The organism is Rickettsia massiliae MTU5 (assembly GCF_000016625.1).
GTDB lineage: Bacteria > Pseudomonadota > Alphaproteobacteria > Rickettsiales > Rickettsiaceae > Rickettsia > Rickettsia rickettsii.
In genome coordinates this window covers 692,059-749,729 of the sequence record NC_009900.1, presented here as the reverse complement: position 1 = coordinate 749,729, position 57,671 = coordinate 692,059, and the positions used below count along the sequence as shown (strand labels likewise).

Genomic DNA, 57,671 nt, shown 5'->3' with positions numbered 1-57,671 from the left:
AAGCTCCTGAGGCTTTAAAAGCTTTACATGATATGCTAAGTACTACCATACCTAATGGAGAGCAAACCTATTTACAGTTCTTTGTAGAAAAGAAAATAATGCCTAATATATCTAGTATGTTAAACGGTGCTGGAGCTAAAGCTCCTGAGGCTTTTAAAAAAATATGTGATATCTTATTGAAATCTTTGGTATGTGATACAGAAATAGATGATGATGATGTAGAACAACTATATAATGATCTAAGTAATATATTCAATAATGGAAAAAAAGGAGCAAAAATTCTCAATGATTTAAAAGATTTAATCAAGAATTATAAGAATTATGAGGATATTGGTGGAGTAATTTATAAAGAAGGTAAAGGAATGGATTTAGAGTCTATAAAATATAATATACAATTAATGCGAGAATTAGGGCTACAAATTGATCCAGTACTTGATACAATAAGTATTAAAAGAGTGATATCACATTATAATCAATATTTAAGTATTTTACTAATTAAAGGAGATAATAATGCTCATGCTGCAGTTTTTTTGAAAAAGGATGACATTATATCAATAATTGACCCACTTAGTACTAAATCAGAATTTAGTGATAGTTTAGAAGAAATAATGAAGGATATTATAGATTCGGGAATTAAAGTAAATATTCTTTATTCTGGTTTGCAACAAGTTAATTCTAGTACATGTGTAGATATATCATTGATTCTAATAAAAAATATAGCAGATGGTTTATCAGACATTAGATTAGAAAAAGATATAGTAAAAATTATAAGCAATGTAAGAGACATGACATATAATATGTTATCCGAAGAAAATCAAGAAAAAATAAGTTTACAGGATAAAAAAGAAGAAAATAATAATTTTCAAGAGCATATTAACCATGAAAATAACGTCGCTATATTCTCAGAATTAATAGCAGAAGTTAATTATTTTCATGATTTATGTTAGGCCTAGGATTGTATAAGTTGCATACATGCGTATGCTTATTTGGAAAGATTTCCTTTAGAACAGATCCTATTATTAAAGTAAGCGTCTGGTAAAGGCTTAGCATTACCCATAAGTTTCTATATCTCTATTCCAACTAAAATCTTGTAATCACTAACCATATTCATCAACCTAGTCCACCCACGCCATAAGCTTATAATACCAGGTGGATGATCACGGTTTCTACCAATATACCCACCCAATTTAGCAATCAATTTAATTGCTTCTTTAGCTGATAACTCTTTAGGTGGATTAGCACCATTATTAAACCTTTTAAATAACAACTTCTGTTCTAAAGGAGTCAATACTTGACTACAACTAGCATTTTGATCGTTATTAAATTTTCTGGATAACCAAAAAATTCTCCATGCTACTATACTTTTCATAGTAATATACTTTATTAATCTTTCTCGCTCTCGTAATTGTGCTGCTTCAACAGAGCAGCCAGACTTAAGTATTTTATGAAAAATTTCTATGCTCCATCTTCGAGTATACCAATTGACTTTTTCTATAGCTTCATCTGTTGTATTAACTTTAATATTACTAATCAAAAGCCAATTTATAGCTTCTGCTCCCTCAGGAGGATTATCTTCTTTTGCTATTATGCCCCATAACTTTAAATTTGCTAACTCCTTACCATCCTTATTGCATGTTCTACTTGGTGGTGGTGGAAGGGTAAATTCGGCAAACGAAATGGATAAAGTTGCCTCTCTATATTTTACATCTTTATTAATTTGAAATTTAATACTTGTTTTTAACATTTCTGGTAATGAGTGAAAATAATCAAACAGTTTATATTTTGGTTTTTCTCTCCTTTTCTGCTTATTGATAGCTCTGTTTTCTTTTGCACGAATTAAAAACTTTATATTTTTTTCATCACAATATTTATACATCTCATAAATATCCGCTTCTCTATCAGCAATGTGTACTATTTCTTTATCTACTATATTTAGATTGTTAATATCTCTAATCGCTTCAATCCATCGATAACTTTCTTTCTCCTGAATTGGCTTTGTATGCACATACTGTTTAGTTAACATGCCTCTCTCAAAATGGTTGATAGTTGCTCGTCTAACGAATTTTTGATTCAATAATCCAAGTGGAACACCTGATTCATTTAATGCTAAGCTGTTATGTAATATCAGACCTAAACTTCCATCTTTACCTTTTTGTGCTCGAAACACTCTGTCCAAGCTATCGTTTTTTACTCTATTTTTATACTCAATGTAAGTAGTGTCATGTATCACTAAAATTTTTTCATGCTCATTCCTTATTCTATTATCAACTGTACTAATTATATGATTCTTAAGGATTGCATATGCTTTAATTTTTTTATTGCTAAAAAATCTGTAACAGGCTTTTATCGATGACCAACTTTCAAAACATGAAGAAATATTTGATTGAGCTTGTTGCATAAATTTTTTAAAAATATACTTAAAACGTTTCACCAATCTCATATCTCTAAAACTTATATCACCAAATTCTTGCTCTATCCAACATAAATCTGTTGCTTCCATATTACACCTTTAATTTTAGTTAAAAAGTGTATTCTATTACAGTCAGGACTTCCGAAAAATATTAAAATCATTGCTTTTTAGCAACAAGCTTATTGATACCAAAATTTTAAGTGAACTTTATACTATCAAGGTTTTATAAATTTTCTCATAATTGAACTAATTATACCTTTTCTTACCATATCTGCATTTTTGCGGAAGTCCTGACAGTTTATAGTTATCTTCCTACTATTTTTTTTACTTATGGGTAATGCTAAGTGTTATTAGAATCATTACAACAAAGTCACAGTAAGGATTGGCAACGTTGTGCACGAGGTATCATTTCTTTGCGTAAGGTCTATAGTGACGAATTAATAGATAAAGCCTGTCATAGAGCATTACATTACGGTATAAGTTCTTACTCTAAAATTAAAAATATCTTAAACAGTAATGCAGTAAACTTACCATTATCGGAGTTTGGGGGCACATATGCAGAACTTGCTTAATGATTTACGAAACTTTAGATTATCAGGAATAGTTAACAGTCTGAATGACAGGCTTGTCTATGCACAAAATAATAAGCTAGGATTTAAAGAATTTCTATCGCTATTATGTGAAGATGAAAAATCCAACCGTAAGGACAATAACTATCGTCGCCGTAGAATTGCTGCTAAATTACCAGCAACCAAGAATCTAGAAGAGTTTGATTTTAGCTTTCAACCAAGTATTGATGCCGGAGTAATAAATGATCTATCCACGTGCAGCTATATTAATGCTAAGGAAAATATAATACTAATTGGTGACTCAGGAACTGGTAAAACTCATCTAGCTATTGGGCTAGCATTAAAAGCTTTAGCACGAGAATACTCTGTTTATTTTACTACAGTATCAGATATGCTTTATAATTTGCATATCGCTAGAGCAGATAATAGCTATCATAAAAAAGTTAAACAATTACTGTCTTTTGATTTATTAATTTTTGATGAGTTAGGATTTAAGCAGTTACCAAAACATTCGGTGGATGACTTTTTTAATATTATTGCCAAACGGTATGAAAATAAATCTGTAGAAGTCAAGATTTAATCTTACAGACACTATAAATTTTGCACCTGATTGTCAGTTAAATTTTGACTGTCAGATATATATTCAAGATACAAGATTTCATTATTCTTTTCAACAGCTAATTTCTTACTATCCTTAAAAGTTTGCATAGGAGTTTTTCCGTAACAATATTTACCAGAATGAGGTCTTTCATTATTGAAATACTCTAGCCAGATATCAAGATCTAATTGTAGGTCATCAAGATCTGTATAAATCTTTTTCCGCATAGCTGTATCAAAGAATTCTTGTTTCATGGTTTTGTTAAAACGCTCACACATACCGTTTGTTTGAGGAGAATATGCTTTAGTAGTAGTATGCTCTATACCTTCGATACTTAGAAACAACTCAAAAGCATGATGCTCTATATTTCCCTTATATTCTGACCCACGATCTGTAAGAATACGAAGTATTGGTATCCCTTGAGTCTCATACCATGGTAACACTCGGTCATTAAGCATATCAGCAGCAGTTAGAGCTGTTTTATCAGTATATAGTTTAGCATCAGCTACTCTGCTGTAGCTATCAATAAATACCTGAGAATAAACCTTACCTATACCCTTAAAATTGCCTACATAGTATGTATCCTGGCATCCTAGATACCCTGGATGCTGCGTCTCAATTTCTCCATCAGCTTCTTTTTCATTACGACGCTTCTCTAGCACTTGTAATTGAGCTTCAGTAAGAACAATACCATCCTGAGCCATCTTTGCTTCTAATGCTTTAAGCCTTTTACTGATATTGTTTAAATCATTACGTAACCAAATTGATCTCACTCCTCCAGGTGATACAAGTATACCCCTCTTCTTAAGCTCATTTGATACTCTTAGCTGACCATATGCTGGATATTCTATTGCCATATCCATTACTGCTTTCTCTATCGCTGGATCAACTCTATTCGCTATTATTGGCTTTCTTCGACTAATTTCATACAATGCCTCTTCACCACCAGTTTCATACAGTTCTTTAAATCTGTAATAACTATCTCTACTATAGCCCATCGCTTTACATGCTGATGATATGCTACCAAGGCTCTTAGCTAATTCAAGTAATCCTAATTTTGGCTTTATTATTTTTTGATTTAAGTTCATTGTGACCTTCCATTTTTTTATCTGTATTTGTTAATACATTATTTACATTAAATGTAAGATCAAATGTCAACTACTACACATGCTCATATATTAATCATCAAAGGCAAAAGTTATCGTATTAATAAATCTAAATCTGGAGGTAATATGGCATAAAAAATTTTAAGTAAGTTGGTCCCTTGAAAATACTATAAGTAAGTAGAACAGAACCTATTTAAAATAATAAGATTTTAAATAGGTAATGATGAACAGAAAATATAGACACTTATCTCGAGAAGAGAGATATGAGATAAAAAGAATGTATGACCTAGGAGTCAGTATTAACAAGATAGCGCAACATCTTACGAGGTCTAAAAGCACTATTAGTATGGAGCTAAAAAGAAATAAGGTAAAAGATAAGTATATGCCTTGTGTTGCTCAGGAAAAATACGAAAACAGGATGTATCAGCAAGAGTTATTAAAAATAGAAAAGAACCCTATGTTGTTAGATTATATTAAAAATGCTATGATTCGTAAGAAATGGTCGCCGGATGCTATAGCCGGAAAGTTAAAACTAGACCAAAATACCGCTTTGTATATCAGTACAGAAAGTATATATAGATTTGTTTACACTTCTGCAGTAGCAGCTAAATTAAAGTTATATAGCTATTTACCTTCTAAAAGATATAAAAGGCAAGAAAGAGGGAAGAGGCGTCAAAGGATCATTATACCACAAAGGATCTCAATAGATCAGCGTGATGCAATAGCTATGAAAAAGGTAGAAGTAGGGCATTTTGAGGCAGATCTTACATTTCATAAAGGTAATCAAAGTATGAATATTGGTGCACTGGTGGATAAAAAGAGTCAAAAGATTATTTTAGTGCTGAATAACTCCAAGAGAGCTAAAACAGTTACCACTGGTTTCTTAAGAAAGATAAAAACTCTTCCAAATAGTGTGAGAAAGACTATTACTATGGATAATGGCAAAGAGTTTGTAGGGCATGTTGCCTATAGACTATCTGGGTTTCAAACTTTCTTTTGTGATCCATACCGCCCTAGACAAAAAGCATTAGTGGAAAAAATGAATTCTATGATTCATAGAATTTTACCTAAAAATACAGATATTACAACCGTTACACAAAGAGGTCTTGACAATGTTGCTGAGATTTTAAATAACATGCCAAGAAAGATTTTTGGTTATAAAACACCCAATGAAATTTGGGCAGAAAATTTATAGGTTTTGTTCTACTTAGTCCTTGAATTTTCACCTTTTTGACGTAATTTACTGGTCCCTTTCTGATTGACAATGACACTCCTTTATTTTTAATAATTTTACGAATTTGACGGTTAGTGGATTCAATAGCATTAGTAGTGTAAATCGCTTTTCTAATGTCTTCCGGAAAGCTAAAAAATGGAGCTATGCCAGACCAATTTCGTTGCCATATGTCAAATGATCTGTCAACACTTTTCCGGACAGTTGTTTATGCACATTTTTGTATTTCTTCGTATTTTACTGGTGATAGATAATCGTTAGCAGAATGCATTCTTATACGATTATAAAATACCTCTATATATTCAAATATGGTATGTTTTGCTTCCTCCCTAGTTTTAAATTTATGTTGATACACTAATTCTGTTTTTATAGTATGAAAGAAACTTTCAGCAACAGCGTTATCCCAACAATTACCTTTACGACTCATACTCTGTTTGATACCATGTTGTTTTATAATTTTTAAATGACTATCAGAACAATATTGGCTACCTCTATCGGTGTGCCAAATAAGTCCTTTTGGTGGTTTACGTTGCCATATTGCCATTAATAAAGCATTATTAACCAAATCAGCCTTCATATTATTATTCATAGACCATCCTATAATTTTTCTAGAAAATAGATCAATAACTGTTGCTAAATATAGCCAACCTTCACTAGTTGGTACATAGGTTATATCTCCAACCCAATAACAATTAGCATCAGGAACTGTAAATTTTCTATCCAATAAATTAGGAGCAATTTGCTTGTTATGATTAGAGTCAGTAGTGGCTTTAAATTTACGCTTAGTTTTACATATTAAACTAGCCTCTTTCATTAGTCTTGCAATACGCCTCCTACTAACAATTATACTTTGCCTAGATAGCTCCTTTTTAATAGGTCTAGTTCCATAATTACCTCTACCTTCTTTAAAGATAATTTTAATTCTGTTTGTTAATTCATTATCTTCTCGATCCCTATTACATCCAGGATTATTTAGCCATTCATAATAACCACTACGTGATACTTTCATAAATTTACACATAGCAGCAATGGAAAAATTACCTTCATTCTCCTTTATCCACGCGTACCTTATCGGGATTCCTTTGCAAAGTACGCGGCAGCTTTTTTAATAGATCACGTTCTTGTGTTACTTTATCTAGTTCTTTTTTTAATCTCTTTAATTTATCATACAAATGTTCATCATCTCTCATTACTTCCTTGGGTTTTGAATATTTATTAACCCAATTATATAAACTAGATTTTGTAATTCCTAGTTCTCTAGCTGTTTGAGCAACAGGTTGCTTAGACTCAATAGCTAATTTAATCGCTGATTCTTTAAATTCAGCTGGATATATCTTTGGCTTTGTATCTGTCATCTCTATCCTTCCTGTTAATATCGTCTATTATTAACTGTCCGGAAAACTATAGCCACATCAATCATAAATTAAAAGCCATCCTGGATTATCAACTAGCCATTGTTTAACATAAGCGATAATGTTTTCTTTTGTATAGATGTTTTCTGTATATCCTAATAGCTTAGCGAATTCAATATATTTATTATACAAATCATCAATGTTCTCTGCAGGAAACCAAGCTTTAAATGTATACGGATGTTTTGTGTGCTTGACATATTGCAAAGTTAATTGTGTTTTTCCAATTCCTCCAAGTCCAGCACATGCACTAATTGCCACATTACTTATTCCTTCTGGTGTATGATTCTGACGTAATTTATTGTGTAAATTATTCAATAATTTTTCTCTACCAACAAAAACGTTATCTTGTCTAGGTATATTCCAAGTAGTCACATTCTTAGGAAATATTATTGATTCTTGTGGTTTAAGGTAAGGCATTTCTGCTTTTTGACTTTTAACCGTTGTTCTAACCGCTGGGTCAAATATTAAAAGATAAGTACCACAAATAATCAAAACCAATACACCAACTATTGGTAAATAAATATTCCTAACTTTAGCTTGAATATTTTTGTCTGTCAAATAGGAGTGAGGGGCAACTAAACTAGTCTGATTTGACATAATATTATTATATCTTTCCCTGAACTTAACAATAATATTCTCTACATTTGTATTAGAAAAAACTTTTGTGATAATTTCTAAAAAAATAAAATGATATTGTTTGGATAGAGAAAGATTAATATATTCAAAATTAGTTCGTTTAGGTAAAAATTCTAAACCTTGTTCTTCCTGTGTTGTAAGGAAAAATACTTTAGATATATCCTGATCATTAGACATAACAATAGATTGTCGTTTAGGTATATTAGTTTTATTTAACGCGAGTTTCGTATTAACTGAACATAGAGTTCAGCCTATTAAGAGAGATTTGATAGAAGGTTTATTCTCAGGTATTTATTGATAGTTACAGCAGAGTAGCTGATGTTAAACTATATACTGATAAAACAGCTTTAACTGCTGCTGATATGCTTAATGACCGAGTGTTACCATGGTATGAGACTCAAGGGATACCAATACTTCGTATTCTTACAGATCGTGGGTCAGAATATAAGGGAAATATAGAGCATCATGCTTTTGAATTATTTCTAAGTATTGAAGGTATAGAGCATACTACTACTAAAGCATATTCTCCTCAAACAAACGGTATGTGTGAGCGTTTTAACAAAACCATAAAACAAGAATTCTTTGATACAGCGATGCGGAAAAAGATTTATACAGATCTTGATGATTTACAATTAGAACTTGATATTTGGTTAGAGCATTTCAATAATGAACGACCACATTCAGGAAAATATTGTTATGGTAAAACTCCTATGCAAACTTTTAAGGATAGTAAAAAATTAGCTGTTGAAAAGAATAATGAAATCTTGTATCTTGATTATCCAGCTGATGGTTCAAACCTCCACCTTCAGGTGGAGAAACTTTAGTTTGAATAAGTCATAGTCGTCTTATATAAAATAAGTAAGTAGGACTTATTTTATAGGATGACTATGACAGAATATGAAAAAGGGAAACATACGGTATATTATCACAGGTATCACATAGTATGGATAACAAAATACCGTTATAAAGTATTAACCCAAGTTATCAAAGAAAGGATTAGGGAAATCATAGCTCAAGTTTCAGAGGAAATGAATATTAGGATAGTAAATGGGGTGATATCATCTGATCATTTACATATTTTAGTATCGATACCTCCTAATATAGCAGTAAGTGAATTTGTACAAAGAGCAAAAGGTAGAACTGCACGTAGAATACAACAAGAATTCCCAGAATTAAAAAAGAGATATTGGGGGAAGCATTTTTGGGGAAGAGGTTATTTTAGTACAACAAGTGGTCATATCACAGATGAAGTAATTAATGAGTATATAAATAACCATACAGAAGCTCATAAACCAACTTCTATTTCTAACATTAGATTGGAATAAGCTTTAGCTTAAACTCTACGGCACTTCTAGTGCCTATCATCAACCTACCGGCTCTCAGCCGGTAGTGGTTGAGTTTACTGAGATCACTGCAAGGGTAACAACTTCTAGTACTATATCGGTACAAAAAGTTATGTATACTGTACCATCACGTTTGATTGGTCAGCAATTGAAGATTCATATTTATGATAGTTATCTTGAATGTTATTTAGGTGCTGATCATGTGTTAAATCTAGCAAAAGTAAGAGTTGATAAAAATAAAAAATGGCAAAGATCTAGATGTATTAATTACCGCCATTTAGTAAATGCTTTGATAAAGAAGCCTGGAGCATTTCGTGGTTCTATTCTACGGGATGATATTTTACCAAATGAGACATATAAAAACATTTGGAATTTGATTAATCAGCATTGTAAGCCAAAACATGCGAATAAATTAATGGTAGGTATTTTAAAGTTAGCTGCTGATTATGATTGTGAACTGGCACTAGGAGAATTGGTGCTGTCATCTCTTTCTAAAGGTCAGATACCTTCTTTGAGTTTATTGCAAATACGTTTTCAATCTTGTAGTAATAATCCATTATTACCATCTATAGGAGTAACACAACATTCGCTACAAACATATGATCATCTTTTATCTGTGTTTGCTGTAGGAGGTTGCTATGCATGATTCTGCAACTTTACCAATTCTTCTAAAAGAATTAGGATTATTGACTATACTTGAGACATGGGAAAACTTTTTAGAGAAGGCAAAAATTGAAGGATGGAGTTATAATAAACTGTTTTCTATTCTTTTAGAACAGGAGGTAGAGACACGTCATAGGAAAAAAGTACAAGCTTATCTTAGGAAAGCACACTTACCACCTGGTAAATCTTTAACCACTTTTGATTTTAGCCAAGTACAGCCACTGAATAAAGCTAAGATAGAGGAATTAGCTTTTAATACTGCCTGGATAAAGAGATCAGAAAATCTTTTAATCTTCGGTCCGTCTGGAGTAGGCAAAAGTCACTTAGCGGCTGCAATAGGATATGCTTTAGTGGAGAAACATGTTAAGGTATTATTTATATCTACTACTAAACTAGTACAGCTTTTACAAGCTGCACGTAAAGAGTATAGATTACCAAATGAACTGACCAAATTAGATAAGTATGATGTTATTATCCTTGATGATATTGGTTATGTACGTAAAGATGAAGGAGAAACACATGTATTATTTGAGTTGATTGCTCAACGATATGAATCTGGTAGTATGATTGTAACTGCTAACCAACCTTTTAGTGAGTGGGATAGCATTTTTACTACTAATTCTATGACTGTAGCAGCGATTGATAGGCTCATTCATCATGCTACAATTTTAGAAATTCAATCAGATAGTTATAGAAGAAAAAGTGCATTACTAAAACAAGTAGAGGATAATAAATAGTATGATAACTAATTTTATTAATGATCATAATGATACAGTAATCTATACTACTACCAATGAGCCAATGATGCCTGCTAGATTATATTATAAGGTCCACAATGAAGATTTATTAGTCAGGGCTTTAAAAAAGCTAAAGTGTATAGGATTTGAGAGTAAAAAGCATTTTGTATTATTGTATTATAAAGAAGCTAAAAACTTGAATTTAGAGGTACATTATCAAGATGTACCAGAAGAGTGTTATCCCGTAGTCTTAGCAACTGGATGTATTAAGCAAGGCTCTATATTACACTTAGACTTAAAATCGTTACAAAGAGCAATATGCATAATAGATTTTTTAGGAAAGCACATACCCCCAACCATTATGGAAATTACTAGTTTTGCTCATTCTAATAAACTAACTGTAATCCAGAATAGCCAAGAGATACAAGATACCGTCTTGGGTGTCAATAACTTTTTTCAAATTTTTCATATAAATCTTATCTAATTTTCTAATTAACGCGAGTTTCGAATTAATATAGCATAGGATTTAGCATATCAAGAGAGATGTAATAGAAGGTTTATTATCAGACATTTGATAATTTATCAGTGCTGCAACCATATACACAAAGGCATTTGTAACTGATCTATGCCTTGAATGTTCAAACTTCCCCAATAGTTTAATTTTACGCGAGTTTCGTATTAAGATGCCTAGATTATAGCTAATAAATTTGTCATAATCCTGATTCTTTAAGGCTTTTGAGCAATTTAATAAGAATAGTTGGAGTAAAAAACGACAATTTGCTGAAAATTTACGCATTTTTAGCAAATTTTATAACAAAAACCGTGTTATCAATATCCATATAACCCAGTATTTATCAGCTATTCAGAGCCTTTGTGAATACGAAACTCGCGTTAATTTTACTAAACACAGATTCTATTAATGCTCTTTTAAGCAATAATATTTTATCCAACATAGACATAAGTTTATTTTTCATATTTTTCTTTACCCTAGTGACCATAAAAATGCCTTGCTCTAAAAGTTGTTGAAATAATTGTTGTGAAATATAACCACGATCTCCGAATACTTTACCAAAAAGATTTTTGATCATCAGTTCCAGCTGTTTTCTATCATCCTTATTGCCAGGGCTAAAAGATGCTTTAACTATACCACCGGCTCTATTAATTATTAGGTGTAGTTTAAGTCCATAGAACCAACCTTTTGTTGTCTTACTGCGTGCTGCTATGCCGGCGAACACTTTATTCATTGAAATACGATATCTCTTACATACCTCTATACTACTTGAATCTACAAAAGAAAGGTTCGTCACACTGATCCAAAATAGAATTGAATATTAATACTAATAGTGGTAAATGTGGACCTATTATTTTTATAAATTGACTATAGCTTACTAATTGAAAATCTCTTTGATGATGAATCCATATTTGCTTCAGATAATAATTCTTAAAACAATCATAAGATGACTGCCAGTAGCCTATTATAATTGTTATTACCTCACTTCTGTTAAGTCGACTTTTAGGACCAGATTTGTTGTTATGGTTAGTAATTGAATTTGTATGCTTTTCTAATTCTTGAAAAAAATCATCGACGTAACAAAATATTTCTGTAAAATCCATTATCATAGGTTATTGCTCTTAAAGTTTTTTCAATAACCTATAAACTTTTTTCTAATACTATTAAATACCATATTTTAATTAGCAATTTGTATTTTGTACTCACTTTATAACAAAAACAGTATTATCAATATCCCCGTAACCCACTGTTTATCAGCTATACAGCGACTTTTTGAATACGAAACTCGCGTTAATTAAATATTTGCATTAAAAAGAGTTTTAGTTTTAAGTACTCCGTAAATAATGTGTAGCAGCTTACGCATCACAGCTATCACTATCACCATTTTGGGTTTTCCTGTATCAGCCAAACGTTGGCTGAAATCTTTAATAATCGGATTAAATCTGATAGAAACTACAGCTGGCATATAAAAAGCTTTACGTAAATCTGCATCTCCTGTTTTTGATATTCTACCAACTCCACGTACAGAAGAGCCAGATTGTTTTGGCTTTGGATTAAGACCAACAAAAGCAGCTACTTGTTTTGCAGAATCAAAATTTTCTACACTTAGAAAAGCAAGTACTACAGCTATTGTTTTTTCTCCTATTCCAGGAATTGAAGCAAGTAGCTGTCTTTTATCATTTAAGTCCTCATGTTGCGTAATATGGTCAGCAATCAGTTTTTCTACCTCTTTGATACGTTCGTTTATAAAATCAATGTGAAATTGTATGTCTGCAGCTATTTCTGGATCTATGTCTCCAAGCCTGTTGCTCTCTTGTAATTTGTTGGTAATTAGAGTATCTAAACGATTTACCCATTGCTGCAATTTTTGTATATGTATTGGTTTTTGTTGCCAAAGATCAGGTTGCATTGCCTGGCAAAATTGAGCGATTAACTGACAGTCAGCCTTATCAGTTTTAACACGAGAGAGTTGACTCATGGAAAAGCCTTTTATCCTTGCTGGATTTACTACACTAACTTTGAAATTATTATCATAAAGATATTGAGCTAATTTTGTTCCATAGCAACCAGTGGCCTCCATACAAACATGAGCAGTAAGGGCTTCTTTGCCTTTTAACCATTCCTTTAAACTAGAAAATCCTTTTGAATTATTATCAAATTTTTTAGTTTTTACTTTACTATTAATAAGCAGTGCTACATCAAATGTTCTTTTAGAAATATCTACGCCTAAAATTACGCTATTCATAAGTGACCTTTTGTGTTAATAATTAGTAGAATACTCACAGATCAACCTTGTACATACAGGCTCACTGATAATCTTCAAGGCCTAAGATACCGTCCGATCTTTGTGAGTATGTGAAGGCTGGTTACTTATCTGATGGGCAGGATCATAGTCCTAAGGGCTACAACAGTATACCAACCTTCTACTTGGGTACCCCCAAGTATCCTCCAGTTATTCACTAAAGACAATATCAAGATACAAGGGCTATAGGATAAATTTAAAGTAATTTATCAATTATAAGTCGGATACATGGCTGCATTTGCTTTTTTGCTATTAAGTGTTATTTTTTTCTTGCATTATTGGGGAGGTCCATACATGGATACAACTCTAAGATTGCATAGTCTAAGATTAGTGATGGAATAAAAAGCCATTCAAGATCAAGATAATCCCCATACCTAACCGAACCAGCAAAACTAAGATCAATAAAGACAAATATTTAGTTAAGGAACGTAAGCAACAAAGGTTTAACAAAGCTCTTTAGAGCGAGGTTAACGCAATATATAAACCTAAAGGTTTATTTTTGCTTGTTGGTTCAAGTGGTTCTGGTTTCAGTGGATGATTTTAAGATTGCATGGTAATGTCAACGATGGATTGAATAAGATCGAGATTCACGAACCATGGCGATACAGTTTGCAAGAATAGAAATAGTAAGTAGGAGTGAAGGTAAAAATGCTTGTTTGAAAGCTGCCTATAATGCCAGGCTGATTATTAAAGATGAAAGAACTAACGTTACTTATAATTTTAGCAAAAAAGGCGATAATGTTTACCATGCAGTATTATTACCTAGCCACGTAGATCAGAAATTCAAAAATCCAAGTATCTTGATGAATGAAGTGGAAAAGAGTGAGAAAAGAAAAAATAGTCAATTATTAAAAGATATTGTGATAGCACTACCTGATGATAAAGAATTGGATTTAGAGGATAGAATAGCAATTACTCATGAAATCATTGAAGAGATGGGATGGGTAAGAAATGGTCTAGGAGTTCAGGTTGATATTCATCAGCCACATGACGGAGAGAAGAATTGGCATGCCCATCTGCTTGTTACCACTAGAAGATTTACAGAAAACGGTAAAGAGTTAGGAGCTAAGGCAGTAGATTTAAATCCTAAATTTGCCAAAGTTAAGGGTAAAGCATTTATTATCCCAGAAGATCAGATAATTCATGAGAGAGCTAAAGAAGTAATAAATAAATATTTTGCTAAGTTAGGTTTAGAAATCAGAGTAGACCCGATAAGCTTTAGCCCTGAGCAGCATGTCGGCCCTACTAGAATGAGAAGTATTATCAATGAAATAGCAGAGCAAAATAAAATATGTAAGTTAGCCCATCTTGAAATTATCAAAGGAGCAGATGGAGTATTAAATCGTATTATTCGTCATCAAGCTATTTTTACTAAATTGGATATAGAAAAAGCAGTAAAAGAGATTAAAGAAGAAGCAGCAAAGCAAAAACTAATAAGGGAAATATTAAATTCAGATAGGCTGGTAAAACTATATAATGAAGATGGCACTGATACTAAATACTATACTACTCAAGACATAAGGGATGAAGAATTAAGGATAGTTAGAATAGCAGATAAGGTAAATAACCAGATTCATTTTAATAACGTTGTTAAACTTAAAAGTGCTATCGACAACCTAGCTAGTGTTAATGAAGCACAAAGAGAAAGCTTACAACATATTTTAATTAATAGCCAAGGGATTAGGATCTTGCAAGGTAGAGCCGGCACCGGTAAGTCACAAGTACTTGCTGAAGCTTATAAAATTGCCACTAACCATGGGCAAAATATTATAGGACTCGCTCCTACTCATAAAGCAGCATCGGAGCTTAAAAGTAAAGGTTACCAGCAATGTCATACAGTAAAAGGGTTTTTGTTTAAATTGTATAATGGTAAAGCTAATCTACCAAGAAACAGCCTGCTCGTAGTAGATGAAGCAGGGATGGTAGGTAATAGTGATTATTTAGAATTACTAAAAGTAGCAAGGAGTAATAATTGTAATCTGATACTGGCTGGAGATGAGAGACAACTAACTTCCGTTGAGCGAGGAGGAATGTTTGCAGTATTAGCTAGTAAATTTGGCTCATATGAATTAAGTAACATTAGAAGACAAAGTAAAGTGTGGGCAAGAGAAATGGCTTCATGCTTTGCAAGATCAGATATTACTGGTGGTTTGCATTTACTAGAACAACATAACTGTTTAAAGAGTGATCATACACTAGAAGAATCAATGGCAAGATTAATTGAGGATTGGAGTAATAGCAAATTTGCTCTAAATGAGCGTTTAATAATTACCATGTGTAATATTGAAGTAGATAGTATTAATCAAGGGATCAGGGAGTTACTAAAAGCTAAAGGCTTGCTTACCGGTAAAGAGTATAGACGCTATCTACCATCTCAGCAGTATGAAGATTATATGGCAGGAGATCGTATTTTGTTTAAAAGTACTAATAAAGATTTACAAATAGAAAATGGTGAATTTGCCATGATAACTCTCGTCAGTAACGATAAGTTTGTTGCTAAAACAGATAGCGGGAAAGAAATAGAATTTAATCCTCAAGATATAAGCTTTAAACATGGCTATGCTTCTACAGTGTATAAAGCACAAGGAGCCTCAATTAAAGATGTCTATGTATTACATAATCTAGCAGGAAATAGCAGAAATTCTTATGTAGCCATGACAAGACACATAGAAGAAGTAAAATTTTATTATAATAGGAAGGCTAACAGGAATATGGCCAGTTTAATATCGCAACTTAGTAAAATAGATAATAGGCTATCTAGCATTAATTTTAAAACTTTAGAAGAATTGGTAGCGATTCAAGATCAAAAAAATAAGAGTCCTAATATTATAGATAAAGTAGGTAATTGGTTTAAAGGGGTAGTAGAAGATATTAATGATAGATTACACAGTAATGATAATTATTACCACTTAAGAATAAGCTCAAGACCACCTGCTAAAGTAGCAGAAATCCTAAGAAGCACTAGCACAAATCTTGCCACAAGCCATAAAGCCCAAGAAGAGCGAAAAAGCTCTTCTTATAACCTTACGAATTGTAATAAACAAGATACAACAATAAGTGTTAAATTACAAGAGGATATTATGGCAAAGACAAAAATAGATTATAATTCTATTAATAAACAAGAAGCACTGGAATTAAAGCAACGATTATCATTTAAAGCGGAAGAAATAGGTAGAAATTTGCTAGGCAGTCCAAATAAGCATTTATCAAATAGTCAAGTACTCCGCTGGGAGAAAGATGGCAAAATAGTGATGAGGATAGGTGGCAGTAAAGCTGGCAGATGGTATGATTTTAGTAAAGGAGAGGGAGGAGATCTATTTACCTTAGTACAAAGAGAAAAAAATTGTGATTTTGTAGAAGCTAAGAAATATTTACAAAATATGGTTGGTGTGTCAAACAATAGCAAGTTATTAGAAGATAAGATAAAAGAGCAATTTGACCAAAAAGTTAAGAATCAAGATCAACAAGCGAAATATACTGAAATATCTAAGATAAAGAGAGCTATAAGCTTATATGAAAAATCAGATTCTATAATCTATATGACGCCAAATAATATAGCAAAAAGATATTTATCAGAACATCGTGGAATTAAAAAAATATTAACAGGATATCAACTAAATAATGATCTTAGAACCAATATGATGTGGGACAGTAATAGCAAACAATATTATCCTGCATTAATTGCTTTTGCTAGAAATAAAGATGGTAATATTACCGGTGGACAATCAATTTATTTAAACAAAGACACAAATAATAAAGCTGATATTGAGGTTAATAAACGTTCATTTGGCAGAATCAGAGGTTCTTTTGTTGAGATTAGTAAAAATAATGAACAGCAGAACGTACAAAGCAGTAAAGATGGCAACAATTCAGCAAGTAATGTAACGATTATAGCAGAAGGGCTCGAGACAACTTTAAGCATTGCAGAAGCTGGTATTAAAGGCAAAATTCTTTGTAGTTTAGGTGTAAGTAACATTAGGAACTATGAGCCTATCAAAGGAGAAAGAATAATAATTACTGCTGATAATGATGGCAAAGATGCAGTATCAGTTCACACTGTAATGAAAGCTCAGGAAGAATTAATTAGCAAAGGAGCTGTGGTATCAATAATACGACCACCAGAAGAAGGCGATTTTAACGATATGTTAAAATCCCAAGGAGCAGAATCTATAAACAATCTTATAGAGCCTGAAATAGCAAAATTAACAGCAGCTAGCAAAGTAACAGAACTTAAATCATCCTTAAAAGCAAGTGATGATAGAAAATCACAATTTCAGTCTATAGAATTATTATTTTCAAAATTGGCAAATAACGATAATAACGGACTAAATAATTTGCAGCAACAGCAAATAAAAGCTCTAGCAAAGTTTGGCACAGCAGAAAATATTGATACTGCTTTACAAATCTACAGAGAAAAAGGTATAGATTCTTGTACTGCTTATAGTAACAAGATTTGCATAGCAGCAATAGAGAAGAAGATACAGAAGGATTTACAAATTATGCAGAATAAATTTGATCCTAATTATAATCTTGGTGATAAAAGATTTTCTGATATAGTAGTATATGATTTTCAAGGCAAAAGCCATCTTGTACCTGAAGATTACTTAAATGCCATAGGAAAAGATAAACAAGTAATGCAATATATAAATCAAGCTTCCGAAATAGCTAAAGAAATAAGAAATGCAGTAAAGCAAGTATCTGAGCTCAAGCTTAGTCAAGGAATAAGAGTTTAGGATGTAGTGTAATAATTTTTATCAAGTTAAAAAATGTAAATATATGAGTAAACAAGGAAACCTGCTGGGTGATCCAGATAAGGATAAGAAGAAAGCTAAGCATGATAAGATATTTCGTAAGGCACTAGAGAATCCTCTAGTTGCTAATGAGTTCTTTAATGCACATTTGCCCCAAAATATTAAAAGTTTAATAGATTTTCCTAGTTTAGCAATGGAAAATACCACTTTTGTAGAAAGCTCTTTAAAAGATTCTATCTCTGATGTTTTATTTTCATGCAAATTTGATAAACAAGACGGATATTTATTTTTGCTTGTAGAACATCAATCACAAGCAGATCATTTCATGGCTTTTAGGCTATTTAAATATATGATTAATATTTGTGAGCGATATTTAATACAAAATCCTAAATCTAAGACTTTACCGTTGGTATACCCAATGATATTTTACAATAGTCAGAAAAAATATAATGTTTCAAGGAATTTATGGGATTTGTTCGCTAATAACAAATTAGCAAAAGAATTATGGATTAATGATTACAAGTTAGTGAATGTCCATGAAATACCAGATGAAGAGTTTAAACAAAGGATATGGTCAGGGATATTAGAATTTTTTCTCAAGCATATACATGAGAGGGAATTATTAAAGAGATGGCAAGAAATATCAGATATATTACCGGAATTAACAAAAATAACGATAGGTTATGATTATCTAGAAATGATATTATATTATACATTGACGAAGATAGAGCAAGCTGATAAAATAAGATTAAAGAATTTATTATCAACAAAGTTGAATCCGGAAATAGGAACAAGGCTTATGAGAAGTTTAGCAGAGCATTGGCAACAAGAAGGAAAAGAACTAGGTATTCTTGAAGGTTTACAAGTTGGTAAAGCTCAAGGTATCCAAATTGGTGAAGCTAAAGGTATCCAAATTGGTGAAGCTAAAGGTATCCAAATTGGAAAAGCTGAAGGAAAAGCTGAAGAAAGAGTTGAGATAGCAAAAAAAATGCTATCCCAAGGTTGTAATGTTTCTTTAATTTCTAGTGTAACCGGTCTTGATGAAGCTTTTATTAGTTCTTTAGAGTAAACATATTTCTTGTAAAATTTACTCTGCTGTTTGAAAAATCATTTATAAAAAATTCTGAAATAACAAAAAAGTTTTTTATACACAGCTTACCTTTGAAATTTATAATACTAAATTGGCGATTTAAAGGGGCATTATAATGGGGTTTTTCTTGTTCAGGTAATTTCCTTTATCAAATATTAAAATCTTTTAAAAATGCCATTAAAATGGCTTCTATGTTTTTGGATTTAAATCAACTCTGTAAATTCATTTTGAGTTTGGTAATCGGGAAATTACCCACAAGTTTTACATAGCAGGTAAGATCTGGTAGATTCATGATTTCAGATGGCATGACTAATAATTTTCTTTTCTCTAAGCTATGCATATTTATTCCATCACGCATAGAGTTAGCACCATAAGAGAGATTCTCTTGAGTCTCGATTATTTCTTGCTCACCAAGCATTAAAGCTGATTTATGTGCTGTCTGCTGATCACTTACTCGAAAGATAAATTTACTGCCAAATAGATCAAGCATTGAAGCTGCTCCAGCAGAACCATATATCTCCTCTAATTGATAAATGTTTTGCATACCTGCAACAACGCAGCCACCATATTTCCTGCTTTCAGCTAAAGCTATAGGGAGTGAAGATATCTTTTGCAGTGCTGGTAGCTCATCAATCACAAACCACATATTACTATGAGTATTATTGATGTTCCTATTCATTAATGCTTTTATCGCTATGCTAATCCATGCAGCAATAAGTGGTCGTAGCATTACTCTTTGATTAGGAGTACTAGTTATAAATAACCAACCCTTGTCCGCAGTAAACCACTTTCTAATACTAAAACTACCATCAGGCTTTAAATGTTGCAGAGCTTCAATATTTTTACTAACAGTTGCTTGAATACCTGAAGATGTCTCAGGGGCACTACTGCTAATTATACCGGCTACTGCACTGTTTTTAAAGATCCTAACAAATTCCTTATTATTTGCATAAAGAATAGTATTTATTAGCTTTTTGATATCTTTACTATCCTGATATAATCTTAATCCTTCAGCCAGTACCAACTCAGCACTTTTAGCAAAAAAATCATCTAATTTTGGATTATAATTACTAAAGTTACTTGCCATATCATTATAATCCCAAATTTCATGACAATCATTCCATGGTAGCCATGCTGAACTATTCTCTTGCAAAGGATTAAGTATCTTATCACATTTTGGATCAAAAAATCTATCAGTAAAGCTACCTGTTAAATCAACAATAATTGCTCTACCACCCTCTTTTCTAATCTGAGGTAATAGCTCATTTAACATGTTAGTTTTACCGCTACCCGTAGTACCGGTAATAAGAATATGTCTCCTTTCACTATTTTTAACTAATGGCAATCCAGAAAAGCAAATATTAGCAGCTTGGTTGTTTTTATAAAGCATTTTTGCTAAAATACCTGCTTCGACAAAATCTGCTCCCCTAATCTTATCTTGGATAACAGCTTTTTTACCTCGATACATAAAAAAGATGATAGCAGTAAATATTCCCACAGTAAAAGTAATAATACCTTCTTGCCAAGCTGAATGCAATAAAAATTGCTCAAATTGATTGATATTATGCGAATGCGGTGTAACATGCCAAAATTTATGAACAAATTCTTCAGCATTACGGTAAACCCAAGCTTTTTGCTCTAAATAATAGAATTGAATACCTATTTGATCTATAGAATAAAAATATTCTCCTATAGCAAGTTTTAATTGTACGTATCGCTCTATGATAAAATAATATAGACTTATCAAAGATAATTTCTGAAATACTTGCCATATTAGCCAAGATACAATAAATACCAATCCAACTGTTAAAGCATTAATACTGCCTTGCCCAAGCATTCTCATTTGATGAGCAAAAATTTGTGAACCACGAGTAAAATTATTTTGATTTTGTGGTTGCATAGAATTACAAATTATTTTTTATTATCTTTAATTTTTCTTCAAACTCATTAGCCATAAGATCATTACCTAATTGCCTTAAAGCTTTAATTATTGCTTCATATTCTTCTATCAGATTAGATTTGTATTTAAAAGCTAAGTTAAAATTTTCTTTAGCTTCTTTATATTTACCTAAATTAACTAAAACAATACCTTTTTCTAAGTAACTTTCAGCATAATCAGATTTATACTTAATAGCTAAATCATAGCTCTTAATTGCATCTTGATATTTACCTAATTTTCTAAAAGATGTACCTTTGTTACAATATGCCGCTGCAAAATTTGGTTTGTATTTAATAGCTAAGTCATAATTTTTAATAGCTTCTTGCTGTTTACCTAATATACTGAATATACACCCTTTTAAATTATATGCATCTTCATTGTCACATTGATATTTGATAACTGAGTCAAAATTTTTAATGGCTTCCTGATACTTTCCTAGCTGCATTAAAGATGTCGCTTTATTATAATATGCATTTGCATAATCCGGTTTATATTTTAGAGATATATCATAGTTTTTGATAGCTTCCTGGTGCTGTCCTAAGTTTATCAGAGATATCCCTTTATTATAATAAGCTTCTGGGTATCTTGGAGCATATTTAAGAGCAAGGTCAAAATTTTCAATTGCTTCTTGGTATTTTCCTAAGCTATTCAATGTATCTCCTTTATTGTTATATGCTTCTGCAAAACTTGGTTTGTACTTTATAGCTATATTATATAATCTAATTGCTTCTTGGTATTTACCTAATTTTTTATATGATACTCCTTTGTTATTATATGCTTCTGCAAAATCAATATCATATTTTATAGCTAAATCATAATTTGTAATGGCTTCTTGATGATTTGCTAACTCATTGAGAGCCCTACCTTTATTATTATAGCACTTAGCACAATCAGTCTTATATTTAATCGCTAAGTCGTAGTTTTTAATAGCTTTCTTATATTTCCCTAATTTATAAAGAGATCTTCCAATATTAAAATACTCTTCTGCTAAAATATTTGGATCTTGAATGTGGCGTTGTTGATTTATTTGTTGTGGTTTTTCATTAACAGAGCTAACTGAGCCTTCTGCTAAAACAATTTTAGAAAACATTAGTGGTAAAACAGATATGAGTGCTAATTTCTTAATATTTTGCATAAACTTATCCTTAATTATTTTTATTTTTGTAATCTAGTAATTTTCTATTTCTTTTCTTTATCGCCTTATCGCTAATGCCAATATTATCTGCTATTTGCTCACCAGTTCTGACAATCGTTGATTCAGGAGTTTTATTAAATTCATCTTCAATTTGTTCCCTCTTATCTTTTACTTTATCAGATAACTGCTCAAGAATCTTTACTTTTTCTATTTCATTATTATCTACATTATTAATTAGCATTTGTTCTATATTTTTATCGTAAATATCATTTCTTCTGTCATCAATACTACTAATAGCAGCTTGATCATTTAATCGTTGTTTATTTTCATCAAAACTTGATCGCAAGCTTTCTTTAGATGGAATATTGATGCTACTTTCAGAACTTAAATTCTGCGGTATAGTATTATTAATTTTAGCTATATCTAAAGCTATTTGTTCAGCTTCTTGTTGGTGAGTACTCGCCCACATAGCAGCCTGCTCTTTACTACTTACGCCAGGAATATTTTTGGCAATGATGCTATTTAATACCGGTTCATTTAAATTACGATCAATAGAAGCAGAATTTTGTGCTATATAATTCATATTATAGCTTAGCTGCTGCATATTTTGTTTAGTTTGTGCTATTTCTTGCCCTACAGATTGTTGTTCAGAAAAATTACTATTTAGATTATTACTAAGCGATTGCACGTTACTATTTGCATTACTTAATCTGCCATCTTTAGTAGCACTCTTAATCTTAGATAATGCTTCATTATATGATTGTTGCTGATTGACTGATTTTCCCTGATCTTGATCTAGTGTATTACTTGATCCAACAGTAGTCATGCCGCTGCCAAACATAGTGTTCACGCCAATACTTCCTGTAGCACTAGTACTAGTGCCTTTTCTATTACTACTACCAGTATGATCAGTAGCAGATGTGCTGTCTGAATTCATCTGCTGCAAGGCTAGATACTGGCTATCAGTAATACCTATAGATTTTGCTTCCTCATAGCTTAATCTTTTGCCTATTTCAGTTGCTATGGAATTTCCTGTAGTAGTTAAATCACTATATCTATCATTTAATGAATCAAGATAACTTTGTGAGCTCATAAACTGAGATTGATAACTATCTTGCAATAATTTAGAGGAGCGGTAATTGTTAACAAGTGAGTCTACTGCTTGAGTCAGCACTTGTCTGCCGTTATCGGTGCTAGTCACTCTCATTCCACCATCATCAATAATTCCTCCTGCCAATTGCAGCGTTGGGGTAAGATTTTGCTGGGCAATTGTTCTATTACCGATGCTATAATTATCTATAGAGAGGTTATTATCAGCAATATTAGTGCCAATACTACTTGCAACAGGTACTGGAGAAAATTGATTGGCTAATGTTGTTGTTGCATGAGCACACGCCTTTAATACTGCCCAGGATAACATCGGAACTGAAGCTGCTAACATCTGAAATGTTGCAAACTCATGCAACAGAATTTCTGAAAAACTCCCTTGCGATAAGATATTTAAACCGGTAAAGTGACTCGTGCCAGATTTACCAGCTAGGCTAATCATCCCTAAACAATGAATCACCGTAAAAAATACCGGCCAGCTAGTTACCCAAATAATCAAGGTTATCCAGGTCTTAAAGATAGTATAACCGCCCGGCAGCATCGACATTGGAAATACTACGAAAATCAGACAAATCACCAAGGCAAAAAATACTGATTGTAAGATAGGCATTATATTTGCTGCCATCTCTCCTGCAACCAGATAAGAAAATGATTGCTGAAATAATCCGCGGGTAGCATTCATACTAACTAACTGAGGATATATTCTAGAAAGTGAGAATTTTTCTCGCAAGTCATCATAAGCTTCACGATTAGCATTAAGTAACATTGCTTGCCTCATCCACTGATGAATATCTGTCTGTTCTTTTTTCAGATATTTTAGAGTGTCAGAGGTCATAGTTTTTAATCTACTCGCTAATATCTCTTGCCTATCAGAGGTAATCCCTATGCCATTTGCAAATTGAGTTAACAAGCCATCATTTAATTCTTTATTAATAGCTGCCTTAATTAAAGGAGTTACTTGTTTGCAGGTTTTAAAAGAAATAGCAGAGCTGCTTGGATCCTTATAATAAATACCAAAATTATTGGGCATATTTTGTTCGATAAACACAATGATATCACTAGCTCTTTGTGCTTCTGCTTTTTTACCTAAAATATTACCAATTATATAAGGTTTCATAAAGCATTGTCTTAAAAATTCTTTTGAGTTGGTCAAAGTTACTGGATCCTCTATTTGAATATCCTTGATTTTACCGATAGCTTTTGCTCCAAACATAATCCCATTCTTTCTGCTAGATAAACCTTCATCAGGTGGCAGTAAATGCTTTTCTAGCGTTTCTGATAAGGAATAACTTATTTTTGATGATATAGAAGCAAAAAAAGCAACACCTACTGGAATATTATCAATTTTCACAGGAGCCTGCATTGATATTTCATCCTTAAGCCACACATTTGCTTTTGGAGCAAATAAAAATACAAAAATAAAAAAAGATGGAAAAAACCACTCCATAGCAAAAATACCAATATTGCCTCTAAAAATAGCTCTTGTTGCTGCCCAAATTCCACCAATTGTCAATGCAAATTTACCTACCGGTGTAAAATACTCACTATTTGAGCTAAATACTCTTCCTATGCCATTAAAAACTTGCCATAATATATCTCCTCCACCAAATGTATGTATTACGTAATCTGCCATATTCTTTTTATATTTTTATCTGCTTTGCTTATTTTTGTGCTTGCTTATCTGCTTGCTAATTTAATTTATTATTAATTTTTAAGCCTTCTCTTTGGCGATTAAATGTTGCTCTATTAATCTTGCTCTTCTATCAATCTGATCGCTACTAGTTAACATATGACTCCATTTATCTCTGGCAAAAAATTGCACTCGATCTAAAGCTTTTAAGTAGGCGTTTAAATGATGATCTGCTACTTGCTTTGATTTGAGCATGGTAACTGCTTTTCTGACCTCTGAGATTACCTCCTTTAAATGCTGCAGCACACTATAACTGGCAACTAATTCTGAAGAACTATCTAAAATAGTTACTCCAGATATTGCCTCTAAAGTAATATAATCATATATTGGAAATGCTTCCCCTATTGAAGATAAGAAAGTAATATCGGCATTACTAAACTCATTGTTGCTTGCCAGTTTACTCTTTAATTCATCTAGTTTTGTTTTAGCCTTGCCTTGATATGATTGATCTGGAGCAATAGTAATATTACGTCTTATTGCTGGATTTAAACAATGAATATTATCACAAGTATAAATTGAGGCAGATTCGCCGCCTTTTAAATGAGCAATCCAGCTCTTTTCATCTTGAGCAAGTGACTCAAGGAAATAAACATTATTATCTCTAACTATAATAGTGCCTGTCATTGACATAATGGCACTTCTCATATTTTCAGGGATGCCTGCTTTTTCTGCTGCTTTAGTAAAGATATTATAATTTGTCAGCATTAATTCTGGATCTTTATTTTGGATGCTGGCTAAAGCTTGCTTTTGCTCTAAATCACTACGACATTTTTTGCCGGCAGCAAAATAATCCAAACCAGAGCTGGATTGTAAATCTTTACAAACTGATTCTCTCATTGCTGAATCTTTAGGCAAAATGGAAGCAAAAAGAGCCTTAGTCATTTCACAATCTCCCTTAGCAAATTGATTCATTTCCATAGCAAGATTTCTTAAATCTTTTAAGGCATTTTCTATTTGTGGAGCAAAGGTCTTAAGACCCAATGAAAATGCATAAGCTTTTGCTTGCGAGCCAATATTTTTCATCAGCTGTACCAGCTCTTCACCTGAAATAATCGAAAAACTACCAAGATAAGCATCTATACCACTACAGCTCATGTTTAATGAGGGAGGAATTATAGAAATGGGATTAAAAGATGTCTTATTAGTTCGCAAGGATAATCCTCCTGCCGCATAATAGCCGGCAGCTTGAGATTGATACGTTCCAGGCTTAGTGACATTAACGCTCATTCCTTCAAATACATCCTGTAAATCCCATGCGTAAGAAATAGGTGGTTGCAGAAGTAAAACTATTATTACAATATGAATAACCTGCTTCATGAGAAACTTAGTGTTTCTGAACTGATAGTCATTGCTCATAATCATTAACCTTTAATCCATCATGATGCTGCACTACTGTGGTGCTGTACTACTGCTAAAATATTTTCAGCGATTTTATCTTCACTAATAATACCTCGTGCAACTGGATATATTTGTGTGCCGCTGCTATCGACTAAATATAATACCGGTACAATATTTTCTGGATTTAGTGTTTGTAACAAACCGGTATCTTTAATGGTTGGCATCCCTTGAAATCTAGTTTCACTATTACTTACAAAAATTAATTGAAAGCCATATTTATCTGCAAATTCTCTTACAATAGGGGTAAATGCCTGACAGTAATTGCATCCTTGATTTATTTGCAGAATTAATCCCCAATTCTTAGCTAAAAATCTTAGTTTTTTGCTGTTTTCTTCTTCTTGCCTTACTTCATATAATTTTTTATGTAAGGAATTTACTGGTTCATCCATGTTTACTAGCTTGTAATCTAATATCGTTGCTAGTTGCCACATGGTAGCAAATTTATGTGATTTTTCTAAAATTTGTTTATGTAACCTTTGAGCAATAATAACATTTTCAAGAGTAGGATTATCAAGAGCTTGACGCTGAGCTCTAGTAAATTCCTTCTTTAAAGCTTCTATCCTTTGATCATAAGGCTCAAGTTCTGGCTCTTGCTTTTTTTTATCTTGAGAAAATTTTAATATTTCTTGCTTGTAAACATGATCCTCGTTATACCATAAAAACCCTTGAGGTCGTTGCCAAAACTGATTATTTACATTAAACCTGATCATCTCATTTTTATTACTACTATCTAACTCTATAGTACCAGCAAATGCATGATTTGACCAATCATTGATTAATAACCATAAATTAATTACTAGTAATGTAATGGCTAGTGATGATTTAGTTATTGTGTTTACTAGCCACTTCATTATTTTAATAAGATAAATTTGAATCAGTACAATTATTATTAGACCTTTGTTGTTGCATTATAGGCATCTGATTTTTTAGTTGCTGTGGAAAACTCTTACTCATTTTACTTTTAGCATGATCAAGTAAATCACTAAATAGCTCCTCTAAATCAAACTTAGAAAAATCTATTCTTTGTAGTTCTTCTACTGTAAACCCTCTGCAATTAGCATATTGTGCCGTGCCAAAACTAATAGCTAATTGTTTTTTGCCTTGTTCTTGAAATACTCTTGCAAGCTTTGAATTAAAACAACAATAAGTAGATTTCTTGGTAATACATGTCTTAAATACCTTATCTTTCTTAGCACAATATGTACCTACATAATAGCACTGACCTTTTGCCCTTTTTAAGGCTAAAGCTTTTTCTTCTGCACTGCACCTACTTAATCCTAAATCCTTGCCCCAGCCTTTAAATCCGGAACAACAATTAAGAAAATTACCGATATTTGTTTTACGACAACTATCACTTGTACCTTTAAAAACCATAATCGGATTTGTCTGCATATCTTTTTTCATTTCATTTAACATGGCAAGGTGCCCAATACTTGCAATATCATTATTTGGCACAATAGTTGCAGTATGACAATTCCCTCCTAAACAAAACATTTTTGATCCTGCTATAGAGGAGCTAAACTCTTTTTTCTGGGCTATACATATGTAATCTTTGTGCCATTGCAAACAAATACTAGCAGCTTGCTTAACGCAATTGCTCCTTGCAAGTTCACAAGCTTGCTTCTTTAAATGATCACACCCATATTTTGGCTCACTACTACATTGATATTTAATTTGCTCACTCCAGCATGGACGATTAACATTATATTGATTAAAAAATAATTTATTACCAGCTTCAAGACATATGCGATTTATTTCATGGCATTCATGTTCTTCAAGCAAAGCTTCTAAAGATTTATTTACTATTTGGAAATATTCACCTTTTTCTCTAAATTCCTTGATTTTATCACGATATTTATAAGTAAAAACATATCTATCCCATTTTACTATATCTCTATCCCAGCCTTCAGTTAACGCTCCTTCTCCTTGAGAAGAAATGCCAATATATATATCAATATGATCAAGAGAAACATTTAACTTACCGGCAATTGCTGCTCTTACATCAAGCATTATTGCTTGATTATTATGCATATGCATGCTGTATATTGTTTTACGCTTACCGAAATGTCTTTTCTTTTTCCAAAAGACAGGATAAAGCCAGTGACGATAACTGTTACTTATCTCAGAACCTGAAAATGCTATTGCTTTATCTTGCCACTCTCCCCATTTATCTATTAATTCAGCATCTAGTATAAGATTCCTGATAATATCTATTTCAAATTCTGCCCCTTCACAGCAACTCTTACTTGTTTTGGTTTTCAATACTTTTTCACTAGCATTAAGTGCAGTCCCTTCTGTATACCTTAAAGGATCTGCCTCAATCTTAGCTGAATTACTAATTAAAGGGTTTTTAGCATTCAGGTCATATTCTTGAGAAGCATCTATTTTTTTAAGCTCACCTTGTTGTAGTAATTGACCTGCTGAACTATTATTTAACATTTGACTACCTTGCTTTGTTAAATTTTGATCACTCATATTACTTAAATTTGAAATATCTGCGTCTTTATCAAATATTACTTTATTGCCCATTTGATCAGGATTACCAAGCTTAATACTATTTTGATACCCTATTGCTTGATTATAACTATCTTGAATGTTAGCAATTGCATTAAAACTGAACAATACAATAATCATTGATAAAAATGCGAACCTCATAAATTTTCTTTGTTCATAATTTCTAATGCATCATGTAATGATATGTGACCAGTGAGTCTTTTTACTCCCTTGCCTTCACTATTCACTATTATTGCTGGTACAGAAGTAATTTGATATTCCTCAAATAGATTGGGATCAATATCAAAACTAATATTAATTTCATCAGCTTTTGCTTTAGTATCTAAAAAAGAACTATTTTTTAAACCTCGTATTACCAGTCTTGCTCCTGCTTGTTCTGCTTCAATATAATAACTCTTTAATGCTGAATCAGGCATTGACAATGAGACAAAAATGTAGATTTGATTATATGTTTTAGGCTGTATTATCTCCTGTAATAATTCTTCTTGCTCTGCCAAAACATTTGTGCTACCTAAAATTAGTAAACTAGTTAAAATTATTATTTTTAGGTTAAATTGCATACTTCTCAATTTTATAAAAATTTTACAAATCAAAATAAACAGCAACTGCGTTTACGCCAGATCAAATAACCAAAATCCTCACCTTTAACTGGGAATTCGCGTGCACCCTGCCAGCTTATTTCAGTCTCACCAATCTTTTTACAAGAATGCACCTCTGGTATAGGGTAAGTCATCTGCAGTCTATATTGGCTCTTCTTGATTATTGGCATTGGATATTTACCACATAATCCGCTACTCCCCATATATCCCCATAATAACAACTCTCTATGTAACTTAGCCATAAATTTAGCCACTATTAATGCAGAAGTTCCAACTCCGCCATTATGAGAGCTAGTTGTACCGGTAAAGGGATAAAGAGAACCTTGACAGCCACAGCACCAAAACACCCTATCGTTAGAAAGATTACCAGAACTAGAGCTAATGCAATCAGCTATACATGCACTTTGAGCTGCAATACTGCCAAATAATAAACTTTCAGGATTTAATATGGCAGCTTTGCTATCGTCTCCCCATAATGGATCAAATTCAGTTAAATATGTGATATCTACTTGTGACATCTCTAAACAGGCAAAATCAAGTAAGATCTCAAGCCAGTAAATAACCGGATATATATACCAATGTACATGATAAAAGCTACTTCCCTCTATATCATCCTTAACACCTTTTTGCATGCTAGTACCAAGATTAATGCCTCCAAGGCTTACCATGCACATCGGGGATTTAGTTACATCCACCAGTCTTACCGGCTCCCAGAATCCAATTGGAATACCGGGAACTGGCATCGGAATCGAAGGCTTAGGGCAAAAACAAACAATTTGCCTTGGGTTATTAGTATCAGCCATAGAACTTGAGACAATTTTTACTCCTCCGATAGTAATTGGAAATAAACATTTCCAGCAAACATCAGTGATTGGATTTACAAACCTACCTACGCAGCCAATTGATCCATAACTATAATTACCAAGCAAAATAATTATAATAAACATTATTAACTTCATTATTACTTGTATATTTCAGAAGTAACTAAAGCTGTATTTGCTTGATACACTACCTTTGGTTGCTCTGCTATCATATTATTTTTCTCACCTGCTATTAGATACACTACTTCCCCGCTAGGCTTTACTATTGCTTGCACCTTACCTTGTAATACCTGATCTATTATCTTTTCTAAATTTTTCTTTGCTTCTGGTAATTGCCACTTCTTCATAGATTACCTCCGGATTTTATCAGTTTTTATTCACGCCTTAATTTTTACTCAAATACTATAACATTTCAATTAATCTTGATTTCGCTAATTTTAAGTAATGTACTTTCTTGCTGCACAATAGCTGGCACTGCTTTTATTTTAAAACGAGTAGTTAGAACGCCACCTTGATCAAAAAACACCGGCTTATTTAATTTTTTTTGCCAACTTAATAGGATTGCCACTCGTGAGTACTAATTTTCCTATTCGTAATTTAACCCACTTAATCTGCTGCTCATCATCACCATCAATAAATATTAATGGTTCTCCCCAACTTATTTTTTCTAAAGGATTTACACTTGTATTAGCTTTTACTATTATGCCTCCAGTTTGATCTTTTATATCTGTCTTTTGTATAAAGCTCGGATCATAGTGCCAATTTCGGTTTTTATTTGCTTTTGCTATAGCTAAGACCGGAGTTGGTCTAGAGATTTTTTGCTTTACTCTATTTTTAAATTCTTCCTGCATTTTTTCTAAATTTCCATTTTGCTTTGCAAGCTTGAGCTTAGCCATAATTATTTCTAGTAAAGATTCTTCAATAATAGGAAATATATGACCTCTAACTCCGTAATCGTAAATCTGTGATTTGTCTATTACCACAGTACTTGCAAAACTTAATAAAGAATTTAAAACTAAAACAACAAAAAGTAAGTAAACCATAATATTACGTGCAGGCAGTTTAAAGCAAAAAATTGACAAATGAATCATACTAAAAACAATTTATAAAAATAAAAAATGGATCTAAAAACCTGTAGTAATAACATTAATAATAAATTCTTGTCTTTGCTGTAATTTCTGTCTACCCTATGCTAATCCAAGTTATAATTTCCTATGGAGCTGTTAGTAAATTACCAAAATCAATAATTGCTGCAAAAAAACCGCTATCTATTACATCTTCATGTACTCCATTGACATGGATCAATACAGGTCTACAAGAAAATCCTTTAGGATAATATAGCCTATCTAATTTTTTTTGTACTTCATCAATAATACTATAGGTAATAGGGTGCTTTGAAAATTTAATTTCACAAATATAAAGTCCTCCAAATTTAGTTTGGATAAGATAATCAATTTGACAACCGGGATATCTAGTCGTTTTTTTCTGAAAAAACGGATTATCAGAAATAACTTCCTCCGGAGTAATATATAAACATTCTTTTATATATTTGCGATTCTTTAGTACCAAATTTTCAAATTGTAAGCTTATAATTGTCTCTAAGCCAGGAAGAGAAGCTAAAGATTTAAAAGTAAATTCATTATTTTCAATTCTTAAACGGTTCTTATCAATATATTTTAAATAAAAACGTAAATAATTATCACTTAAACGAAAATGACTTAACTTTGAAACTTCTCCTGATGTAATATGCCAAGTATAATCTCTACTAATAAATCCTGATTTCATTAAGTTATCTAAATACTCACTAATAAATCCTGTTTGTCCAATATTTAACATGTTACAAATAGTTTTAATGTCTTGTGCACCATTAGCTAGAACCTGAATAATCTTTTTATAGGTAGGACTACGTGTAGAGAAAAGATCAGAGAATATGTCATTAAATTCATTTACTAACGCTCCTCCTTTGATAAAACATAAATCCCTAATATTTTCTTCAGCAGATAATTCTGGTTTTATTTCTTCTAGATAACGAGGTATCCCCCCAGTTACAGCAAGTACTTTAAACTTTTCATAAGCTGATATATAATGCCCTGCCTTGAGCCAAAATTTACTACAATCTTGCACTGGTAATTCATCCAAGGTTAAACGATAAGATATTCTGCCAACAAATCCAGTATTAGATAAAATATTGTTTTCAATCCAGCTTGATACAGAACCGCAGAGAATAAATAGTAATTTTGGATTTTTCTTAAAATATAAATCCCAAGCATTCTTAAATTTACCAAGAAAATCAGGATCTTTAGATCCTATCCAAGAAATCTCATCGAATAAAATAATACAACGACTTGTTGTAACTTTATCAGCAAGTAAGATAAATAATTTATTCCAATCATCAGCATAAAGCTCAGGCAGCTTTGTTTGTATAGCTAACTGGCGAGAAAATTCATTACGTTCAGACTGTGCTGTAGTTTCGTGTACTGGTGGTAGTCCGGAAAATTGATAAAACGTATAATTTTTAGCAAATTCTTCTACTAACCTACTTTTACCAATTCTTCGCCTTCCTTGAATTACTACTAAACTTGCAACATTTTTTTTTAATAACTTAGATAAAGTTTGTAACTCCTGTTGTCTTCCTATAAACGGTATCTTCATATCCTTTTCTATTCTTATTATAAAAAATATTACTACTAATAACATACAAATATATATTATCAGTAGTAAGATATTATAAAATATATAGTACTGTAAATCAAATAATGTTATTTTACAGTAGTAATAATATTTTACTAACCTAAATATTTCACGGCAAGAATAAAGATATCCTAATCACATCCTTATACTAAAAGGATTTATATAAAATATTCAGGTTAAGTTTTACGGATAACATTAAGCCAAACCTCTTTCTTGCAGAATATTATTAATCGCCTCTGTAACGCTCATTCCCGCAATCATTCTATCTTCTAAAGCCCTATAATCCCTAGCATTAGTAGAGGTCAGCATTAGAGTAAATGGATCTAGCATTAATCTTGCCACAACTCCATGAACACTTGGTCCATAAATTGCTGCTTCACTATAATGCGGTGGACTTGAATGAATAGACTGCAGTAAATTTAGCTTCCAGTCCTCATCGACAAAACCTGCAAGTTTGGGGTTGGCTCTCATTGCTTTAAAGCTCTCAGGATTTTGCTTAAGAATAACTTTATGTGATGAGTTCTCAAAAGCTTTTTCAGCAGCCGATCCTGCTTCCCTGAAGTAATCAGTTAATTGCTGAGTAGCAAGAGTAATTGAGCCGTTGTATTTTCTAGCTATTCTACCTGCTTCTTCAATAAATTCTCCAGATCTCTTGCCAGATAGTAATTTCCATGCTTCATCAATCATGATTAGAAAGGGACGCTTCCTATCACCTTTAACCATTGCTTGGTTAATATGCACAATCATGATTTGTACAATTACTGCAAGTAATGCCGGGCTACTACGAAGATGATCAGTTTCAATTACTACTATATCTGAATTTAGTGATAATTTTGCCTTACCACTAAAAAACTTGCCATATTGCCCATCTCTGGTGAATGGAAATAACATATTACCAAGTTCCTGTGCGTAAGATTCTTCTCTTTTAAGCAACCAATCTGCTATGTCAGTTATCTCAGCTCGTGCTCCTTTTGCTTGCCAGACAGCTATTAAGGCCTTTTGTAGCATTGGTTGCTGCAAATCATTAGTTCCATACTGAGGAGCTGCCATGGTTGCTAGAATTGATGGAAAACTTGCAAGAAAATCTGCCTGTGCTTCAATTGAGCCTTCGCTGCCGTCTGCTGGAATTTCTGAAAATGGATTAATAGAAATAGGATTTTTTACATCAAATTCAATATAATTACCGCCCAGTAGCAAACAGGTTCTTTTAAATGATCTACCATAATCAAGAACAAATACTTTGCCGCCTATACCCAAAATTGATAGCATTAACTCCTGCATAAACACTGATTTACCAGATCCTGGTACTCCTGCTATACAAAGATTAAAATTTTCATTTGGAGCTGCAGCTGTGCTATATAAATTTGAACCAATTAATGCTGAACCAAAGGGCGACCAATACATTATCTGTCCTCTTCTACCAGTAAGCAGCATGCCAGGAGAGCTTAAATCCCCTTTCCATTCACCAATGATAGGCAGCAACACCTTACTTTCTGAGGCAATAGTCTTGATGCCTCTACCAAGATTTGATAATGCTACGCCAACTCCCTGAGTCTTTTTATTAAATATATTATTGAATCTATTAAATTTACCCATTAAAGAATTAGGTGCTGCTTCAACTAACTGCATCGGTAAACTAGCAAGCACTACTGCTAAATGATCATATTTACAAGGGACAAAATACCAGCCACTTCGACGAAGCTGTGAGCAAAACTGTGATGCTGATCCTTTGGCTTTGTTCTTCTTATCCCACATAATGACATTTAAGTGGATATTTACTACTCGATCGCCGCTTTGTAAATACGCTACTGCTCCTGCTAAATCTTGTGCTTCACTGGCTAAGTTAGGAAAAAACTTACCCATCCCGGCATTAATATTTCTCTCTAAAGCTTCTCTTTTGGTAATTGCTGCTGTTTTTGCAACTAATTGATTTGGTATAATCTGCAAACCAAAATGAATCAGAAAATTTGATCTAATATATTCATCTCGTCTTAGCTCATTACCTAAAAACAAATCCATTGCCGATAATCGCCACTCGAGCGGTCTTTTTCCTGCCTCTAAGCTTATAAATATTTGATTGTCATTAAGAGCAACATAATCTTCCTTTTCATATAAAGAAAAATTACCGGGTAAAATCTGCTCAGATAATATTTCATAAGGATTAAGTTCAGGATGTTCTTCTTCCCTCCAGCCAAATATTAAACGGACAAATTTTAATAGCAATGTTGCCTCAACATTATAAGTAGTAAGCCCAATTGATTTAAATGTATCTTGCAATACTTCTCTTCTTCGTATCATCTCATTAATATCAATCGTCAGCGTCGGAATAGTGACTGAAATTAATAAAACTACATCTTTGATATTTCCCTCTTCCTTTGCTTTTGCTTGCAAAAATTTTGTTCTTCTACTGCTAAGCTCAGCAAAGATGCTGCCTTTTCTATGTAATTGCCAGTTATCTAGATATTCTCTTATATGATCAGAGCCAATCATCAATATTTGAAAACTACTTCCTGCCGGTAAATTCTCATCACTTTTTAAAAATTCAGCTATCTCTCCTTGAGCTTGCAAGCTTGTCCCAACTAATGGCCAGCCAAGCAGGACAAATCCTACTGAAGCTCTATTAAAAAACAAGCTACTCTCCTCATCATATGATTCATAAACAAAATGTTTAGCTAGTCTTTCCCGAGTAAAATCTTTATCAATTCCTGATGTCATTAATTATACCCTCCAAAGCATCTAGTAGAGCATCTCGATTTAAAATTAGGCTTATCATTATTATTATTTGGATTAAACATATCAAGATCTGCCATTTTATTTACTTCATATAAAGATTTACATTTTAACCCTTGGGGCAGCGGGCAATCAAAATCGCTTCTATATGGCATCAACTTACAATTAGCAACGCTAAAGCTTAACATTAATAACAACAGCAGATTAATTATTTTATTATTCATTAAAAATTACCCGGATATTGTTGTTCTGACCGCAAATCAATATCTGTCATTTCATCATCATTCTTAATAAAACGTTCTGGCAATTTAGTTTTTGCCTTAGTAAAACTTGTCACTTTATTACCGGCATAATTTTGATAATTACTATAATTTGTGCTATTTTGCGAATAATCAGTAATAGTTGGTGGCAGTAATCTATCTACTTTAGAAGCCTCTTTATTCTCTCTTAAATCAAAACCTTTTCTAAATACTACATCTATTACTCTACCTGAAGCTACAACAATTACCGGACTCATGCTTTCTGCTCGTTTAATGGCAAAATCAGCAAGCTTTTCTAAAGCATTACCGGTGCCGGCATAAACACCGGCTTTTAGAGAATCCTGAGCTTTTAAGGCATTTTGCTGACCGGTAATCGGTGACACCGGAAATACGCTATTTGTTGCCTGGTTCTGGAAAAATTGTGCTATCCCGCCAAGTACGCCGTTAAGCACCGCCATCCTTGCTACATCTGATGATCTATCAACTACTATCCCTTTAATGCCAGGTCTACCATCTTCACCTATTAACCATCCTTCTACCGGTTTTTCAATTATCTTGCCATGATTATTTAGTAAAGATACTGTCTCTAACCGGCATTTAGCCCGCTCTGATGAAATATCCCCAGTGCATGAACCAATTAAAATTGCTTCTTTGATTTGCTCCGTTTTATATCCTTTAGAAAAAATAGCTGTATCAACAAGCCTTACCATTATAGGCTCAGGTGAAGCTGCATTATTAGTGCCGGTTCCAACCACCACGCCAGTAAGCAGCAACCCCCGTGCAAAGCTGCCAGTAGTAATATAATCTTTAACGTCTTTTTGGGACTCCAAGTCAGCTCTTTTTACATAACCAAGTAATCTTTTTACTGGAGCAGTAGGAGCAGCAGCAATGCTTTGCTCAAAGTTATTATCTAATAAATCTTCTATTTTTTGATTATTATTAAAATCATTGCCATCATATAATATAGTTTCTTCACGAGGCTTCTCTAAGGATTCTAACTTTTGACTAAAATCATCAATTTTAGTTTTAGTTTCTAAATATTTATTCTCTATTAACTTCTCTAAATGATTCTGCATGTTTTTAACTTCATTTAATATTTCTGCAGTCCATTTTGCCCTTGGATCTATGGCCTTTTCTATTCCAGATATTTCCCTTGCTTGTCTCTCTTCTTGTAAACCTCGGGAAGCTTTTACCTCACTTTCTGACAATCCATAAAATACCAAAACCATTATTACTCCTATGCAAGCTAGAGTTACTAATGGTCTGTTTTTAATTATCTCTATGAGTCCTGATAATCTTTTACTAAATGCAGATGGTAATTTATGATCCTCTACTGTACTTTGTAATTCTTTCTGCTTATTGAAATCTTGATCCATTGCTTTTAATCAATATCCTAATTATCAACTGATTTTCATCCCACTAGAGACCCACTCTAAATAAAATCCTAAAATAATACCAATAGCTACAATTGCTCCAGCAAGCCTTAAATTACCCCTGACCACTGCCCAGATTGATGACAAAATCGTTGCCCCTGATATCCCGATAGTTTTCAGTTTACCGGTAGAGAGCCCACCAATGCGATCTAACTGTCCTTCTAATGTTTCTCCTAAAGCTACTTCAGGTAGTATTACATTTACACAAAAAATTAATAATACCGGCAATAAAGGATATATTATTCTTAAATACTGTTTATTATTTTCTTTTTCTATTACATCTTTGTTTTTTACATTCATGATGCTTCTCTTCTTTGTTATTAGTTAACTTTATTACTTCTTGTTCTAAATCAAACTTAATAAGTCTAATTGGTGTTGGCTTGCTTTTAGTAAAATTCAGCATTAAATCTTGGATCGTGCCATTTTCTCCAATTAGGGTTAAGTAAAGTTTACTGCTATCTTGCTGCGGCAAAATAAATAAACAACCTGAATCATGTACTACTATTTCTGCAGCTTCCCTAGGGTGAATAAAAATATCATTAATCTTTTCTCCTTCGATATTAATCCTAGTTGGAGCGTCTTTAGCTATTTGCAGCTCTAACAAAGAATCAGCATGTAACATATAACCTATAGCGTAAGTATTACTACTAAAGCTTGCAAGCATTATGCCAACAAAAACTACTAATATCTGCAATTCTGACTTCAAACTCTTCATTGCTTATTTACCTCTTCTTCTTTAATACCAGTAAGTAACAACAAATGATTTGCTCCTCGCTTGTAGGTTAACAAATAAGTTTTATCAGTTGCAACATGCTTATTCTCGGAAAACCAATAACGAAATGTTCCATTAATTAATACTCCATCCGCAATGACTTTTACTTTTTTAGGAAAAAATACCGATGAAATATTAGAGCCTTTAACAAAATCTAAATGTTCCTTAAAAAATTTATCCAATTGCTCTGTATTACTAGATACCACCTTCATATCCGCTATTTGCCTCTCTACTTCCTCAGGTGAAGTAGTAAATAATTCTTTCATTACAAAAACTGCCCATTCTTTAAGATATGTCTCATGATAGCTTTTGGATGATACTATCATCCGGCGATCTGGCTCCATTGCCGGAATTAATAACCATTTTTCTTCCGTGCTAACTGTTTTAATCATCCCAAGAAGACTCGTAACTGCAAGCAGCAATGTGATAAGCAATAATCTCTTATTATACTTAACTAGCTGCTGAATGGAGCTTTGCTTAAATAAATGATCCATTACTTACCTACCTTTTTCCCAAGCAAATTAGGATAAGAAGTAGGAGCATATAGCCATTTCTTAGCGACTAAATAACTCTTAAGTACAAAATATTCCGATAATTTCTTAAACTTTTTAAATGTATAGCAAAGTACAATACCAGCTATAATGCATATCATCCCAAGCTTAGCATGTCCGCTATTTAGTAACACTATCCCAGGTACTATACCAAGTAAGATAACGAACCACTCATCTAAGCTTAAACCCATATATTTTAAGGAAGTAGTTAGTGACCAATATAATCTTTGATTAGCACAATTATTATCCATATTAATTAAGTGATATTTCCGTTAATATATAAGTTTTGCTAGTCATGACATTAACATCCTAATTTTTACATTGCCAGTGGAGTTTTAAGCCATCACAAAAAAAGTTGTAATTCATCTAAAACTGTGGATATCTGGAGATAGAATCTATAGCTCTATCCATGAATTTGTTGATAACTAGCAGTAATTTTGCTAATATTAATGAAATAAATTATGGGTGAGTTGTGTATGTTTAGAAGTGATGTAGAGTTAAAATTAGAATGTTTAAAACTTGCTATTCAGTCCTGCTGTAGTTATGATGCTGTGGATGTAGCAAAACAATATTATCATTTCCTTATAGAAAATAGTGAAAATATGCCGGTGCAATTCTTTTTGAATAATAAAGCTAATTTAAATTGACATTTTTTAAGATAAGTTAGTATCGAAAATAGAGCTTTAGCTTTTTATTTTAAGGCATAAACTAAATTAATAATGTCCTTTACAACTTTCTATTTCTATAGTTTGATTTTTTTCATTAACAAAATATATCAACCTATGTTCTTGATCTATCCTTCTAGACCAAAAACCACTTAATTCATATTTTAAAGGTTCAGGTTTCCCTATTCCGGTGTAAGGGGTGAGACTAATATTATCTATTAAAAGCCTAATACGTTTACTCATTTTGGGGTTGGTACGTTTCCAAAATTGCAACTGCTCTAGGGCTTCATCAGACCAAGTGACTTTCAACTTTTATTACCTTCTTTTTTCTTCTTTACCTTCAAAAGGTATTCTGTAATATCTTCAGCAGGTATACCACTATCATAGTTCATCCACCACCCATCTTCAGCGTTTTCTATTTGAGCAATATCTTCCTTAGTAATTGATAAAATATAATCTTTAATATCATTTATTATATTAGCTTTAAAAAATTCCTTTATCTTTTCTTTAGTAATAATATTATCTGCTTTCTCTATAGCTTCATACCAAATAGAATGTCTATGCGTTAGATTACGTAAATAAGCAGCTGAATGTTCACCATAAAAAGAATATACTTTATGAAGTAATTTTTTTTGTTGCTCGGTATAAATAGCAAAATCTATTTCGCCAGGCAAAGGAATTACATTATCTCTAAAGCTACCAAATATTGAGCGTAAAGCCGGTACTACTGGTCCATGTTTCCAAGCCTTGATCTCTTCTTCAAATAACACCTTATCAAATAAAGCAAGATGAATGCCTTGAGCAAAATATATTAATTTCTGCAGCTTTAACTGGGTTATACTATCCCCTGCTTCTCTATCAACTAATACTAAAAAATAATTAGCTACATCAAAACAGCTAAGTACTTTATCTTTTTCTTTAATATTCATAAATTTATAATTCTTTAATTATGCTTTTTAATAGCTCATTACATTTTTAATAAGCTATAATTTTGTATTAAATTATTTCTATGATAATAGTCCAGATAGAGGAACTTCCAAGCTTGTTGTAATATTTTACCACTTTCCTCTCTAGCATCTCTGTTTTTATAGAACTCACTTAATACAGGAGTTATTATAGCATAAACATATCAATTAATATATATTTAAGATTTTGTATTTATAATGGCATTTATAGCTTTTTGCATATATTCTCGAGCAGTATCAGTGGCAAGTCTAGCATAAACTGCTGTTGATCTTGGATCTCTATGATTTAGAAGTTGTCCTATCACATATTGATTTGCTCCGGTCATTGCCATCCAGCTTGGTATTGTTCTTCTTAAATCATGGATCCTTAAATTTTCTATTCCTGCCTTTTTACAAATCCTCTTCCATGCTTTCTTCGGTTCTTGCAAATGACCACTACTGCTAGTCTCACTTGGAAATACCCATTCGCTTGTAGATTGCTCTTTTCGTGCTTTTAATATTTCTACTGCTTGATCTAGTAAAGGTAAACGGTGAGGATCACCATTCTTAGTATCTGGAAGATATAATTGTTTATCAGCAAAACTCACCTGTTCCCAACGCATAGTAAGTATATTATCCTTACGAACTGATGTATACAAAGCTATTAAGAAAAAATCCTTCATTACTTGGTTTTCCTCACCTGCTATTGCTGTAAAAAATCGTGGTATTTCTTCCCTAGTTAAATACCTGTCTCTGGATTGTTCCTTGTGCTTCTTTATGCCAATAACTGGATTTATTGTAAGCAATTCCCATTCTATTGCTTTACTAAATACAGGACTTAAAACTTCAAGAAATCTATTAGCTCCATACTTACCAGTTTTAGTTAAATTATTAAACAACTCTTGAATATCTGCTTTTTGAATGGTGGATATTTTTCTAGGATATAAATGTTTTGCATATCTATCTATAGAAGCAGCATAATCTCTCCATCTTTTATTATTAATTTTACTATATTCATTAAGGTATTTATCATAAAGCTCTTTAAAGGTAAGTTCCTTAGCTAATCTAACCTTTTCTTCTACAGGATTATATCCTTTGGCGATCTCACCCTTTAATTCAGATGCTTTGGCTCTAGCATCAATAATTGATAAATCAGGGAACACACCTATTTTAATTCTATGATATTTCTTATCAAGTACTGTGCCCAAATAAAATATTTTACTACCACCATATGATACGATTAGCAATAATCCTTTTTCTTTGGTATCTTTATATACATCTCGTTTTGTCTGTGGAGCTTTAATTTCATGTAATGCTTCTTTAGTAAACAATAGTGATTTAACTGACATAAATCCTCCCACAGCTTAATTCATATATAATTAAACTGTAGTATGCTTTGCTCAGAAAAACAAATCTTATGTTAAATAGAATTATACTTTAAAAAATGATGATTTATCCTAACTACATACAATTCAATAACCAATAGTTGCTATAATTTTTTATCAAATTCAAAAGGTCCAAGTATATTTCAAGATAAAAATTGATCATGAATTTGAACTCACTATATGCTCATCATATCCACATGTTATTTTCAAATTTGTAATATTTTTTAGATATTGACAAATAATTGTAACTCTACTACAGTTAAGCCTATAATTATGGTAATTAAGGAAAACCCATTAAATACTAGGATTATGAGCTACAAATTAGTATATGAGAAAAAAGCAGAAAAGCAGGGCAAAGGTGGCTTTTAGGTTGACATCGTAAAGGTCGGTGGTTCGAGTCCACTATCACTCACCACTCACCATTCTCCATTTTTCGGTATTTCTACAAAGGTATCAGACGGCGAACGCAGCATAAAGTAAAGGCTTTTCAGCGTTCAAAGAAAGGTTAAAGAATATCAATTAGATAGATAAATCAATCGGCATTAATTTTTATTTCAACAGCATTCTCCTTCAAAAATTTATCTCCATTTATTCCATATTGATGATGTACTATTCCTTTCTCCATAGCTTTCTCAAACCGTGGCAGTAAAGAATCAACAGCTTTCTTTATTTTTTCATCAATAATACTATAACAATCTTGACCTTTATATTTACTATATAAGTAGCTTCAGTATTTTTAATATACCCTTTCTCTGGAATATTCCATGAAGTGATATTATGACTTAATATATAAGCTGTTGTTTTTTTTAAGCTGATATAATACTGATGAATTTTTTTTGCATCATATTGCTTAAATAATTGATCTAAATCCTCTGTGTCATTAATCTCTCCAAAATCATTTGTAAAAATTTCTTCTTGTTTTTTCTTACTTAATTGGTTTGCATATTCCTTAGCTTTATTTATGTCATTATATTTTTAGAAACAAATTCTTTTGCATCTTCTGCCATTAGCGAGATGCTGGCAGCATTAAGGACTTCTGTTATTTCTTCTTTTTTTAATGTATTTACATTATAAATTATAGAATTTGGATCAGGAAAAGCTGCTAAAGTAGATAAATTTAAACTTTTATAAATAGCAATATCGTTTGTTAGGTTGTTAGGAATGTTATTTAATATATTACGTGCTATATCCAATTGTTTTGTATAAATGGCAGCCGAAAGTACAAGTAACTCATCAGTATTATTGACATCAGTTTTTTTAATTATTGTATTTAAATCCTTTGCTAAACGTATTTTTGTGCAATTGTTCTCTCATCTGAAAGAGCATTATATTTAGCAGTATATTATATAACGCTCAAACCTTTGAACGTGGTAAGGTAATAAATTTTTAGAATTCATTATCTCTAATTTTTCATTGGTGATATTATTTAAGTCTTGACCTAATTTTAGTAAAGCTTTAAGGCTACCTTCAGGCATTTTATTTAGTAAATTTTCTATATTTTTTGAATCAGAGTGATAACCATAGATAGTCCATAAATTATATATGATTTCTTCCTCTTCAGGTAACCCTATCTATTGCACTATTATAATATTTTATAGTAAGTTCTAACTGACCAGTTTTATAATAAACAACTCCTAAGTTATACTGACACCAACCTATATCTTTGGCATTTACTTGATCATCTATAGTGATATTGCTAAGTGCTACCGTAAGCAATTCTTTAGCTTCATCTAAGTGATTATTATTAATTAACATGGTAGAGAGCGTATATGTAATATTGTAATAATGCTTTATATAAGGTGTTAAATCTTTAATAATTTTATCTTCATACTCCATTTTGATATAAACTGATTGACTAACTCAAATAAAGTATTGGTATATAAGCTTTATGAATTTGAAATTCGTATTGAGAATATATTAAATTTAAATCTATATTTGCTTTTGACAATATATCTATAAATAATTTTTCTGCTACTTCCACATGGTTATTCATTATACTGCAATGTATAGCAGTGATTATCCCTTGAAGTTGAAGAAAAATATTTATAAAATTAATAGTTTCGGGTTCTTTATTTACAATAGGAGTACTATAAGTTTTGAGGCTTATAAAAATGCTAATTTCTTTATTCGCTTTTAATGCAACATGATATTTGCTTAAGGGTTCTTGTAGCACTTATATTTTTATATTCATAATTATCAAATAAAGTTTTTAGTGTATTAAGTTTTAGGCTTGTTACTTGTGGAATACCCAATTTTTTTGTTGTTTTGCTACCTAAAGAGTTTAAAAGAGTTGTGGCTATTTCTGCACTGGCATCTATAGAACTTTTTACATTTTTTAATGGTTCTATTCATTCCCCTGCTACAATTAAAGACTTTTTTGATTTAAACTCTATTATTTTATTGTGTGACAATGCTATAGGATTAAATTTTGAGACTGCTGAAGATTTAGGATTTTTTATCATAATAAATACTTATTAATAAATAGGCATGTATTATAAAGTAAACCCACTATTTTGTACAGAAAATACTAATTTTTAATTAAAGTTAATAACTTGAAACATTTGATATTTAAGTTTATTACAGATGAATATTCTTGTGATGTTAGGTTGAGTAAATATTTATTTTCCTGTTTAGCAAGAATTTTATTAATATAATTAGTGACTTCATCTTGCCAAAAGTTTGTTAAATTTATTTCATTTAATTTTGTTGCCATTTCTAATCTATACGGCTTAATAGTATCTAGCGGGTTTAAGACTCCGTAAAGTCCTGATTAAGCAAATGTGATTGCAGGAAATTTAATTCATGATTAGTGAATTTTTCTATATGTATATTATTAAAAACATCTCCTGCATAAGCAAAAATAGCCGCTTTACTCTCTTGATTATCAAAATCCTTAAGTCTTTCTTTATTTATATGTGCAAGTTTTGCACTTATATTCATTATTTTCGATAATTGATTCTCAGAATAGCTTTGGAGTGTAGAAAGTAATTGATTAGTTATAACGTAAGGGACACTGGAGTCGTCAGCTCCGTCTTGGGAGCTAACTTCTCGAAATTTAGAGTTTTAGGCAGAAGAAATAATAGCAAGCATTTCTATCTAGCCGGAGTACTTGGAAGAGATGAAGTAGTGCTAGCGATATTTCTGTTAGTACTATCGATTGTTTGCATAATTGCATAGCTTGGATCACCGTCAAGTTCTACTACTTCTTTGGGTTTCGTAGTTTTTTGACTGGTACAGCCAATTAAAGCTATAGAAGCAAATAAAATTATTAAATATCTTATCATAAATACCCTGTTTTAATTTTACCCTTAAGATAGCTGCCTATTATTATAATGTCAAGTGAGAGGAAAATTTTATTACCCTACCCTATAACCTTTCAGTAATAGTCTAAAGATTCTTCATAATATTTTAAATCTAATTCTGCATAATTTAAATTAGGTTCATCTTCGCTTCTTTCTATCGCGGGTTCAGGTTTAGGCTTATCATAATTTTTTCTAGTTTTTAAATAATATTCTAAAGTTTCTTCATATTCCCATCTAGGTAGAGGGTGATTATCAGATTCTTTTTCTAAATATATCATTATTGATGATGTTTTTTCCTTTAAAGATTCATTACATAATTCTTCAACAATAGGATAATATTCTTTCTTATTCAGATACTAAAGGCATGATTGTTGGTTTACTATCATTTAAGTAATTATATAATGCTTCAAAAAAAGAATCACATATTTCCCATTACCTATAATATCGTGATATATAAAAGAGTCTATATTCAAGTGCTTGAATAACCAGCTGCCCATCTATCGATAATATTTTTTTGAAGAGTTCTAAATCTTCAATATGAAGACCCATGGAAAAATATTATCATGTAGTACCATGCTTTTTATTATTTGTCACTGCTCTATAGTACTATATTTAGCCCATTCTATAACTTCTTTACTTCTTAAATAAATTTTTAGGCATTCTGTAATAAACCGTATTATAGAATTTTTCGCTTTCAGGAAATTTGCGTTTGCGGATAGAGAAATTACCGAAATTTCTGATTTCGATACGCTTTTGTTCTTTAAGAGATTCGTTTAAATAATCTAAAATTAAATCTACTGAATCTTTAACATCTTCTTTAGAAAGATAATTCAGCTTATCATGTATTTTATCTATTAAATAATTCTTAGTAATCATTATTAAAAAATCGCTTTGATTCCGTTAAAACTATTTTTAAAAAAACTAGGTACTATACTATCAAAATCTTCAAGTATTATGTCCATTAATTTTGGTTTTGGTTTTAATTGATAATCTTTAACTAATAGATTAACATTAATTTTCTGAACTTCCTGTAACCATTTTAATGCAGTATCTTCCGAGCCTATAGCATCCACAAGCTTTAACTTTAAAGCCTGACGACCTGAATATACTCGTCCGTCTGCGAGCTTTTTTACTTCTTCTATAGGAAGATTACGCCTCTCTGAAACAAGTTCAAGGAAGAAATTATAAGTATCTTCTATATTTTCCATAATGGTTACCCGCACTGCTTCCGTCAGTTTTTCGGTAGGATTTGGGACAGCTTTTAATTCACCCGATTTGAAATTATTAAACTTAATCCCCAATTTTTGAGCAAGCTCCGTTACCTCGGCTGTTTGTAGTATTACACCGATTGAACCCGTAATAGTTCCGTTATGGCTGATAATATAATCACCTCCAAGAGAGATTAAATAACCGCCGCTTGCAGCCATTGTTCCCATAACTATCACTACCGGCTTTTTTGCGGATATTTTACGCAGAATATTATAAATTTTTTCAGAGCCGACTACCGTACCGCCGGGAGAATTTACGTTAACTATTAACGCTTTAATATGAGAATCATCGATTATTTTTTTGAGCTTTTTGTCACGCTTTTCGTCTTCAAGAATTATTTCGTCTATTAATACGGAAGCTATATAGTCTTCATTACTATTAATAGGTAAAACCTCTTTTGGAGCAAAATCTTTACCGACTAGTAAGAATACGATCGCAATTAAAATAATAGCTGCTAGCTTCCAAATTAACAAACGAGATTTTATTTGTCTTCTTTCAATTAAATAATCAGGTGTTATACTCATGATTTTATATACTTTTTTAGAATACTATAGTCAATTCAGATCTATACTGTGACAGGCGTGAGGAGCGAAGCCTATAATAATAATAGGCGAGCCGACGAACAACGAAGCACAATATAGGTATCAATTGACTATAGACCGTTCTTAGGACGTTCAGGACTCTTCATCATCTCAAAAAACTCACCGTTAGTTTTAGTATTTTCAAGTTTTTTGAGTAAAAATTCTATTGCTTCACTGCTACCCATCGGATCGATAATACGACGAAGAACCCACATTTTATTTAATATTATTTTATCTACTAATAAATCCTCTTTTCTAGTGCCTGATCTAGTTATATCAATAGCCGGATAAATACGCTTATCGGCAATCTTACGATCTAGAACTATCTCGGAATTACCTGTACCTTTAAACTCCTCAAAAATTACCTCATCCATACGAGAACCGGTTTCAATTAAAGCCGTACCGATTATAGTAAGCGAACCGCCGTTTTCAATATTTCTTGCTGCTCCGAAAAATCTTTTAGGTCTCTGAAGAGCATTAGCATCAACACCGCCCGTTAATACTTTACCTGATGACGGCACTACGGTATTATAAGCACGAGCTAAACGTGTTATCGCATCTACTAAAATTACCACGTCTTTTTTATGTTCTACTAAACGCTTTGCTTTTTTGATAACCATTTCTGCAAGTTGCACGTGCCTACTTGCCGGTTCATCGAAAGTAGAGCTAACAACCTCCCCACGCACGGAACGTTGCATATCGGTTACTTCTTCAGGTCTTTCGTCTATTAACAGTACTATTAAAAATACTTCCGGATTATTGGTTGTAATTGCATGTGCTATATTTTGTAATAATACGGTTTTACCTGTACGAGGCGGTGCTACTATTAATGCACGTTGTCCTTTACCCATAGGGGCAACAAGTTCAATAACCCGTGTACTAAAATCCTTACTATCTTTACTATTATTTTCAAGTTCTAATCCTAATTTTTCATCAGGATATAAGGGGGTTAAATTATCAAAATGAACACGATGATAAGCTTTAAAAGGGTCTTCAAAATTTACTCTATTGACTTTCAGTAAAGCAAAATAACGTTCTCCGGCTTTTGGAGCTCTGATCTGACCTTCTACAGTATCACCGGTACGCAGACCAAAGCGACGAATCTGACTAGGAGAAATATAAATATCATCAGGGCCTGCTAAGTAGTTTACTTCCGGCGAACGTAAAAAACCAAATCCGTCAGGTAGTACTTCAAGTACCCCCTCTCCCACTATTAAACCTCCCTGCTCTACGGATTTTTTCAAAATTGCAAAAACTAATTCTTGTTTAAGTAATGAATTAATATTTTCAATTTTTAATTCTTCTGCTTGAGCTTGTAGTTCCTCCGGTAATTTACGTTTTAATTGTTTTAAATTAATAATATTACCGTTCTCTGCAAAATTATTATGATTGTTATTGGATTCGGTATTGTTAAGTTCTGCTGTGGATTCTTTATTAGTTGTGCTCATTAGATTATAATTGAAAAGTTGAGTTAGCAATTAAGTTTAAAGGTAAGTAATATACTTATTTAAATTAGGAATCAAATTAGATTTTTAGAAAGTTTTATTTATTCTTGCGGTTTGAAGAATTATTTATCTTGTTAGCTTATAAGAGTTGTCTATGTATGTAAAAGCATACTAACAACGTTAATAGCATATTGTCAACCCAAATCGTCATTGCGAGCAGGTAATCGGTAAATGGTCATTGCAAGAAAATTACGAAGCAATCTTGGGAGTGTATTATTATTTCATGAGATTGCCGCACAGCTTACGGCTGCGTAGCTCATGACGACCCTGGTAACCTCTTCTCGCAATGACGGATAAATCAATCCACGTAACTCTAGCAATCCTTTGATTTTAACAATAACACATTTGTATTAAGTAATGGAATGCATACGTTTTTAACTTCATTTAATAAGGCCTCATTGCTTATTTCTTGGTTTAATTCGCTGCGTACCGCATCAAATATTTCTCTTAAACTTTTCTCTTCTACCATATATTTAAAAATATATTTAGTGCTTCTAAATATCGACATTGAGATATTAACATTATTTAATATCCCATTATTAATAGTAAAATTAATAGCATTATTTACTGCTGAAGGATTAGATTCCAAATGCTCATAAATTTGTTTAGCAAAATTGGCAATATTATGGAAGTACGGTATATTATCAAGGTCATCAAGAGAGGCTACACTATCTTTTCGATTTGATACGTAAAATGAATGTTTAATAATATTACCGGTCAGTATTTCGGAAATTGCTTCTCTAGTTACTTTATCCATTTTTTTAACTTTTTGTAGAAGTGAAAAATCTTTTATATAATTTTCCGGTCTTAATAAAATTTTCTCTAAAGGATCAAAATAATCAACAAAATTTAAGCTTGCTTTTTCTACGAATTCATATAACTCAGGAACGGAATAGGCTCTATCCTGTTTGTGCAGGAACATATCATAAACTCCGACGTCACCGTAATTTTGGTAATCTGAAAATAACTCCCAACCTCTTTTATACCAGTTAGTAGCAGGCAAATTATCTAGAATTAGCTTCCCGTTCATTACTTCTTCGACACGGCTTTTAGTATCTTTATTTATCATTTTCATTAAATCCTGAATTTGATAAACACCGGTACGTCCGTATTTAGCATATACCATTAAACCCATACCGCCGGTCGGCTTTAAAGAATCTTTTAGATTTTTTAAACCTTCATCAGGATTTGCTAAATGATGAAGCACGCCGGTACAATTTATATAATCGAATTTTCCAAGTTTTAGATTAGGTATATTTAATATTGAATCATTAATCCATTTAATATTTTTAAGACCTCGTACTTCTGCACGTTTTTGTGCTACTTCCATGCTAGGCTTGCTGAAATCTAGATATATTATTTCGGCATTTTTATCTTTTAACTGCTCGGCAAGATAAATAGTCGAATCACCGGTGCCGCCGCCTGCTATTAAGCATCTAAAATTATTATTAAAATTTTCTTTTCCTTGATATAGAAAATGGTTTAATTCTCCTAAGAACTCACCGCACATTGTAAGTAAACGTTCTTTTTCTTGATTTGGGTCTCTGAAGGGATAAGGATAATCTTGATAATGCTCTTGTACTTCTGCTAAGTCTTTAGAAATTGTAGTATTTTTTGTTTTCTTTAAATTGCTCATAAATTATTATTTTTTTAAGTTATTATTATATATATACTTGTCTATCTACTCTTTTAGAAGTATATCTTTTATAATTAATTGAATAGTATAATTACCTTGCCAATTATTAGTTTTTAACGTTCCTATTGCGGCAATATTTTTTGCTTTAGAGCTTAATAAAACATCTTCAAATGCAGTTCCTACCGAATTAAAAGCAATAGCAGATAAGGCTTTATTACCAAAGCCTCGCTTATTTGGAACAAGCATACATTTAATATGCTTACTTCCAACGATATCCGCTTTTAATACAAATAAATCATCGAATTTAAATATAGGCTCATGATTTCCTTGACCGAAAGGCTCTAAAGTGTTTAATTCCTCCATTAAAGGGAAATTCACACTATTAACCGTTAACTCAATATCATATTCCGCATGCTTATAATTTTCTAGTTTATTTATACTAATTCTAAAAGCATTATTAAAAAAATTCTGTAATTCTTGTAATTTGTCAGCAGTTACGGTAAAACCTGCCGCCATAGCATGACCTCCGCCTGCTATTAGCAAATCTTTGCTTTTAGCATTGATAATTTCAGCACCAAAATCAATACCTAAAATAGAACGGCATGAAGCTTTACCAATCCCGTCATTTAAAGCTATAACTGCCACCGGCTTATCAAATTTTTCTTTTAATTTGCCGGCAACGATTCCTATAACGCCTGGATGCCATCCTTCTTTTACGATAAATAATAAACTACTATCTTGTTGTGTCAAAGCAATTTCCATCGCTTCTTCTATCATTAATAACTCAATTACTTTACGCTCATTATTATGTTTTTCAAGTTCTTCAGCTAATTTATTTGCTTCATTAGAACAACTAGTAGATAGGAGATTAGCCCCTAAACTTGACTTTCCTACTCTACCGCCCGCATTGATACGCGGACCTAGAATAAACCCTAAATGATAACATTTTGGTATTTCATTAAGCCCTGCCATATCATATAATGTTTTAATCCCTATATTTTGCCTTTGTTGCATTATTTTCAATCCGCTTGCAACAAATGCACGATTTAAGCCTGTTAATTTCATCATATCGCAAACAGTACCAAGAGCCACTAAATCTAGATACTTCATTAGATTAGGCTGAAGCATTGTTTGCGTGAAATAATTTTGCTTCTTTAAATTCGATAATATTGCAGTTGCAAATAAGAAAGCAACTCCTACGGCTGCCAAATGTTTATATTCGCTTTTTTCATCAATACGATTTGGATTTACTATAGCTACTGCATCCGGTAATATTTCCGTAGCTATATGATGATCGATTACTATAACATCAAGGTTAACGTCTTTTGCGTATTTTAGGGCTTCATGTGCCATAGCACCGCAATCAACCGTAATTAATAATTCTGTGCCGTTATCTTTAATTTTTTGCATAGCAAAAGGAGTTGGACCGTATCCTTCAGCTATACGATCGGGAACATAAATATCACATAGTATATTTAAATCTCTAAAAATATTTTTAAGTAAAGCGGCTGAAGTAGCACCGTCTACATCATAATCGGCAAAGATACATATTTTTTGGTTATTTAAAATAGCTGTAACGGTTCTATCTACAGCCTTTTCCATATCAAGTAGATGAAAAGGATCAGGTAATAAATTTTTGATTTTCGGTATCAAAAAATTTTCTACTTCCTCTAGATTATTTACTCTTAATGATACTATCCTAGCAAGTAAATCACTAATTTTAAAACTACGACATAATTCGGTGACTATATCTTCGTTAATCAGTTTCTGCTGCCAGATTTTACCGTTTATAGATGCTTGTGGTTTCATTTGTTTATTAGGCTGTATTTTTGCTGTATATCCCCAAAAGTTTTTTAGCTTCATCATCTGCAATTAAAGCTTCAACAAACTCATCTAATTGTCCGTTTTTAACTACTTCGTCTATCTTATAAAGTGTTAAGTTGATTCTATGGTCGGATACTCTTCCCTGTGGGAAATTATAAGTACGTATCCGCTCCGAACGATCTCCCGAACCTACCTGCCCTCTTCTGCTATCGGCTCTTTCTTGTTCCTTTTTACGCCGTTCTTCTTCATAAATTCTAGCACGTAGAATTTTTAACGCCTTTGCTTTATTTTTATGCTGTGACTTCTCATCTTGCAAGGCTACGGTAATGCCGGTAGGGATATGAGTTATACGTACGGCAGAATCGGTAGTATTAACGTGCTGTCCACCAGCCCCTGAAGCTCTATAAGTATCGATTCTTAAGTCTTTATCTTCAATTTGAATATCAACCTCTTCAGCCTCAGGAAGTACTGCAACCGTTGCTGCCGAAGTATGAATACGTCCTTGTGATTCCGTTTCCGGTACTCTCTGTACTCTATGAACGCCTGACTCAAATTTGAGCTTAGAGAATACATCTTTGCCTTTTATTGACGCCGATGCTTCTTTATAACCGCCTATTCCCGTATCGGAAATTGCTAATATCTCAAAACGCCATCCTTTTAACTCAGCATATCTTTGATACATATTAAAAAGTACGGCAGCAAAAAGTGCAGCTTCTTCTCCGCCGCTTCCTGCTCTAACTTCAATAATAGCACTTTTACTATCCGCATCATCTTTCGGTAATAAAGCAATTTTTACGGCTCTTTCAAGTTTTGGTAACGAATTTTCAAGAGTGTGTATTTCGTCTTCAATCATTTCTAAAGTGGCATTATCAAGTCCCACTTCTAGCTTAAAATTATTTGCTTCTTCAAGCTCAGATTTAGCCTTATTATATTCTTTAATTTTTGCTACAACATCTTCAAGTTCTGCATATTCTTTAGATGCCTTAACAAACTCGTCTCCCATAATGCCGGAAGATAGTTTGTTGCCTAAATTTTCGTATTTATCTAAAATTTTTGCTAAATTATCTGAAAAACGCATGTTATTTTATTGTGATTTGTTTATGGGTGAGATTTCAACGTTATTACGAGAAGAAACTGAAAGTTTCAACGAAGCAATCTCAGGATATTTGACGAGATTGCAACGCAGCCTATGGCTGCTCGCAATGACGACTTATATCAACATCAAAGCGGGACTCTCTATAAACTTTTTAAATGCTGCCAAGAACTCAGCACCGACTGCTCCGTCTACTACTCGGTGATCGGCAGAAAGAGTTACGTCCATAATTGTTGCTATAGTGATTTGATCATTCTTGACTATAGCACGTTTTGCACTAGCTCCGACGCCCATTATACAACCTTGCGGTGGGTTAATTATAGCATTGAAATTCTTAATACCGTACATACCGAGGTTAGAAATGGTAAACCCTCCGCCCTGAAATTCTTCAGGGGTTAATTTATTATCTTTTGCTTTCTTTATTAATTCTTTCATTTCACGAGATAGTTCTAGAATGTTTTTTTGATTGGCATTTTTAACTATCGGCGTAACAAGCCCGTTCTCAATCGCTACCGCTACTGAAATATCGACATTATTATAATATCTAATTGCATCTTCTCCCCAGCTAGCATTGGCATTTGGCACTTCTTGTAAAGCTTTGGCTACTGCTAAAATAATAAAATCATTAACCGATATCCTTGTTGATTTATCTTCAGAAAAAGATTTATTAATGTCTTCTCGTATATCTAACAATTTATCGACATTACATTCTATAGATAAATAAAAATGTGGAACTGTTTGTTTAGATTCAAACAGACGCTTGGCTATAATCTTGCGGATATTATTATTTGGTACTAAACGATATTCTTCAGGATTTCTGCTAACTATTTTATTATGAGCAGTGCTAGGAGTATATGATAAGATATCCTGTTTGACTATTCTACCGTGCGGACCGCTACCTTTCACGCTCTCAAATCTAATATTTCCCATTTTTGCAAGTCTTTTTGCAAGCGGTGAGGCGAATATTTTACTAGCATCATGTTTTATAACTGTTACCTGTTCTTCTACATTAGCTATGTTCTCGTGGGGTTTCAGAAGATTAGCATCTGTTTTCGGTGACGGTGATACACTATTATTTTTTGCAATAAACGCATCAATGTCCGTTTTTTCTTCTCCCTCTTCACTTAACACGGCAATTAAAGAGTTAACAGGTACATTTTGACTATTTTGTGGGATAACTATTTTGGCAAGTATACCTTCGTCTACTGCTTCTACTTCCATCGTTGCTTTATCGGTTTCAATTTCAGCAATTACTTCTCCAGGATTAACTTTGTCCCCTTCTTTTTTTAACCACCTAGCTAGATTTCCTTCCGTCATAGTTGGAGATAAAGCAGGCATTAAAATTTTAATCGGCATAACTTATTTAGATTTGATTTTTTATTGTTGTTATTACACGTCATTGCGAGGAGAGACAAAGCCTCGACGTGGCAACCTCATGAAACAATAAAATTCCTGAGATTGCCACACTCTCTACGTTCGCGTGCAATGACGATTTGAGTAGCTATTGCACCTTAATATCAGGGCTAACGATCATTATCATCTGCTTACCTTCCATTTTAGCATGCTGATCGATTTTAACGAGTCCTGCGAGCCCTATTTCTATACGTTTAAATAGTGCTTGACCGACCTCTTTATGAAGAATCTCTCGTCCCTTAAACCATAAAGAAATTTTTACTTTATCTCCGTCTTTTAAAAATTCTTTTATTTTTTTTAGCTTAGTTTCAAAATCACCTATACTAATATTAGGTTTAAATTTCATTTCTTTAAGTACGACAATTTTTTGCTTTTTGCGTGCTTCATGCAAACGTTTTTTGCTTTCGTACTTAAACTTACCAAAATCTAGAATTTTACAGACAGGGGGTACAGCATTCGGTGATATCTCGACTAAGTCAAGACCAGCTCTTTCCGCCATATCTAATGCTTCTCTAATATTTACGACGCCGTGCATTTCGCCGTTTTCGCCTACTAAACGAACTTCTTTAGCTCTGATTTCTCTATTAGTCTTAGGAAAATTATTTTTAGAAATAAAATTTCTCCGTATTATGTTTATAAATAAATATATATTGCATTTAACTGATTTTATTTAAAATTACAAGTAAATAAAATATTTTATCTTTAATTTTATTTAGAAAGTTTTAAAAAAAATTGAAACGACAAGGCACATTCCAAATATTAATAAACAGATTCGTGTTAATTTAGTGACTCTTGCCTGTATTTTCAAGTTTTTTAGGTCTATAGCATGCTTATGAGCTTGTTCTTTTTGTGCCATATGCATTAATTCCTGTAAAGTACCGGGATAAATACTCTCATACTCACTGATTAAATCAATTGGCGGTAATATATGTTCAAATTTTTTACGGTAAAAATTATTATCAGGTTCGTTTACACTAAAAGTCTTAGCATAACCTTTATTTAATCTATTATTTTTGTTAAAAAAACGTTTAGTCTCTTTCATATTCCTTTTTTATTTTTTGAAATGTATATAATATATTACTTTCAACTATTTTAAAATAATCAATTAATTGCGTTTCTTTTTTTTGCTGTTGTTTGGAGCTTTTCATATTTATTATATTCTTTAGCTCTGCATATATTAGTTTTATAAAACTTTGTTTCATTGATTATACTAAATTTATAAAATCTGTTTTTGGTATTAGCGGTTCGCCCCTAAAATTTATAGCATTATTAAATTTATTGCAACAGGTTATAAAATTTTTATCACATCCGGCAGTAATTTTTACTTCCTCGGCATCTTTAACATAATCCGGTATAATATCCTCTAATATAATCAAATCACGAAATTGCTTAGAACTTTACTGTTAAAACGATTTGAACCGTAGGCATAAAATTTATAAGGATATTTCCCAAGTATAGAACGTAATATTAACAAATCTTGCTTTTCAATCTGAACCACTAATATTTCTCCAAATTATTTATAAGCTCATTTAAAGCATCAGAAAAATCATCAAAAATACTAATTACTAGTTCTAAATTTTTTTCATTATAAGTATGAACCGTAATGTTACGAATCTCTATAAATTTAAACCATATTCTAGGGTCAGCAATCAACCCGTTAACCGCTGCTGCCCGAAATACATCCTTTAAAATATAAGGTGTTTTGCCGGATTTTTCACAAAAGCGTTTCATTGTTTTCCAAGCTAGTTCATAACAAAATTCAAAAGATTGGATACTGCCGGCTTTATTCTGCTCAGTATCTAAATGTTTACGCAACTCTTCGAATTTCTGCCTTGATACTTATATCTAGCCCTGCGATTAAATGCATTTTATACTCCTATTTTTTGCTTTAATAATGCCTGATAATTCATTACCAATTTTGTACTGACTAAGTCTTTGCTAGTGTGAAACTCTATTTTATTTGTTTTTATACCAGCAACATTTTCAAATGAGTGATGCTCTATTTTATCGCTTATTTTACTAGCAAGGCTTAGAGCAATATTACGGTTTTTATCATTAGTAAAAATACATATTGCAAATTCCAGCTGCATTATATTTTTGTACATTAGTAGATATATTATTAACATTCAATATATTAACAAGTAAGAACGGACATTTTGTATCCTGAACAACAGGAAAATATATTTTATTAATTTTAGTTTTGATGTCATTATCGTTTATAAGTAATTTATACAAACTTAGCTGCAAATTATAGATAAAATCATGATACATATATTTCCAACGCTATTATATTTAAAAATTTACTCTTTTCTTCAACGTTAATAATTCATTTAATTTCAAATTCCCGTTCTTTAAATAAAATACGCATTTTAGTAGTGATATTTTTAATAAATCTTATTTTAAATAAAAAATATCCTTCTGTTATTATATGTCCAAAGCTTATATTTTTCTAGAGCAAGGAATTTACTATCGCATAGTGATTTAATTTCAGCATAGCTTGTTAATTTCTCTATCCATCTATCCTCTTCCATTTCTTCTCCTGCGATATTTTTTAAAAATTTAATGCTGAAAATTTTTCACGACTGTTTTTGTCATTTTATTACCTTTTAAATTAAGTAAGATGTCATCCTAGCTCACTTGTAGGCGTTGCCTGCATGGATCGTTTATGTCATTCCCGCGAAGGCGGGAATCCATGGTAAAGCGAGATAAATCGAGTTTTTAATATTAAAAATTCAATATATTTATACCTTTTTATTACTGAATGCCCGCCTTCGCGGGAGTGACATACAAGTATATCTAATTAAATACCCCACTCTTAATAGCTTCTTGGTTCACCACATTACTCCCTACTCTCTTTACGGTATAAAACTTTACAAAAGGCTTTTCAGTGTAAGGATCACGTATAATATTAATACCGCTTCTATCTACTATTTTATAACCTGCTTTAAAGTCACCTATCGCTATAGCATTTCCCTTTTTATCTATAGGAGGCATAGCGGAGCTACAAACTACCAGTACTCCAAATATAGTTTGCTTAAGGGAATCGGATAGTGAA

At 32.2% G+C, this 57,671-nt stretch carries 61 protein-coding genes and 5 pseudogenes (2 of these 66 only partly in view); 14 read left to right on the top strand and 52 right to left on the bottom strand.

The features are described 5' to 3' along the window. A protein-coding gene (locus RMA_RS04010; RefSeq protein ID WP_012152867.1) for a hypothetical protein crosses the window boundary here: on the top strand, window positions 1–947 show its final stretch. It extends 7,438 nt beyond the left edge of the window; the window shows 947 of its 8,385 coding nt (coding positions 7,439–8,385); its start codon lies beyond the left edge, outside the window; its stop codon occupies window positions 945–947. Between the two features lie 116 nt (window positions 948–1,063). On the opposite strand, the gene RMA_RS04005 is transcribed toward RMA_RS04010, so the two are convergent. After that, window positions 1,064–2,500: an IS4 family transposase gene (locus tag RMA_RS04005; protein WP_012152866.1), complete on the bottom strand. Its 1,437-nt coding sequence runs from the start codon at window positions 2,498–2,500 to the stop codon at window positions 1,064–1,066. A 323-nt stretch (window positions 2,501–2,823) separates the two neighbouring features. On the opposite strand from RMA_RS04005, the gene RMA_RS04000 reads away from it, so the two are divergent. Beyond that, complete coding sequence (locus tag RMA_RS04000) at window positions 2,824–2,982, top strand: hypothetical protein (RefSeq protein WP_238375382.1); 159 nt, start codon at window positions 2,824–2,826, stop codon at window positions 2,980–2,982. Continuing rightward, window positions 2,966–3,559 (top strand): ATP-binding protein, encoded by a 594-nt coding sequence (locus RMA_RS03995; protein WP_049749363.1) that lies wholly within the window; start codon window positions 2,966–2,968, stop codon window positions 3,557–3,559. The genes RMA_RS04000 and RMA_RS03995 overlap by 17 nt, the downstream gene beginning before the upstream one ends. Window positions 3,560–3,570: 11 nt before the next feature. Here the strand turns inward: RMA_RS03995 and RMA_RS03990 are convergent, their stop codons facing one another. Then, window positions 3,571–4,665, bottom strand: a complete 1,095-nt coding sequence (locus RMA_RS03990; RefSeq protein ID WP_041404634.1) for an IS481 family transposase — start codon at window positions 4,663–4,665, stop codon at window positions 3,571–3,573. Window positions 4,666–4,903: 238 nt separating this feature from the next. Here RMA_RS03990 and RMA_RS03985 point away from each other — a divergent pair, with 238 nt between their 5' ends. After that, window positions 4,904–5,878 (top strand): IS30 family transposase, encoded by a 975-nt coding sequence (locus RMA_RS03985; RefSeq protein WP_012152864.1) that lies wholly within the window; start codon window positions 4,904–4,906, stop codon window positions 5,876–5,878. 76 nt (window positions 5,879–5,954) lie between these two features. On the opposite strand, the pseudogene RMA_RS09355 reads toward RMA_RS03985, so the two are convergent. The 4 genes and pseudogenes from RMA_RS09355 to RMA_RS03970 all read right to left on the bottom strand — a co-directional run. After that, window positions 5,955–6,083, bottom strand: a pseudogene (locus RMA_RS09355) (transposase); the annotation flags it as partial. A gap of 39 nt (window positions 6,084–6,122) precedes the next feature. Further along, window positions 6,123–6,944, bottom strand: a complete 822-nt coding sequence (locus RMA_RS03980) for an IS3 family transposase (protein ID WP_337998656.1) — start codon at window positions 6,942–6,944, stop codon at window positions 6,123–6,125. A gap of 13 nt (window positions 6,945–6,957) precedes the next feature. Further along, window positions 6,958–7,269 carry a transposase gene (locus RMA_RS03975; RefSeq protein ID WP_081427883.1) on the bottom strand — a complete coding sequence of 104 codons (312 nt, stop codon included), beginning with the start codon at window positions 7,267–7,269 and terminating at the stop codon, window positions 6,958–6,960. Window positions 7,270–7,326: 57 nt separating this feature from the next. Then, window positions 7,327–8,139: a hypothetical protein gene (locus RMA_RS03970; RefSeq protein ID WP_041404720.1), complete on the bottom strand. Its 813-nt coding sequence runs from the start codon at window positions 8,137–8,139 to the stop codon at window positions 7,327–7,329. 95 nt (window positions 8,140–8,234) lie between these two features. On the opposite strand from RMA_RS03970, the pseudogene RMA_RS03965 reads away from it, so the two are divergent. From RMA_RS03965 to RMA_RS03945, 5 genes and pseudogenes are all read left to right on the top strand, one after another. Continuing rightward, window positions 8,235–8,786: pseudogene (locus tag RMA_RS03965) on the top strand (integrase core domain-containing protein); the annotation flags it as partial. Window positions 8,787–8,849: 63 nt separating this feature from the next. Then, on the top strand, window positions 8,850–9,287 hold the full coding sequence (gene tnpA, locus RMA_RS03960) for an IS200/IS605 family transposase (protein ID WP_041404948.1): 438 nt from the start codon (window positions 8,850–8,852) through the stop codon (window positions 9,285–9,287). Between the two features lie 64 nt (window positions 9,288–9,351). After that, complete coding sequence (locus tag RMA_RS03955) at window positions 9,352–9,951, top strand: Mu transposase domain-containing protein (protein ID WP_049749362.1); 600 nt, start codon at window positions 9,352–9,354, stop codon at window positions 9,949–9,951. After that, entirely contained in the window at window positions 9,944–10,705 is a 762-nt protein-coding gene (istB, locus tag RMA_RS03950; RefSeq protein ID WP_012152861.1) for an IS21-like element helper ATPase IstB, read from the top strand. The genes RMA_RS03955 and istB overlap by 8 nt, the downstream gene beginning before the upstream one ends. Before the next feature lies 1 nt (window position 10,706). Then, a complete protein-coding gene (locus tag RMA_RS03945) occupies window positions 10,707–11,189 on the top strand; it encodes a hypothetical protein (protein ID WP_041404719.1) in 483 nt (160 codons plus the stop codon). 370 nt (window positions 11,190–11,559) lie between these two features. Here the strand turns inward: RMA_RS03945 and RMA_RS07600 are convergent, their stop codons facing one another. After that, entirely contained in the window at window positions 11,560–12,012 is a 453-nt protein-coding gene (locus RMA_RS07600) for an IS982 family transposase (RefSeq protein ID WP_187145870.1), read from the bottom strand. A gap of 498 nt (window positions 12,013–12,510) precedes the next feature. Continuing rightward, window positions 12,511–13,461, bottom strand: coding sequence for an IS110 family transposase (locus tag RMA_RS03935; RefSeq protein ID WP_012152859.1), 951 nt, complete (start codon window positions 13,459–13,461; stop codon window positions 12,511–12,513). A gap of 653 nt (window positions 13,462–14,114) precedes the next feature. Between RMA_RS03935 and RMA_RS03930 the strand changes: the two genes are divergently transcribed. Continuing rightward, window positions 14,115–18,251, top strand: a complete 4,137-nt coding sequence (locus RMA_RS03930) for an AAA family ATPase (protein ID WP_012152858.1) — start codon at window positions 14,115–14,117, stop codon at window positions 18,249–18,251. Window positions 18,252–18,294: 43 nt separating this feature from the next. Then, window positions 18,295–19,338: an Rpn family recombination-promoting nuclease/putative transposase gene (locus tag RMA_RS03925; RefSeq protein ID WP_012152857.1), complete on the top strand. Its 1,044-nt coding sequence runs from the start codon at window positions 18,295–18,297 to the stop codon at window positions 19,336–19,338. A 229-nt stretch (window positions 19,339–19,567) separates the two neighbouring features. Here RMA_RS03925 and RMA_RS03920 read toward each other — a convergent pair whose 3' ends face one another. The 18 genes and pseudogenes from RMA_RS03920 to RMA_RS03835 all read right to left on the bottom strand — a co-directional run bounded on the left by RMA_RS03920 (window position 19,568) and on the right by RMA_RS03835 (window position 39,250). Then, window positions 19,568–21,259: a type IV secretion system DNA-binding domain-containing protein gene (locus tag RMA_RS03920; protein ID WP_041404718.1), complete on the bottom strand. Its 1,692-nt coding sequence runs from the start codon at window positions 21,257–21,259 to the stop codon at window positions 19,568–19,570. 4 nt (window positions 21,260–21,263) lie between these two features. Beyond that, window positions 21,264–22,433, bottom strand: a complete 1,170-nt coding sequence (locus RMA_RS03915) for a tetratricopeptide repeat protein (protein WP_041404717.1) — start codon at window positions 22,431–22,433, stop codon at window positions 21,264–21,266. A 10-nt stretch (window positions 22,434–22,443) separates the two neighbouring features. Further along, a complete protein-coding gene (locus tag RMA_RS03910) occupies window positions 22,444–25,173 on the bottom strand; it encodes a conjugal transfer protein TraG N-terminal domain-containing protein (protein ID WP_012152854.1) in 2,730 nt (909 codons plus the stop codon). A 78-nt stretch (window positions 25,174–25,251) separates the two neighbouring features. Next, a complete protein-coding gene (locus tag RMA_RS03905; protein WP_012152853.1) occupies window positions 25,252–26,592 on the bottom strand; it encodes a conjugal transfer protein TraH in 1,341 nt (446 codons plus the stop codon). Between the two features lie 14 nt (window positions 26,593–26,606). Next, window positions 26,607–27,482, bottom strand: coding sequence for a conjugal transfer protein TraF (locus tag RMA_RS03900; protein WP_041404716.1), 876 nt, complete (start codon window positions 27,480–27,482; stop codon window positions 26,607–26,609). A 1-nt stretch (window position 27,483) separates the two neighbouring features. Then, window positions 27,484–29,262, bottom strand: a complete 1,779-nt coding sequence (locus tag RMA_RS03895) for a conjugal transfer protein TraN (RefSeq protein WP_238375381.1) — start codon at window positions 29,260–29,262, stop codon at window positions 27,484–27,486. 17 nt (window positions 29,263–29,279) lie between these two features. After that, complete coding sequence (trbC, locus tag RMA_RS03890; RefSeq protein ID WP_041404999.1) at window positions 29,280–29,702, bottom strand: type-F conjugative transfer system pilin assembly protein TrbC; 423 nt, start codon at window positions 29,700–29,702, stop codon at window positions 29,280–29,282. A gap of 29 nt (window positions 29,703–29,731) precedes the next feature. Further along, window positions 29,732–30,700: a conjugal transfer pilus assembly protein TraU gene (gene traU / locus RMA_RS03885; protein ID WP_041404714.1), complete on the bottom strand. Its 969-nt coding sequence runs from the start codon at window positions 30,698–30,700 to the stop codon at window positions 29,732–29,734. A 2-nt stretch (window positions 30,701–30,702) separates the two neighbouring features. After that, window positions 30,703–30,909, bottom strand: coding sequence for a type II toxin-antitoxin system prevent-host-death family antitoxin (locus tag RMA_RS03880; RefSeq protein WP_041404713.1), 207 nt, complete (start codon window positions 30,907–30,909; stop codon window positions 30,703–30,705). 65 nt (window positions 30,910–30,974) lie between these two features. Next, window positions 30,975–31,653: pseudogene (traW, locus tag RMA_RS03875) on the bottom strand (type-F conjugative transfer system protein TraW). Window positions 31,654–31,774: 121 nt separating this feature from the next. Then, complete coding sequence (locus RMA_RS03870; protein ID WP_238375380.1) at window positions 31,775–33,259, bottom strand: AAA family ATPase; 1,485 nt, start codon at window positions 33,257–33,259, stop codon at window positions 31,775–31,777. Window positions 33,260–33,448: 189 nt separating this feature from the next. After that, window positions 33,449–35,968, bottom strand: a complete 2,520-nt coding sequence (locus RMA_RS03865) for a TraC family protein (RefSeq protein WP_012152847.1) — start codon at window positions 35,966–35,968, stop codon at window positions 33,449–33,451. Continuing rightward, entirely contained in the window at window positions 35,968–36,207 is a 240-nt protein-coding gene (locus tag RMA_RS03860) for a hypothetical protein (protein WP_012152846.1), read from the bottom strand. The genes RMA_RS03865 and RMA_RS03860 overlap by 1 nt, the downstream gene beginning before the upstream one ends. Beyond that, entirely contained in the window at window positions 36,207–37,619 is a 1,413-nt protein-coding gene (locus tag RMA_RS03855) for a TraB/VirB10 family protein (protein ID WP_012152845.1), read from the bottom strand. Before RMA_RS03855 ends, RMA_RS03860 begins: the two co-directional genes overlap by 1 nt. 24 nt (window positions 37,620–37,643) lie before the next feature. Continuing rightward, complete coding sequence (locus RMA_RS03850; protein ID WP_041404712.1) at window positions 37,644–37,976, bottom strand: hypothetical protein; 333 nt, start codon at window positions 37,974–37,976, stop codon at window positions 37,644–37,646. Next, entirely contained in the window at window positions 37,936–38,391 is a 456-nt protein-coding gene (locus RMA_RS03845; protein ID WP_012152843.1) for a hypothetical protein, read from the bottom strand. Before RMA_RS03845 ends, RMA_RS03850 begins: the two co-directional genes overlap by 41 nt. Beyond that, entirely contained in the window at window positions 38,388–38,942 is a 555-nt protein-coding gene (locus tag RMA_RS03840) for a TraE/TraK family type IV conjugative transfer system protein (RefSeq protein ID WP_012152842.1), read from the bottom strand. The genes RMA_RS03845 and RMA_RS03840 overlap by 4 nt, the downstream gene beginning before the upstream one ends. Then, window positions 38,942–39,250: a hypothetical protein gene (locus RMA_RS03835; protein ID WP_041404711.1), complete on the bottom strand. Its 309-nt coding sequence runs from the start codon at window positions 39,248–39,250 to the stop codon at window positions 38,942–38,944. Before RMA_RS03835 ends, RMA_RS03840 begins: the two co-directional genes overlap by 1 nt. Window positions 39,251–39,460: 210 nt before the next feature. Here RMA_RS03835 and RMA_RS03830 point away from each other — a divergent pair, with 210 nt between their 5' ends. Further along, window positions 39,461–39,646, top strand: coding sequence for a hypothetical protein (locus RMA_RS03830; RefSeq protein ID WP_041404710.1), 186 nt, complete (start codon window positions 39,461–39,463; stop codon window positions 39,644–39,646). Window positions 39,647–39,712: 66 nt separating this feature from the next. Here the strand turns inward: RMA_RS03830 and RMA_RS03825 are convergent, their stop codons facing one another. The 3 genes from RMA_RS03825 to RMA_RS03815 form a co-directional block, all read right to left on the bottom strand. Further along, window positions 39,713–39,973: a Txe/YoeB family addiction module toxin gene (locus RMA_RS03825; RefSeq protein ID WP_012152840.1), complete on the bottom strand. Its 261-nt coding sequence runs from the start codon at window positions 39,971–39,973 to the stop codon at window positions 39,713–39,715. Continuing rightward, entirely contained in the window at window positions 39,970–40,593 is a 624-nt protein-coding gene (locus tag RMA_RS03820; protein ID WP_012152839.1) for a Panacea domain-containing protein, read from the bottom strand. The genes RMA_RS03825 and RMA_RS03820 overlap by 4 nt, the downstream gene beginning before the upstream one ends. A 215-nt stretch (window positions 40,594–40,808) precedes the next feature. Beyond that, window positions 40,809–41,957 carry a tyrosine-type recombinase/integrase gene (locus RMA_RS03815; protein ID WP_041404709.1) on the bottom strand — a complete coding sequence of 383 codons (1,149 nt, stop codon included), beginning with the start codon at window positions 41,955–41,957 and terminating at the stop codon, window positions 40,809–40,811. Between the two features lie 267 nt (window positions 41,958–42,224). On the opposite strand from RMA_RS03815, the gene RMA_RS10920 reads away from it, so the two are divergent. Further along, entirely contained in the window at window positions 42,225–42,362 is a 138-nt protein-coding gene (locus RMA_RS10920) for a hypothetical protein (protein WP_238375379.1), read from the top strand. Window positions 42,363–42,952: 590 nt separating this feature from the next. On the opposite strand, the gene RMA_RS10915 is transcribed toward RMA_RS10920, so the two are convergent. The 4 genes from RMA_RS10915 to RMA_RS10900 form a co-directional block, all read right to left on the bottom strand. Next, window positions 42,953–43,186 (bottom strand): hypothetical protein, encoded by a 234-nt coding sequence (locus RMA_RS10915; RefSeq protein ID WP_041404708.1) that lies wholly within the window; start codon window positions 43,184–43,186, stop codon window positions 42,953–42,955. A gap of 138 nt (window positions 43,187–43,324) precedes the next feature. Then, window positions 43,325–43,468 (bottom strand): hypothetical protein, encoded by a 144-nt coding sequence (locus tag RMA_RS10910; RefSeq protein WP_238375378.1) that lies wholly within the window; start codon window positions 43,466–43,468, stop codon window positions 43,325–43,327. An 82-nt stretch (window positions 43,469–43,550) separates the two neighbouring features. Next, a complete protein-coding gene (locus RMA_RS10905; RefSeq protein ID WP_238375377.1) occupies window positions 43,551–43,829 on the bottom strand; it encodes a tetratricopeptide repeat protein in 279 nt (92 codons plus the stop codon). A 19-nt stretch (window positions 43,830–43,848) separates the two neighbouring features. Continuing rightward, window positions 43,849–44,166 carry a hypothetical protein gene (locus tag RMA_RS10900; RefSeq protein ID WP_238375376.1) on the bottom strand — a complete coding sequence of 106 codons (318 nt, stop codon included), beginning with the start codon at window positions 44,164–44,166 and terminating at the stop codon, window positions 43,849–43,851. Window positions 44,167–44,258: 92 nt separating this feature from the next. Here RMA_RS10900 and RMA_RS03790 point away from each other — a divergent pair, with 92 nt between their 5' ends. Beyond that, window positions 44,259–44,471 carry a hypothetical protein gene (locus RMA_RS03790; RefSeq protein ID WP_041404707.1) on the top strand — a complete coding sequence of 71 codons (213 nt, stop codon included), beginning with the start codon at window positions 44,259–44,261 and terminating at the stop codon, window positions 44,469–44,471. A 61-nt stretch (window positions 44,472–44,532) separates the two neighbouring features. Here RMA_RS03790 and RMA_RS03785 read toward each other — a convergent pair. From RMA_RS03785 to RMA_RS11715, 19 genes and pseudogenes are all read right to left on the bottom strand, one after another. Beyond that, window positions 44,533–45,083, bottom strand: a pseudogene (locus tag RMA_RS03785) (YaaA family protein); the annotation flags it as partial. 2 nt (window positions 45,084–45,085) lie between these two features. Continuing rightward, the gene (locus RMA_RS03780; RefSeq protein WP_041404706.1) at window positions 45,086–45,277 is read right to left on the bottom strand and encodes a hypothetical protein; all 192 of its coding nucleotides are present in this window, start codon (window positions 45,275–45,277) and stop codon (window positions 45,086–45,088) included. Window positions 45,278–45,369: 92 nt separating this feature from the next. After that, window positions 45,370–45,573: a hypothetical protein gene (locus RMA_RS03775; protein WP_041404705.1), complete on the bottom strand. Its 204-nt coding sequence runs from the start codon at window positions 45,571–45,573 to the stop codon at window positions 45,370–45,372. Between the two features lie 355 nt (window positions 45,574–45,928). Next, window positions 45,929–46,171 (bottom strand): HU family DNA-binding protein, encoded by a 243-nt coding sequence (locus RMA_RS03770; RefSeq protein WP_014365768.1) that lies wholly within the window; start codon window positions 46,169–46,171, stop codon window positions 45,929–45,931. A gap of 2 nt (window positions 46,172–46,173) precedes the next feature. Continuing rightward, window positions 46,174–47,088 (bottom strand): signal peptide peptidase SppA, encoded by a 915-nt coding sequence (gene sppA / locus RMA_RS03765; RefSeq protein WP_014408675.1) that lies wholly within the window; start codon window positions 47,086–47,088, stop codon window positions 46,174–46,176. 128 nt (window positions 47,089–47,216) lie between these two features. Continuing rightward, window positions 47,217–48,593, bottom strand: coding sequence for a transcription termination factor Rho (rho, locus tag RMA_RS03760; RefSeq protein WP_041404704.1), 1,377 nt, complete (start codon window positions 48,591–48,593; stop codon window positions 47,217–47,219). Between the two features lie 370 nt (window positions 48,594–48,963). After that, complete coding sequence (locus RMA_RS03755) at window positions 48,964–50,286, bottom strand: class I SAM-dependent methyltransferase (protein WP_012152834.1); 1,323 nt, start codon at window positions 50,284–50,286, stop codon at window positions 48,964–48,966. 45 nt (window positions 50,287–50,331) lie between these two features. Further along, window positions 50,332–52,095 (bottom strand): single-stranded-DNA-specific exonuclease RecJ, encoded by a 1,764-nt coding sequence (gene recJ, locus RMA_RS03750; RefSeq protein ID WP_041404996.1) that lies wholly within the window; start codon window positions 52,093–52,095, stop codon window positions 50,332–50,334. 7 nt (window positions 52,096–52,102) lie between these two features. After that, window positions 52,103–53,188, bottom strand: coding sequence for a peptide chain release factor 1 (prfA, locus tag RMA_RS03745; protein ID WP_012152832.1), 1,086 nt, complete (start codon window positions 53,186–53,188; stop codon window positions 52,103–52,105). Between the two features lie 132 nt (window positions 53,189–53,320). Then, window positions 53,321–54,559, bottom strand: a complete 1,239-nt coding sequence (locus RMA_RS03740) for a pyruvate dehydrogenase complex dihydrolipoamide acetyltransferase (RefSeq protein WP_012152831.1) — start codon at window positions 54,557–54,559, stop codon at window positions 53,321–53,323. 145 nt (window positions 54,560–54,704) lie between these two features. Continuing rightward, window positions 54,705–55,265, bottom strand: a complete 561-nt coding sequence (gene infC / locus RMA_RS03735) for a translation initiation factor IF-3 (RefSeq protein ID WP_081427881.1) — start codon at window positions 55,263–55,265, stop codon at window positions 54,705–54,707. A gap of 63 nt (window positions 55,266–55,328) precedes the next feature. Beyond that, window positions 55,329–55,658, bottom strand: coding sequence for a DUF2335 domain-containing protein (locus tag RMA_RS03730; RefSeq protein ID WP_012152829.1), 330 nt, complete (start codon window positions 55,656–55,658; stop codon window positions 55,329–55,331). Beyond that, window positions 55,645–55,818 carry a hypothetical protein gene (locus RMA_RS09890; RefSeq protein ID WP_012152828.1) on the bottom strand — a complete coding sequence of 58 codons (174 nt, stop codon included), beginning with the start codon at window positions 55,816–55,818 and terminating at the stop codon, window positions 55,645–55,647. Before RMA_RS09890 ends, RMA_RS03730 begins: the two co-directional genes overlap by 14 nt. 3 nt (window positions 55,819–55,821) lie before the next feature. Beyond that, on the bottom strand, window positions 55,822–55,992 hold the full coding sequence (locus RMA_RS08425; RefSeq protein WP_016916830.1) for a phage BR0599 family protein: 171 nt from the start codon (window positions 55,990–55,992) through the stop codon (window positions 55,822–55,824). A gap of 121 nt (window positions 55,993–56,113) precedes the next feature. Further along, a complete protein-coding gene (locus RMA_RS03725; RefSeq protein ID WP_012152827.1) occupies window positions 56,114–56,431 on the bottom strand; it encodes an HI0074 family nucleotidyltransferase substrate-binding subunit in 318 nt (105 codons plus the stop codon). 53 nt (window positions 56,432–56,484) lie between these two features. Beyond that, window positions 56,485–56,721: a hypothetical protein gene (locus RMA_RS10895; protein ID WP_238375374.1), complete on the bottom strand. Its 237-nt coding sequence runs from the start codon at window positions 56,719–56,721 to the stop codon at window positions 56,485–56,487. Window positions 56,722–56,942: 221 nt separating this feature from the next. Continuing rightward, the gene (locus RMA_RS11985; protein WP_331377242.1) at window positions 56,943–56,996 is read right to left on the bottom strand and encodes a hypothetical protein; all 54 of its coding nucleotides are present in this window, start codon (window positions 56,994–56,996) and stop codon (window positions 56,943–56,945) included. 19 nt (window positions 56,997–57,015) lie between these two features. Continuing rightward, window positions 57,016–57,147 (bottom strand): hypothetical protein, encoded by a 132-nt coding sequence (locus RMA_RS11720; RefSeq protein WP_274377894.1) that lies wholly within the window; start codon window positions 57,145–57,147, stop codon window positions 57,016–57,018. Between the two features lie 265 nt (window positions 57,148–57,412). Next, window positions 57,413–57,671: pseudogene (locus RMA_RS11715) on the bottom strand (phage major capsid protein) (it continues 410 nt past the right edge of the window).

Coding starts and splice junctions, on each gene's coding strand:
- prfA (WP_012152832.1), bottom strand. CDS start 53,188: ATGCGTTTTTCAGATAATTTAGCAAAAATTTTAGATAAATACGAAAAT.
- RMA_RS03815 (WP_041404709.1), bottom strand. CDS start 41,957: ATGTCAGTTAAATCACTATTGTTTACTAAAGAAGCATTACATGAAATT.
- RMA_RS03865 (WP_012152847.1), bottom strand. CDS start 35,968: ATGACATCAGGAATTGATAAAGATTTTACTCGGGAAAGACTAGCTAAA.
- RMA_RS03780 (WP_041404706.1), bottom strand. CDS start 45,277: ATGATAAGATATTTAATAATTTTATTTGCTTCTATAGCTTTAATTGGC.
- rho (WP_041404704.1), bottom strand. CDS start 48,593: ATGAGCACAACTAATAAAGAATCCACAGCAGAACTTAACAATACCGAA.
- RMA_RS03925 (WP_012152857.1), top strand. CDS start 18,295: ATGAGTAAACAAGGAAACCTGCTGGGTGATCCAGATAAGGATAAGAAG.
- RMA_RS03975 (WP_081427883.1), bottom strand. CDS start 7,269: ATGACAGATACAAAGCCAAAGATATATCCAGCTGAATTTAAAGAATCA.
- RMA_RS03895 (WP_238375381.1), bottom strand. CDS start 29,262: ATGATTATTGTATTGTTCAGTTTTAATGCAATTGCTAACATTCAAGAT.
- RMA_RS03820 (WP_012152839.1), bottom strand. CDS start 40,593: ATGAATATTAAAGAAAAAGATAAAGTACTTAGCTGTTTTGATGTAGCT.
- RMA_RS03910 (WP_012152854.1), bottom strand. CDS start 25,173: ATGGCAGATTACGTAATACATACATTTGGTGGAGGAGATATATTATGG.
- RMA_RS03990 (WP_041404634.1), bottom strand. CDS start 4,665: ATGAACTTAAATCAAAAAATAATAAAGCCAAAATTAGGATTACTTGAA.
- RMA_RS03935 (WP_012152859.1), bottom strand. CDS start 13,461: ATGAATAGCGTAATTTTAGGCGTAGATATTTCTAAAAGAACATTTGAT.
- trbC (WP_041404999.1), bottom strand. CDS start 29,702: ATGCAATTTAACCTAAAAATAATAATTTTAACTAGTTTACTAATTTTA.
- RMA_RS03835 (WP_041404711.1), bottom strand. CDS start 39,250: ATGGATAATAATTGTGCTAATCAAAGATTATATTGGTCACTAACTACT.
- RMA_RS03840 (WP_012152842.1), bottom strand. CDS start 38,942: ATGGATCATTTATTTAAGCAAAGCTCCATTCAGCAGCTAGTTAAGTAT.
- RMA_RS03770 (WP_014365768.1), bottom strand. CDS start 46,171: ATGATTACTAAGAATTATTTAATAGATAAAATACATGATAAGCTGAAT.
- RMA_RS03850 (WP_041404712.1), bottom strand. CDS start 37,976: ATGAATGTAAAAAACAAAGATGTAATAGAAAAAGAAAATAATAAACAG.
- RMA_RS03755 (WP_012152834.1), bottom strand. CDS start 50,286: ATGAGCAATTTAAAGAAAACAAAAAATACTACAATTTCTAAAGACTTA.
- RMA_RS03740 (WP_012152831.1), bottom strand. CDS start 54,559: ATGCCGATTAAAATTTTAATGCCTGCTTTATCTCCAACTATGACGGAA.
- RMA_RS04005 (WP_012152866.1), bottom strand. CDS start 2,500: ATGGAAGCAACAGATTTATGTTGGATAGAGCAAGAATTTGGTGATATA.
- traU (WP_041404714.1), bottom strand. CDS start 30,700: ATGAAGTTAATAATGTTTATTATAATTATTTTGCTTGGTAATTATAGT.
- RMA_RS10910 (WP_238375378.1), bottom strand. CDS start 43,468: ATGCCTGAAGGTAGCCTTAAAGCTTTACTAAAATTAGGTCAAGACTTA.
- RMA_RS03860 (WP_012152846.1), bottom strand. CDS start 36,207: ATGAATAATAAAATAATTAATCTGCTGTTGTTATTAATGTTAAGCTTT.
- istB (WP_012152861.1), top strand. CDS start 9,944: ATGCATGATTCTGCAACTTTACCAATTCTTCTAAAAGAATTAGGATTA.
- sppA (WP_014408675.1), bottom strand. CDS start 47,088: ATGAGTATAACACCTGATTATTTAATTGAAAGAAGACAAATAAAATCT.
- RMA_RS03920 (WP_041404718.1), bottom strand. CDS start 21,259: ATGCAACCACAAAATCAAAATAATTTTACTCGTGGTTCACAAATTTTT.
- RMA_RS03915 (WP_041404717.1), bottom strand. CDS start 22,433: ATGCAAAATATTAAGAAATTAGCACTCATATCTGTTTTACCACTAATG.
- RMA_RS09890 (WP_012152828.1), bottom strand. CDS start 55,818: ATGAAACAAAGTTTTATAAAACTAATATATGCAGAGCTAAAGAATATA.
- recJ (WP_041404996.1), bottom strand. CDS start 52,095: ATGAAACCACAAGCATCTATAAACGGTAAAATCTGGCAGCAGAAACTG.
- RMA_RS03970 (WP_041404720.1), bottom strand. CDS start 8,139: ATGTCTAATGATCAGGATATATCTAAAGTATTTTTCCTTACAACACAG.
- RMA_RS03730 (WP_012152829.1), bottom strand. CDS start 55,658: ATGAAAGAGACTAAACGTTTTTTTAACAAAAATAATAGATTAAATAAA.
- RMA_RS03930 (WP_012152858.1), top strand. CDS start 14,115: ATGGCGATACAGTTTGCAAGAATAGAAATAGTAAGTAGGAGTGAAGGT.
- RMA_RS03905 (WP_012152853.1), bottom strand. CDS start 26,592: ATGATTATGAGCAATGACTATCAGTTCAGAAACACTAAGTTTCTCATG.
- RMA_RS10895 (WP_238375374.1), bottom strand. CDS start 56,721: ATGTACAAAAATATAATGCAGCTGGAATTTGCAATATGTATTTTTACT.
- RMA_RS03880 (WP_041404713.1), bottom strand. CDS start 30,909: ATGAAGAAGTGGCAATTACCAGAAGCAAAGAAAAATTTAGAAAAGATA.
- RMA_RS03830 (WP_041404710.1), top strand. CDS start 39,461: ATGGGTGAGTTGTGTATGTTTAGAAGTGATGTAGAGTTAAAATTAGAA.
- RMA_RS03855 (WP_012152845.1), bottom strand. CDS start 37,619: ATGGATCAAGATTTCAATAAGCAGAAAGAATTACAAAGTACAGTAGAG.
- tnpA (WP_041404948.1), top strand. CDS start 8,850: ATGACAGAATATGAAAAAGGGAAACATACGGTATATTATCACAGGTAT.
- RMA_RS03775 (WP_041404705.1), bottom strand. CDS start 45,573: ATGATATATTTAGAAAAAGAATCTGATAATCACCCTCTACCTAGATGG.
- RMA_RS03985 (WP_012152864.1), top strand. CDS start 4,904: ATGATGAACAGAAAATATAGACACTTATCTCGAGAAGAGAGATATGAG.
- RMA_RS10905 (WP_238375377.1), bottom strand. CDS start 43,829: ATGGAGTATGAAGATAAAATTATTAAAGATTTAACACCTTATATAAAG.
- RMA_RS11720 (WP_274377894.1), bottom strand. CDS start 57,147: ATGGAAGAGGATAGATGGATAGAGAAATTAACAAGCTATGCTGAAATT.
- RMA_RS03870 (WP_238375380.1), bottom strand. CDS start 33,259: ATGTTATTAGTAGTAATATTTTTTATAATAAGAATAGAAAAGGATATG.
- RMA_RS03945 (WP_041404719.1), top strand. CDS start 10,707: ATGATAACTAATTTTATTAATGATCATAATGATACAGTAATCTATACT.
- RMA_RS03845 (WP_012152843.1), bottom strand. CDS start 38,391: ATGAAGAGTTTGAAGTCAGAATTGCAGATATTAGTAGTTTTTGTTGGC.
- RMA_RS03995 (WP_049749363.1), top strand. CDS start 2,966: ATGCAGAACTTGCTTAATGATTTACGAAACTTTAGATTATCAGGAATA.